The 50,883-nt window shown below is 61.9% G+C and carries 48 protein-coding genes (1 of these 48 cut by a window edge); 36 read left to right on the plus strand and 12 right to left on the minus strand.

Translation table 11 applies throughout. The features are described from left to right. Positions 1 to 274, plus strand: partial view of a polysaccharide lyase family 7 protein gene (locus ACODSJ_RS14945; RefSeq protein WP_489102463.1) — the 3' end only. It extends 383 nt beyond the left edge of the window; the window shows 274 of its 657 coding nt (coding positions 384-657); its start codon lies off the left edge, out of view; the stop codon is at positions 272 to 274. A 46-nt stretch (positions 275 to 320) separates the two neighbouring features. On the opposite strand, the gene ACODSJ_RS14950 is transcribed toward ACODSJ_RS14945, so the two are convergent. Further along, a complete protein-coding gene (locus tag ACODSJ_RS14950) occupies positions 321 to 1,415 on the minus strand; it encodes an SMP-30/gluconolactonase/LRE family protein (RefSeq protein ID WP_489102464.1) in 1,095 nt (364 codons plus the stop codon). Between the two features lie 238 nt (positions 1,416 to 1,653). On the opposite strand from ACODSJ_RS14950, the gene ACODSJ_RS14955 reads away from it, so the two are divergent. Beyond that, positions 1,654 to 2,511 carry a CAP domain-containing protein gene (locus tag ACODSJ_RS14955; RefSeq protein WP_489102465.1) on the plus strand — a complete coding sequence of 286 codons (858 nt, stop codon included), beginning with the start codon at positions 1,654 to 1,656 and terminating at the stop codon, positions 2,509 to 2,511. 215 nt (positions 2,512 to 2,726) lie between these two features. Here ACODSJ_RS14955 and ACODSJ_RS14960 read toward each other — a convergent pair whose 3' ends face one another. Next, the gene (locus ACODSJ_RS14960) at positions 2,727 to 3,260 is read right to left on the minus strand and encodes a cysteine hydrolase family protein (protein ID WP_489102466.1); all 534 of its coding nucleotides are present in this window, start codon (positions 3,258 to 3,260) and stop codon (positions 2,727 to 2,729) included. Between the two features lie 208 nt (positions 3,261 to 3,468). Here ACODSJ_RS14960 and ACODSJ_RS14965 point away from each other — a divergent pair, with 208 nt between their 5' ends. After that, positions 3,469 to 3,894, plus strand: a complete 426-nt coding sequence (locus ACODSJ_RS14965) for a GNAT family N-acetyltransferase (RefSeq protein WP_489102467.1) — start codon at positions 3,469 to 3,471, stop codon at positions 3,892 to 3,894. 110 nt (positions 3,895 to 4,004) lie between these two features. Here ACODSJ_RS14965 and ACODSJ_RS14970 read toward each other — a convergent pair whose 3' ends face one another. Continuing rightward, the gene (locus ACODSJ_RS14970; RefSeq protein WP_489102468.1) at positions 4,005 to 4,355 is read right to left on the minus strand and encodes a hypothetical protein; all 351 of its coding nucleotides are present in this window, start codon (positions 4,353 to 4,355) and stop codon (positions 4,005 to 4,007) included. A 92-nt stretch (positions 4,356 to 4,447) separates the two neighbouring features. Here ACODSJ_RS14970 and tusD point away from each other — a divergent pair, with 92 nt between their 5' ends. From tusD to ACODSJ_RS15000, 6 genes are all read left to right on the plus strand, one after another. Continuing rightward, entirely contained in the window at positions 4,448 to 4,840 is a 393-nt protein-coding gene (gene tusD, locus ACODSJ_RS14975) for a sulfurtransferase complex subunit TusD (protein WP_260961378.1), read from the plus strand. Beyond that, positions 4,840 to 5,202: a sulfurtransferase complex subunit TusC gene (gene tusC / locus ACODSJ_RS14980; protein WP_489102469.1), complete on the plus strand. Its 363-nt coding sequence runs from the start codon at positions 4,840 to 4,842 to the stop codon at positions 5,200 to 5,202. The genes tusD and tusC overlap by 1 nt, the downstream gene beginning before the upstream one ends. After that, positions 5,202 to 5,495: a sulfurtransferase complex subunit TusB gene (gene tusB, locus ACODSJ_RS14985; RefSeq protein ID WP_489102470.1), complete on the plus strand. Its 294-nt coding sequence runs from the start codon at positions 5,202 to 5,204 to the stop codon at positions 5,493 to 5,495. The genes tusC and tusB overlap by 1 nt, the downstream gene beginning before the upstream one ends. Beyond that, positions 5,492 to 5,827 (plus strand): TusE/DsrC/DsvC family sulfur relay protein, encoded by a 336-nt coding sequence (locus tag ACODSJ_RS14990; RefSeq protein ID WP_489102471.1) that lies wholly within the window; start codon positions 5,492 to 5,494, stop codon positions 5,825 to 5,827. The genes tusB and ACODSJ_RS14990 overlap by 4 nt, the downstream gene beginning before the upstream one ends. After that, positions 5,824 to 6,825, plus strand: coding sequence for a glycosyl transferase family protein (locus tag ACODSJ_RS14995; RefSeq protein WP_489102472.1), 1,002 nt, complete (start codon positions 5,824 to 5,826; stop codon positions 6,823 to 6,825). Before ACODSJ_RS14990 ends, ACODSJ_RS14995 begins: the two co-directional genes overlap by 4 nt. A gap of 87 nt (positions 6,826 to 6,912) precedes the next feature. Next, complete coding sequence (locus tag ACODSJ_RS15000) at positions 6,913 to 7,899, plus strand: glutathione S-transferase family protein (RefSeq protein WP_489102473.1); 987 nt, start codon at positions 6,913 to 6,915, stop codon at positions 7,897 to 7,899. 140 nt (positions 7,900 to 8,039) lie between these two features. Here the strand turns inward: ACODSJ_RS15000 and cysG are convergent, their stop codons facing one another. The 6 genes from cysG to ftsK all read right to left on the minus strand — a co-directional run bounded on the left by cysG (position 8,040) and on the right by ftsK (position 15,687). After that, positions 8,040 to 9,434, minus strand: a complete 1,395-nt coding sequence (gene cysG, locus ACODSJ_RS15005) for a siroheme synthase CysG (protein WP_489102474.1) — start codon at positions 9,432 to 9,434, stop codon at positions 8,040 to 8,042. Next, a complete protein-coding gene (gene serS / locus ACODSJ_RS15010) occupies positions 9,435 to 10,715 on the minus strand; it encodes a serine--tRNA ligase (RefSeq protein WP_489102475.1) in 1,281 nt (426 codons plus the stop codon). 13 nt (positions 10,716 to 10,728) lie between these two features. After that, positions 10,729 to 11,106 carry a fluoride efflux transporter CrcB gene (crcB, locus tag ACODSJ_RS15015; protein WP_489102476.1) on the minus strand — a complete coding sequence of 126 codons (378 nt, stop codon included), beginning with the start codon at positions 11,104 to 11,106 and terminating at the stop codon, positions 10,729 to 10,731. Continuing rightward, positions 11,103 to 12,428: a replication-associated recombination protein A gene (locus tag ACODSJ_RS15020; RefSeq protein ID WP_489102477.1), complete on the minus strand. Its 1,326-nt coding sequence runs from the start codon at positions 12,426 to 12,428 to the stop codon at positions 11,103 to 11,105. The genes crcB and ACODSJ_RS15020 overlap by 4 nt, the downstream gene beginning before the upstream one ends. Positions 12,429 to 12,537: 109 nt before the next feature. Continuing rightward, entirely contained in the window at positions 12,538 to 13,161 is a 624-nt protein-coding gene (gene lolA, locus ACODSJ_RS15025; RefSeq protein ID WP_489102478.1) for an outer membrane lipoprotein periplasmic chaperone LolA, read from the minus strand. 57 nt (positions 13,162 to 13,218) lie between these two features. Then, on the minus strand, positions 13,219 to 15,687 hold the full coding sequence (gene ftsK, locus ACODSJ_RS15030) for a DNA translocase FtsK (protein WP_489102479.1): 2,469 nt from the start codon (positions 15,685 to 15,687) through the stop codon (positions 13,219 to 13,221). Positions 15,688 to 15,944: 257 nt separating this feature from the next. Between ftsK and trxB the strand changes: the two genes are divergently transcribed. The 4 genes from trxB to infA all read left to right on the plus strand — a co-directional run bounded on the left by trxB (position 15,945) and on the right by infA (position 18,767). Then, on the plus strand, positions 15,945 to 16,904 hold the full coding sequence (gene trxB / locus ACODSJ_RS15035; protein ID WP_489102480.1) for a thioredoxin-disulfide reductase: 960 nt from the start codon (positions 15,945 to 15,947) through the stop codon (positions 16,902 to 16,904). A 98-nt stretch (positions 16,905 to 17,002) separates the two neighbouring features. Then, on the plus strand, positions 17,003 to 17,683 hold the full coding sequence (aat, locus tag ACODSJ_RS15040; RefSeq protein ID WP_489102481.1) for a leucyl/phenylalanyl-tRNA--protein transferase: 681 nt from the start codon (positions 17,003 to 17,005) through the stop codon (positions 17,681 to 17,683). Positions 17,684 to 17,740: 57 nt separating this feature from the next. Next, positions 17,741 to 18,448, plus strand: coding sequence for an arginyltransferase (locus tag ACODSJ_RS15045; protein WP_489102482.1), 708 nt, complete (start codon positions 17,741 to 17,743; stop codon positions 18,446 to 18,448). A 100-nt stretch (positions 18,449 to 18,548) separates the two neighbouring features. Next, on the plus strand, positions 18,549 to 18,767 hold the full coding sequence (gene infA, locus ACODSJ_RS15050; RefSeq protein ID WP_002553999.1) for a translation initiation factor IF-1: 219 nt from the start codon (positions 18,549 to 18,551) through the stop codon (positions 18,765 to 18,767). 150 nt (positions 18,768 to 18,917) lie between these two features. Here infA and clpA read toward each other — a convergent pair whose 3' ends face one another. Beyond that, complete coding sequence (clpA, locus tag ACODSJ_RS15055) at positions 18,918 to 21,188, minus strand: ATP-dependent Clp protease ATP-binding subunit ClpA (protein WP_489102483.1); 2,271 nt, start codon at positions 21,186 to 21,188, stop codon at positions 18,918 to 18,920. A gap of 29 nt (positions 21,189 to 21,217) precedes the next feature. Continuing rightward, entirely contained in the window at positions 21,218 to 21,580 is a 363-nt protein-coding gene (gene clpS, locus ACODSJ_RS15060) for an ATP-dependent Clp protease adapter ClpS (RefSeq protein ID WP_003180089.1), read from the minus strand. A gap of 226 nt (positions 21,581 to 21,806) precedes the next feature. Here clpS and cspD point away from each other — a divergent pair, with 226 nt between their 5' ends. Beyond that, positions 21,807 to 22,082 (plus strand): cold shock domain-containing protein CspD, encoded by a 276-nt coding sequence (cspD, locus tag ACODSJ_RS15065; RefSeq protein ID WP_489102484.1) that lies wholly within the window; start codon positions 21,807 to 21,809, stop codon positions 22,080 to 22,082. 68 nt (positions 22,083 to 22,150) lie between these two features. On the opposite strand, the gene icd is transcribed toward cspD, so the two are convergent. Next, on the minus strand, positions 22,151 to 23,407 hold the full coding sequence (gene icd / locus ACODSJ_RS15070) for an NADP-dependent isocitrate dehydrogenase (protein ID WP_489102485.1): 1,257 nt from the start codon (positions 23,405 to 23,407) through the stop codon (positions 22,151 to 22,153). 481 nt (positions 23,408 to 23,888) lie between these two features. Between icd and ACODSJ_RS15075 the strand changes: the two genes are divergently transcribed. From ACODSJ_RS15075 to nuoN, 22 genes are all read left to right on the plus strand, one after another. After that, the gene (locus tag ACODSJ_RS15075) at positions 23,889 to 26,114 is read left to right on the plus strand and encodes an NADP-dependent isocitrate dehydrogenase (protein WP_489102486.1); all 2,226 of its coding nucleotides are present in this window, start codon (positions 23,889 to 23,891) and stop codon (positions 26,112 to 26,114) included. A 206-nt stretch (positions 26,115 to 26,320) separates the two neighbouring features. Continuing rightward, on the plus strand, positions 26,321 to 26,767 hold the full coding sequence (locus ACODSJ_RS15080; RefSeq protein ID WP_489102487.1) for an NUDIX hydrolase: 447 nt from the start codon (positions 26,321 to 26,323) through the stop codon (positions 26,765 to 26,767). 59 nt (positions 26,768 to 26,826) lie between these two features. After that, positions 26,827 to 27,951, plus strand: a complete 1,125-nt coding sequence (gene mnmA, locus ACODSJ_RS15085) for a tRNA 2-thiouridine(34) synthase MnmA (protein ID WP_489102488.1) — start codon at positions 26,827 to 26,829, stop codon at positions 27,949 to 27,951. Further along, positions 27,948 to 28,571 (plus strand): high frequency lysogenization protein HflD, encoded by a 624-nt coding sequence (hflD, locus tag ACODSJ_RS15090; RefSeq protein ID WP_489102489.1) that lies wholly within the window; start codon positions 27,948 to 27,950, stop codon positions 28,569 to 28,571. Before mnmA ends, hflD begins: the two co-directional genes overlap by 4 nt. Positions 28,572 to 28,831: 260 nt before the next feature. After that, positions 28,832 to 30,202 (plus strand): adenylosuccinate lyase, encoded by a 1,371-nt coding sequence (gene purB / locus ACODSJ_RS15095; RefSeq protein WP_489102490.1) that lies wholly within the window; start codon positions 28,832 to 28,834, stop codon positions 30,200 to 30,202. Between the two features lie 83 nt (positions 30,203 to 30,285). Beyond that, positions 30,286 to 31,452, plus strand: coding sequence for a ribosomal protein uL16 3-hydroxylase (locus ACODSJ_RS15100; RefSeq protein WP_489102491.1), 1,167 nt, complete (start codon positions 30,286 to 30,288; stop codon positions 31,450 to 31,452). Beyond that, positions 31,445 to 31,870 (plus strand): GNAT family N-acetyltransferase, encoded by a 426-nt coding sequence (locus ACODSJ_RS15105; protein ID WP_489102492.1) that lies wholly within the window; start codon positions 31,445 to 31,447, stop codon positions 31,868 to 31,870. The genes ACODSJ_RS15100 and ACODSJ_RS15105 overlap by 8 nt, the downstream gene beginning before the upstream one ends. A gap of 234 nt (positions 31,871 to 32,104) precedes the next feature. Then, entirely contained in the window at positions 32,105 to 32,866 is a 762-nt protein-coding gene (locus ACODSJ_RS15110) for a secretin N-terminal domain-containing protein (RefSeq protein ID WP_489102493.1), read from the plus strand. A gap of 487 nt (positions 32,867 to 33,353) precedes the next feature. Then, on the plus strand, positions 33,354 to 34,679 hold the full coding sequence (gene aceA, locus ACODSJ_RS15115; protein ID WP_489102494.1) for an isocitrate lyase: 1,326 nt from the start codon (positions 33,354 to 33,356) through the stop codon (positions 34,677 to 34,679). Between the two features lie 668 nt (positions 34,680 to 35,347). Further along, the gene (locus tag ACODSJ_RS15120) at positions 35,348 to 35,761 is read left to right on the plus strand and encodes an NADH-quinone oxidoreductase subunit A (protein WP_003180067.1); all 414 of its coding nucleotides are present in this window, start codon (positions 35,348 to 35,350) and stop codon (positions 35,759 to 35,761) included. 10 nt (positions 35,762 to 35,771) lie between these two features. Further along, positions 35,772 to 36,446, plus strand: a complete 675-nt coding sequence (locus ACODSJ_RS15125; protein WP_003180065.1) for a NuoB/complex I 20 kDa subunit family protein — start codon at positions 35,772 to 35,774, stop codon at positions 36,444 to 36,446. Between the two features lie 73 nt (positions 36,447 to 36,519). After that, positions 36,520 to 38,304 (plus strand): NADH-quinone oxidoreductase subunit C/D, encoded by a 1,785-nt coding sequence (nuoC, locus tag ACODSJ_RS15130; RefSeq protein WP_489102495.1) that lies wholly within the window; start codon positions 36,520 to 36,522, stop codon positions 38,302 to 38,304. A gap of 2 nt (positions 38,305 to 38,306) precedes the next feature. Further along, positions 38,307 to 38,804, plus strand: a complete 498-nt coding sequence (gene nuoE / locus ACODSJ_RS15135; protein ID WP_489102496.1) for an NADH-quinone oxidoreductase subunit NuoE — start codon at positions 38,307 to 38,309, stop codon at positions 38,802 to 38,804. Continuing rightward, positions 38,801 to 40,156, plus strand: coding sequence for an NADH-quinone oxidoreductase subunit NuoF (gene nuoF / locus ACODSJ_RS15140; protein WP_489102497.1), 1,356 nt, complete (start codon positions 38,801 to 38,803; stop codon positions 40,154 to 40,156). The genes nuoE and nuoF overlap by 4 nt, the downstream gene beginning before the upstream one ends. A 137-nt stretch (positions 40,157 to 40,293) precedes the next feature. Next, a complete protein-coding gene (gene nuoG, locus ACODSJ_RS15145) occupies positions 40,294 to 43,008 on the plus strand; it encodes an NADH-quinone oxidoreductase subunit NuoG (RefSeq protein ID WP_489102498.1) in 2,715 nt (904 codons plus the stop codon). Beyond that, positions 43,005 to 44,012: an NADH-quinone oxidoreductase subunit NuoH gene (gene nuoH / locus ACODSJ_RS15150; protein ID WP_489102499.1), complete on the plus strand. Its 1,008-nt coding sequence runs from the start codon at positions 43,005 to 43,007 to the stop codon at positions 44,010 to 44,012. The genes nuoG and nuoH overlap by 4 nt, the downstream gene beginning before the upstream one ends. An 11-nt stretch (positions 44,013 to 44,023) precedes the next feature. Then, positions 44,024 to 44,572 carry an NADH-quinone oxidoreductase subunit NuoI gene (nuoI, locus tag ACODSJ_RS15155; protein WP_260961416.1) on the plus strand — a complete coding sequence of 183 codons (549 nt, stop codon included), beginning with the start codon at positions 44,024 to 44,026 and terminating at the stop codon, positions 44,570 to 44,572. A gap of 9 nt (positions 44,573 to 44,581) precedes the next feature. Continuing rightward, on the plus strand, positions 44,582 to 45,082 hold the full coding sequence (gene nuoJ, locus ACODSJ_RS15160) for an NADH-quinone oxidoreductase subunit J (RefSeq protein WP_489102500.1): 501 nt from the start codon (positions 44,582 to 44,584) through the stop codon (positions 45,080 to 45,082). Between the two features lie 4 nt (positions 45,083 to 45,086). Then, on the plus strand, positions 45,087 to 45,395 hold the full coding sequence (nuoK, locus tag ACODSJ_RS15165; protein ID WP_003180046.1) for an NADH-quinone oxidoreductase subunit NuoK: 309 nt from the start codon (positions 45,087 to 45,089) through the stop codon (positions 45,393 to 45,395). Next, positions 45,392 to 47,245 carry an NADH-quinone oxidoreductase subunit L gene (gene nuoL, locus ACODSJ_RS15170; protein WP_489102501.1) on the plus strand — a complete coding sequence of 618 codons (1,854 nt, stop codon included), beginning with the start codon at positions 45,392 to 45,394 and terminating at the stop codon, positions 47,243 to 47,245. Before nuoK ends, nuoL begins: the two co-directional genes overlap by 4 nt. A 39-nt stretch (positions 47,246 to 47,284) precedes the next feature. Continuing rightward, positions 47,285 to 48,817 (plus strand): NADH-quinone oxidoreductase subunit M, encoded by a 1,533-nt coding sequence (gene nuoM / locus ACODSJ_RS15175; RefSeq protein ID WP_489102502.1) that lies wholly within the window; start codon positions 47,285 to 47,287, stop codon positions 48,815 to 48,817. 7 nt (positions 48,818 to 48,824) lie between these two features. After that, positions 48,825 to 50,288, plus strand: coding sequence for an NADH-quinone oxidoreductase subunit NuoN (gene nuoN / locus ACODSJ_RS15180; RefSeq protein WP_489102503.1), 1,464 nt, complete (start codon positions 48,825 to 48,827; stop codon positions 50,286 to 50,288). Positions 50,289 to 50,883 lie beyond the last annotated feature (595 nt).

The following is a 50,883-nucleotide window of genomic DNA, read 5'->3' on the forward strand; positions in this document are numbered from 1 at the left end:
GTATCGCGTCAAACCCAAGGACCTGAAGAGCCCGGTGATCTTCAGCGTGCCGAACATGGCGCTGAACAAGGTCTTCACCTACTCCCTGCAGATGGACAAACAGGGCAAGTTGACGGTGCTGATCAACAACCTTGGCAAGCAAGTGCAGTTGGACCCGTCCTGGTATGGCTACGACTTCTATTTCAAGGCCGGCGTCTACACCCTGGACAATGTCGGCTATTCGAACGAAGGCGGGAAAGTGACCTACACCAAACTGGACGTCAGTCACCCATGACTGACGCCCGGCGTGGTGAACGGTTACAACCTGAAGATCAGTTGCTTCATCCAGCAAACGTCGCCCCACGGGTATTCACGAACAGCGAATACAACGAGTGGCTCCCGGCCATGAACAGCCGATTGCCTTCCCGACCGCCGAAGCAGATGTTGGGGCAGCGCTCCGGCAATGAGATGTGCCCGATAGCCTTGCCTTCAGGGTTGAACACGCGCACGCCATCGAGCTTTTCCAGATCCGCCTTGGGATCGCCATTGCCACCCCAACCGCACCAGAGGTTGCCGCTCTCGTCGCATTTGATCCCGTCGATGGCCGCGTAATCCAAGCCTTCGATGTGTTTGCGCCGCTCGCCCAGGGTGCCGTCGTCCTTCACCGTGATCGCCCAGATCAGGCGATTGGGCTTGGCCCGGCCTTCGACCACGTAGAGGGTCTTCTCATCCGGGGAAAAACACAGCCCGTTCGGCCCCGCCAGGTCGTCGATCACCCGGCTGACCTTGCCCGTTTCACCGTCGATGCGGTACACCGCGTGGGGTTGGGAAGGCGTGATCTTGTGCCCTTCATAGTTGTTGCCGGTCTGGAACGGTGGGTCGGTGAACCAGACCGAACCGTCACGCTTGCACACGATGTCGTTGGGCGAATTGAAAGGCTTGCCGTCGAAGCTGTCTGCCAGCACGGTGAGGCTGCCGTTGTGCTCGGTGCGAGTGATGCGCCGCCCTTCACTGGAGGTGGTCGAGCCTTCGCACACCAGCAATCGCCCCTGGCGGTCGCGGCACATGCCGTTGGAGAAGTTCGAGTTCTCGCGGTAGACCGACAGGCCGCCGGTAATTTCATCCCAGCGCACGATGCGGTTGTTGGGGATGTCGCTCACCAGCAGGTAACGACCGTCACCGACCCACACCGGCCCTTCCGCCCAGCGCAGGCCAGTGGCGAGCTTTTCCACACTGGCGTTGAAAAGGCGCAAGTCCATGAAGCTGGGGTCAAGGATATTGATCAGCGGGTCCGGGTAACGTTGGCTCAGCGGCTCGGCCTCGGCAAGCGCCGGCAGATTGCCCAGGGTGGCGGCCGCGGCCGAGACCACCAGGGATTTTTTCAGGAAGACCCGGCGGCCCTGATCGGCGCCGATTGCAGCTTGCGAAGCATCCATCGTGTGTTTCTCCGTTATTTATTATTGGACGGGGACATTGTTTTACTATCTGGTAGGACATCGTACAAGAAGCTCACGCAGGCCTGAAGATTTAAGTCTTCGCCGCCCTGAAACTTGTCCCCGAACCCACAGTCCTACCCCAGCCGAGAAAACCTCACCGGCCCACGGCGAGGCGTTTCCCGGTGGATCGGTGCCAAGCCTGGCGCCATGGCAATTCCCCTCTTGAGCCGTTCGTCCCATGCGCCACCCTGTTCGCTCTTGCCGTTTCGTTTCGCTGTGCCTGCTTGTCCTCTCGCCTTTGTTTGCCAGCCCCGCCAACGCCCGCGGCGAACGGCAACTGGCGGACGCCATCAACGATTACCGGAGCCAGTCCCGCCGATGCGAATGGCACACCGTGCGCGCGTCCCCGCCGTTAGCGCTGAGGTCCAGCCTGGAACTGCCGATCGGCTTTCGGGGTGGCCTGCGCGAGAGCCTCAAGGACGCCGGCTATCAAGCCCAGGCCGTGCGCAGCATTCGCCTGACTGACGCGCGGGACGCCGAGGAAGCCTTCGACATGCTGGCGGACGAACATTGTTCAGCCCTGCTGGATAACCAATACACCGACATTGGCATCAACCGGGTCGGTGATGAATGGCGGGTGGTGCTGGCACAGTCCATGGGGGGCCGGATGACCGACGCGGCCTCGGCCAACAAGACGTTGTTGGCCCAGGTCAATGCCGCCAGGGCACAGTCGCGCCTGTGCGGCCGCCAGCGCTTCGCCGCCACGCGACCATTGAGTTGGAATGGCGCCCTCGGCACCGCCGCCCAGGGACACAGCCGGGCCATGGCCCGCGGCAACTATTTCGCCCACCAGGACCCGGATGGCCGCTCGGTCGCCGACCGCGCCAAGAGCGCGGGTTATCGCGGGCGCAAGCTGGGCGAGAACATCGCCGCCGGGCAAGGCTCGCCGAACCAGGCCATGCGCGACTGGCTGGCTAGCCCCGGCCATTGCGCGAACCTGATGAACCCGATGTTCACCCAGATGGGCGCAGCGTCCGCGACCGACTCAAGCAGCGATGCGGGGATCTACTGGACGATGGTGTTCGGCGCGCCTTGAGCACCGCCAGGAATGAACCAACGCAATGTTGTGGTTGGAGGGATGTTGTGGCGAGGGAGCTCGCTCCCGCTGGGGTGCGCAGCAGCCCTCGCTTTTTGCGGTCGCTACGCCCGAGGCGTCGGACCGACCGAGCGGGAGCAAGCTCCCTCGCCACAGGTCTGTCCCAAGCCAAACCACAAATCTGGCTTGCCACCGGTCCAGGCATCGGATAGCGGCTACAGGTGAATCTCACCCGCCGGCACCACATCGATCCGCGAAACCGCGCTGCTCAACCGTCCCAGTCGATTGTTGTGGTTGGCGATAATCTGCTCGGCCGCCATGCTGCCGTTGTCCACGGTGGAATGGGCGTCGGCCACCAAGACCACGTCGTACCCCAGGGCATGGGCCTGGCGCACGGTGGCGTTGACGCAATAGTCGGTCTGCAACCCACAAACCACCAACCGGTCGATGCCTCGGGCTTGCAACAGCGGTTGCAGGTCTGTCTGGTAGAAAGCGTCCGGCGTGGTCTTGCGTACCCGCAGGTCATGGGCAGCGGTCAGTAGGCCATCGGCCAGTTGCCAGGCATCGGTGCCGTGCACCAGCGAGCCTTGCAGCTCTTCGTGCTGGATCAGGATCACCGGCAAGCCGAGTGCCCTGGCTTTGGTACTGAGGTCGTTGATGGTCCGGATAACGCGCTGGACGTCGAAGCATTCTTCTTCGCCGCTGCACAGCGCGTTCTGGACATCGATGATCAGCAATGCGGTGTTCATGACCTTCCCTCTTCAAACAGTATCGCTGCCGCGCAGCGACTCGATAACCCAGCGACAACCCGGTGTTGCAACGGAGAGCGCTTCAAGGGCCATAGGCAGTATGGCCCGGTTTGCATAACACGCCTGTTTCTCGTCGAGCGGCTTACGTCAGGATCGTTCTTTGGGATAGGCTCCTGGGGTTGGTCTTCCACACATTAGGACATCGTCAATGACGCTACGAATCGAACGCACGGACGCGCCCACCGACGAAGAACGCCAGGCCATCCTCGCCCCGCTGCGCGCCTACAACACGGCCAAGACCGGTGGAACGACGCCCGAACTGGTTGCCTGGCTGGTGCGCGACGAACACGACGCCATCGTTGGTGGACTGTACGGCCGGGTATTTTTTCGCTGGCTGTACATCGAACTGCTGGTGGTGCCGGAACAGGCCCGGGGCCAAGGCACGGGCTCGACCCTGATGCAAATGGCCGAAACCCTGGCCAGGGAGAAGAACTGCGTGGGCATCTGGCTGGACACCTTCGACTTCCAGGCACCAGAGTTCTACCGCAAGCACGGCTTCACGCCCATCGGCCAGATCGATGACTATCCGCCAGGGCACCAGCACTTCTTCTTCCAGAAGCGCCTGGCCGACTGAAACGCAGATCCCTGTAGGAGCGGGCTGCGGTGAATGGAAGTCTTTCGGTCGCATCGCAACCCTTGTGGGAGCGAGCCTGCTCGCGATAGCAGGCACCTCGGTCTATCTGCTTATAGACACGTCGCCAACGCCGCCAACCGGCGCTTGGCCACGAAGTCGTCGTGCTTGGCGTAATAGCTCAACGTGGTACCGCTGGCATCCGTCGCCAGGTCGACAAACGATTCGGCCGAGCGCGTGTAGACCGTCGACCCGCCCTTCCTGCCCGGTTGCAGGTAAGCGCCGGCATCCACGCCGAACACCGCTTCGTCTTCCCAGGCGAATTTCACGCACTGGGCCACGTTCTGTTCCGGCTTGTCGGAGGTCAATGTCTTGTAAGGGGCCTGGGTCCTGGCCTGTTCCATCACCGAACCCGCGCAACCGGCCAACAGGGTTGCAGCCAGGGCCACCGTCAACGTTCGCATTGCATTCACTCATCGGGAAAAAAAGCGGACTGTAGCACTGCGCCCACCCATAAAGCTTTATCATGGCCGCAGTTTTGCTGACCGGGTCCGTCATGAAATTCGCCATCGCGCTGTTTTCCGCCGCCCATGCGCCCTCCTCCCGCCGTGCCTTGCTGTTTGCCCAGGCGGCGCTGGCGGGTGGACATGAGATCGTGCGGCTGTTTTTCTACCAGGACGGCGTCTATAACGCCTGCGCCAGTGTCGTCACACCCCAGGATGAACAGGACCTGCCCCAGCAATGGCGCACGTTCGTGCGCGACAACCAGCTCGACGGCGTGGTCTGCATCGCGGCGGCACTACGCCGTGGCGTGCTGAACGACGAAGAGGCCCAGCGCTACCAGCGCTCGGCCGTCAGCGTCGAAGCGCCCTGGACCTTGTCCGGGCTCGGCCAATTGCACGATGCGATCCAGGACGCCGACCGCCTGATCTGCTTTGGAGGTGCATGATGGCCAAGTCTTTATTGCTCATTAGCCGCCAGGCCCCATGGTCCGGCCCAGGCGCCCGGGAAGCGCTGGACATCGTCCTGGCCGGCGGCGCCTTCGACCTGCCCATCGGCCTGCTGTTTCTCGATGACGGCGTGTTCCAGCTCACCGCCGGCCAGAACGCCAAGGCTGTCCAGCAAAAGGATTTGAGCGCCAACCTGCAGGCGTTGCCGATGTTCGGCGTCGAGGACCTGTACCTCTGCGCCGACAGCGCCGCCGAACGCGCAATCGCCACCGATGCCCTGGCGCTGGAGGGTGTGACCGTGCTGACCGCATCGGACATCGCCGCGCTCATTGACCGCTACGACCAGGTGATCACCCTCTGATGTCGACCTTGCATGTGTTGTCTCATTCGCCCTTCGGCGATAACCGCCTCGCCAGTTGCCTGCGGGTACTGGGCAAACAGGATGCGCTGCTGCTGTGCGGCGACGCGACGTATGCGTTGCAACCGGGCAGCCCACCGTTCGAAGCACTGCAGGCCGCCGGCGTGAATCTGTTCGTGCTCGCCGAAGACCTCCAGGCTCGCGCCCTGGACACGCCCGACTGGGCCGAAGCCATCAACTATTCGGGTTTCGTCGAGTTATCGATCGAACACGACAAGGTCAACACCTGGTTATGAAGACGCTGAACGTGGGCGAACGCACCCTCGCGCTGGACAAGGACGGCTACCTGGCCGACCGCAAGGACTGGTCGACCGACGTAGCGACCGCCCTGGCGGCCGTCGAAGACATCGAACTGAGCCCAGAACACTGGGAGATCCTCGAACTGCTGCGCAGCTTCTACGACGAATTCCAGCTGTCCCCCGCGACCCGGCCGCTGATCAAGTACGCTGCGCTGAAATTGGGCACGGACAAAGGCAACAGCCTGCACCTGAACCGACTGTTCAAAGGCACTCCCGCCAAACTCGCCGCCAAGCTGGCGGGCCTGCCCAAACCGACGAATTGCTTATGACCGATCTTGCACCGCTGACCCTCGAGACTCCGGCCGAACACCCGTTCGCCCAATTCGTGCGCATCCTTGGCAAAGGCAAGCGCGGCGCCCGCAACCTGACCCGCGAAGAAGCGCGCGAGGCCATGGGCCTGGTGCTCGACGAAAAGGTCGAGGACACCCAACTGGGCGCCTTCCTGATGCTGTTGCGGCACAAGGAAGAAAGCGCCGAAGAGATGGCCGGTTTCACCCAAGCCCTGCGTGAGCGCCTGGTGATCCCGGCGCTGGCGGTGGACCTCGACTGGCCGACCTACGCTGGCAAGAAACGCCACCTGCCGTGGTACCTGCTGGCGGCCAAGTGCCTTGGGCAGAACGGCGTGCGGATCTTCATGCACGGTGGCGGCGCCCACACCGCCGGCCGGCTCTACACCGAACAACTGTTGGGGTTCTTGCAGATCCCGCTGTGCCGCGACTGGCAACAGGTCGGCAACGCCCTGGACAACGGTGGCCTGGCCTTCATGCCGCTGGTGGACTGGGCGCCGCAAATGCAGCGCATGATCGACCTACGCAACACCTTGGGCCTGCGCTCGCCGATCCACTCCCTGGCGCGGATCCTCAACCCGCTGGCCGCTCGTTGCGGTTTGCAAAGTATCTTCCATCCGGGCTACCAGGCCGTGCATCGCGAGGCCAGCGGCTTGCTCGGTGATACCGCCATCGTCATCAAGGGCGACGGCGGCGAAATCGAGATCAACCCGGATGCCGACAGCCACCTGTATGGCACCACGGGTGGCGTGAGCTGGGACGAGGAATGGCCGCGACTGGCCGAGCAACGCCACGTCAAACCGGAGAGCCTCGACCCCGAGCACTTGAAAGCCATTTGGCGCGGCGACGTTGAAGACAGCTATCCGCAACTGGCCTTGATCGCCACCATGGCTTTGGCCCTGCGTGGCCTGGGTGATACTCGCGAAGAAGCGTTCGACAAGGCCCGCCAGTATTGGGAGGCGCGGGATAGATCGATCTGATCGATCATAAACGCCCAACCTTTGCGCTTTTAGTTCGAACCTATCGGAATAGACTCACCTCCAACGTTTATTGGCGAGGAGAGCGAGATGGGTTTGTTAGTCGAGGGCCGCTGGCAGGACCGGTGGTATGAGAGCAAGGACGGCACGTTCCAGCGCGAACAGGCGCAACGCCGTCATTGGATCACGGCTGACGGCAGCAGCGGGTTTGCCGCAGAGGCCGGGCGCTACCACTTGTACGTGTCCCTGGCCTGTCCCTGGGCCCATCGCACGCTGATTGTCCGCAAGCTCAAGGGCCTGGAAGACCTGATCGACGTCTCGGTGGTCAGCTACCTGATGCTGGAAAACGGCTGGACCTTCGACCAGGCCCACGGCTCTACCGGCGACAAACTGGATAACCTGAACTTCCTGCACCAGCGCTACACCGCCGACACGCCGGACTACACGGGTCGCGTTACTGTTCCGGCCCTTTGGGACATACGCCAACAGCGCATCGTCAACAATGAATCGGCGGAAATCATCCGCATGTTCAACAGCGCCTTCGATGGCCTGACCGGCAACCACCTCGACCTCTACCCCGAACACCTGCGCGGCACCATCGATGCACTCAACGAGCGGATCTACCCGGCGGTGAACAACGGCGTCTACCGCGCCGGTTTCGCTACTGCCCAAGCCGCCTATGAAACCGCCTTCGACGAGCTGTTTGCCGAACTGGACCGGTTGGATGCGTTACTGCAAACCCGGCGCTACCTGGCCGGCGAATACCTGACCGAGGCCGACATCCGGCTGTTCACCACCCTGATTCGTTTCGACGCGGTGTATTTCGGGCACTTCAAGTGCAACCTGCGGCGCATCGCCGATTACCCGAACCTGTCGAACTGGCTGCGGGAGCTGTACCAGTGGCCGGGGATTGCCGAGACGGTGGACTTCACTCACATCCAGGGGCACTACTACGGCAGCCACAAGACCATCAACCCTAATGGGATCGTGCCCAAGGGGCCGTGGCAGGATTTTGGGGTTGCCCATGATCGGGAGCGGTTGTTGGGGAAAGGGATTTGGCTTGGGGCTGGGGATTGATCCAGGATTTTTATTGCCTTTGAAGACCAATCGCGAGCAGGCTCGTTCCCACAGTGGACCGTGTACAGCCACAGATTCATGGTTAGACGCGATCAACTGTGGGAGCGAGCCTGCTCGCGATTAGGCGCGACGCGGTCTTCCTAGACCTGCTCCTGCGCCCCTTCAAACCACGCCAGCTTCTCGCGCAGTTGCACCACTTCCCCAACGATCACCAGCGTCGGCGCATGAACCTCATGCTCGGCCACCAGCAACGGCAGGTCCGCCAGGGTGCCGGTAAACACCCGCTGGTTTGAAGTGGTGCCCTGCTGGATCAACGCCGCCGGCGTGTCCGCTGCGCGACCGTGCTTGATCAGCTCGCTGCAGATCATCGGCAGCCCTACCAATCCCATGTAGAACACCAGCGTCTGGGCCGGCGCCACCAAGTCGGCCCAGGGCAGGTCGCTGCTACCGTCCTTGAGATGACCGGTGATGAAACGCACTGACTGCGCGTAGTCGCGATGGGTCAGTGGAATGCCGGCATAGGCCGCGCAACCACTGGCGGCGGTGATGCCGGGGACGACCTGGAACGGAATGCCTTGGGCCGCCAGTTCTTCGATTTCCTCGCCACCGCGACCGAAGATGAACGGATCGCCCCCCTTCAACCGCACCACACGCTTGCCCTGCCGGGCCAGGTCCACCAGTTGCTGGTTGATCTGGTCCTGGGGCACCGCATGCTCGGCGCGCCGCTTGCCGACGTAGACCCGCTCGGCATCCCGCCGGCACAGCTCAAGGATCGCTGGCGCCACCAGGCGGTCGTACAACACCACGTCCGCCTGCTGCATCAGGCGCAAGGCGCGGAAGGTCAGCAGGTCCGGATCACCCGGCCCGGCACCGACCAGATAGACCTCGCCCGGCGCGTCCGGTGCCTGGCCGGCGATCTTCGCCTGCAACAGGCGCTCGGCCTCGGCGCCCTGGCCAGCCAGTTGACGGTCGGCGATGGGCCCCTGGAAAACCTCTTCCCAGAACGCCCGGCGTTGCTGCACGTCCGGAAACAAGCCCTTTACCTGGTTGCGAAAGCGCGCCGCCAATCCGGCCAATTGCCCGTAGGTGGCGGGGATCCAGGTCTCCAGCTTGGCCCGGATCAGGCGCGCCAGCACCGGCGCGTCGCCGCCACTGGACACCGCGATCACCAATGGCGAGCGATCGACAATGGCCGGGAAGATCACGCTGCACAGGGCCGGCGCGTCCACCACATTGACCGGCACACAACGCTTGTGCGCATCGGCCGAGACCTGGGCGTTGAGCGATTCGTCGTCGGTTGCGGCGATGATCAGGCCGCAGCCGTCCATGTCCGCTTCAAGGTAACCGCGCAGGACGCACTCGCCACCGCTGCCACCGACCAACTCGCGCAATTGCGGCTCGATGTGCGGTGCGACCACCCGCAGCAGCGCGCCGGCGTCGGCCAGCAGACGGGATTTGCGCAAGGCGATCTCCCCGCCGCCAACCACCAGCACGCGACTGCCGCGCAGGTTGTGGAACAGTGGCAAGTAGTCCATTTAGCCGATGACCTCGATACCACCCATGTACGGCTTCAAGACTTCAGGCACACGGATCGAGCCGTCGGCCTGCTGGTAGTTTTCCAGCACCGCTACCAGGGTACGACCCACCGCCAGGCCGGAGCCGTTGAGGGTGTGGACCAGTTCCGGCTTGCCGGTTTCCGGATTGCGGAAACGCGCTTGCATGCGACGAGCCTGGAAATCGCCGCAGTTGGAGCACGACGAAATCTCGCGATACTTGTCCTGGCTCGGGATCCAGACTTCCAGGTCGTAGGTCTTGACCGCGCTGAAGCCCATGTCACCGGTGCACAGCGCCAGGGTGCGGTATGGCAGCTCCAGCAGTTGCAGGACCTTCTCGGCGTTGCCGGTCAGGCTTTCCAGAGCTTCCATGGATTTCGACGGTTCAACGATCTGGACCATCTCGACCTTGTCGAACTGGTGCTGGCGGATCATGCCGCGGGTGTCACGACCCGACGCCCCGGCTTCACTGCGGAAGCATGGCGTATGGGCGACGAACTTGATCGGCAGTTGCTTGGCGTCGACGATCTCGCCGGCCACGATGTTGGTCAGCGAGACCTCGGCGGTCGGGATCAGGTACAGGTCGGCCTCGCCTTCGCGACCGATCTTGAACAGGTCTTCCTCGAACTTCGGCAACTGGCCGGTACCCTGCAAGGCCGGGGCCTGGACCAGGTACGGCGTGTAGGCTTCCTCGTAACCGTGCTCGGTGACGTGCAGGTTGATCATGAACTGCGCCAGGGCGCGATGCAGACGGGCAATCGGCCCGCGCAGCAGGGCAAAACGGGCGCCGGACAGCTTGGCGGCGGTTTCGAAATCCAGCCAGCCGAACTTCTCGCCCAGGGCCACGTGGTCCTGTACCGGGAAATCGAACGCCTTCGGCGTGCCCCAACGGCGCACTTCGACGTTGCCCTCTTCGTCTTCACCCACCGGCACCGATTCGTGCGGCAGGTTCGGAATGCCCAGCAGGATCGAGTCCAGCTCGGTCTGGATCTTGTCCAGGGCCAGCTTGCCGTTGTTGAGCTCGGTGCCCATGCTCTCGACGTTCGCCATCAACGGCGCGATGTCTTCGCCGCGCTGCTTGGCCTGGCCAATGCTCTTGGAGATCGCATTGCGCTCGGCCTGTAGCTTTTCAGTAAGGGTCTGGACGGTCTTGCGCTGTTCCTCCAGCGCTTCGATACGCGCGACATCCAGGGCGAAGCCACGGGATGCCAGGCGGTCCGCTACGTCCTGAAGGTTGCTACGTAACAGTTTGGAATCGAGCATGTCGGTCTCTCGTTTAGATAAGTTTGGTCAGGGACAGGCCGGCCCAGGTGGCGATCAGCCCGCCGAATACGCTGATGGCCGCATAGCCCAGGGCCAGCGGCACCTGCCCGCTTTCCAGCAGGCGCACCGTATCCAGTGAAAAGGATGAAAACGTCGTCAGGCCGCCGAGGAAGCCGACGATGAGCCCGGCGCGCACTTCGACAGGCACCTCCGGGCGAATCAAAAACAGGCCGTATAAAACGCCGATCAGCAGACAGCCCACGATATTAACGGCCAGCGTCGCGGTATAGAAGTGCCGCGGCCAATTTGCGCTGACCCAGTTGCTGGTGGCGAAACGGGCCAGGGTGCCGGCAATGCCACCGGCGGAGACTGCAAGGACCAAGGGGATCAAGGTTTTCTCCGCTGCCGTGGGCTCAAGCGATCCAGTTGTGCCAAATGATTGAGCTTTTCGCCGATCTTCAACTCCAGGCCACGGGGCACCGGTTGGTAGAAGCGCTGAGGTTCGAGCTCTTCGGGGAAGTAATCTTCACCGGCCGCGTAGGCGTCCGGCTCATCGTGGGCGTAACGGTATTCTTCGCCATAGCCCAATTGCTTCATGAGCTTGGTCGGTGCGTTGCGCAGGTGCAACGGCACTTCGAGGGAGCCATGTTCGGCAGCGCTGCGCATCGCCGCCTTGAAGCCCATGTACACCGCGTTGCTTTTCGGCGCACAGGCCAGGTAGGTGATGGCCTGGGCCACGGCCAGCTCGCCCTCCGGGCTGCCGAGGCGCTCCTGCACATCCCACGCTGCCAGGCACAGGCTCAGCGCCCGCGGATCGGCATTGCCGATGTCTTCGCTGGCCATGCGCACCACCCGCCGCGCCAGGTACAGCGGATCGCAACCGCCGTCGATCATGCGCGCAAACCAGTACAAGGCGGCGTCGGGGTTGGAACCCCGGATGGATTTGTGCAGCGCCGAAATCTGGTCGTAGAACGCCTCGCCACCCTTGTCGAAACGACGGCGGGTATCGCCCAACAGGCTTTGCAACAGCTCGACACCGATCTCGCTGTGGTCTTCGGCCAGGTCCGAGGCGTTTTCCAGCAGGTTGAGCAAGCGCCGGCCGTCGCCATCGGCAGCCGAAAACAGCATCTGGAACCCTTCGTCACTCAGGCTCAGCTGGCGCTTGCCCAAGCCGCGTTCCTCGCTCAACGCCCGATGCACCAGCTTGCGCATCGCCGCCTCGTCGAGGCTCTTGAGCACATAGACTCGCGCCCGCGAGAGCAAGGCGTTATTGAGTTCGAATGAGGGGTTTTCGGTGGTCGCGCCGATGAAGATCAGCGTGCCGTCTTCGACGTAGGGCAGGAAGGCGTCCTGCTGGGACTTGTTGAAACGGTGCACTTCGTCGACGAACAGGATGGTGCGCTTGCCGTATTGGCCGGCCTGCTGCTTGGCCACTTCCACCGCCTGTCGGATCTCCTTGACCCCGGCGAGCACCGCCGACACGGTTTCGAAATGCGCATCCGAGACTTCCGCCAGCAGCCGTGCCAGGGTGGTCTTGCCCACGCCCGGCGGCCCCCAGAAGATCATCGAATGCAGCGCCCCCTGCTCCAGCGCTTCACGCAAGGGCTTGCCACGGGCGAGCACATGCTCCTGGCCGACGTACTCATCCAGGTTGGTCGCGCGCAGGCGCGCGGCCAATGGCTGGGCTATCGGGGCGCTTCGAAACAGGTCCATCACTACTTACGTGACCTCCGCTGGGTCCTGATGCCGATTCTCTCTGCCGGAGCCGCTCTGTGGGAGCAAGGCCTTGCTCCCACAGGTCACTTCCCACAGGGGTTTTGGATTATTCCTGGATCACATCCGCACCCTTGGGAATGTCGAACTTGAACTTGGACGCCGCGATCGGCTCGTTGGCCTTGACCCCGGTGAACAGGATGTTGGTGCGCTGGCCGACGCTGTCGATCAGTTGCATGTCGTTGACCAGACCGTTGCGGAACGACAGGCGCAGGCTGTCGAACAGGCTGTCCTTGGTCTTGGGCTTGAGGGTGAAGTCAATCACGCCACCGGCTTCCTTGGCACTGATGTCGAAACTCTGGCTGATCTTGGAAATGTCCCCGGAAAGCAACAGCGCCGGGGTCTGGGTCAGACGCTGATCGAGGGTCTTGATGGTGACCTGCTCCAGGTCCGGGTCCCACAGGGAAACCTTCTTGCCATCGGACACCATCAGTTGTTCGGCCGGCGCATCGGTGTGCCAGTAGAACAGGCCTGGACGCTGCACCGCCATCTCACCGGCGGTTTCCTGCAACTGGGTGCCGCTGCCGTCGAGGGTCAGCTGGGAAAAGCGTGCGGTCAGGGTCTTGGAACCGTCCAGCAACTGAGTCAGGCGAGCCACATCCTTTTCCTCGGCATGGGCCGACAAGGTGGTCAGGGCCAGTACGGGCAACAGCAACATGCGAATCAGGCGCATGGGAGTCCTCATGAAGTCTTGGGGGGCGAGCGACCTGTTGCCAGGCCACCCGGGTCGTTAGTCGCGCATCGGGCCCGGCGCCAATACTTCGCGCGAGCCGTTGGTGTTCATGGCCGTCACGACCCCGGCCATTTCCATGGCCTCGATCATGCGAGCGGCGCGGTTGTAGCCGATCTTCAGCTTGCGCTGGACCGCTGAAATCGAAGCCCGGCGGCTTTCCAGGACGAACTGCACTGCTTCGTCGTAGAGCGCATCGGTTTCCGCATCTTCGTCGCCACCGCCACCGCCGCCCTCGAAGCCGCTGCCGGCCTCCTCGACGCCGTTGAGGATGTCGTCGTTGTATTCCGGCGCGCCGCGCAGCTTCCAGGCTTCCACCACGCGATGAACCTCGTCGTCGGACACGAACGCACCGTGGACCCGGATCGGCAAACTGGTGCCCGGCGGCATGTAGAGCATGTCACCATGGCCGAGCAACTGCTCGGCGCCACCCTGGTCGATGATGGTCCGCGAGTCGATCTTGCTCGACACCTGGAACGCCATGCGGGTCGGGATGTTGGCCTTGATCAGGCCGGTGATCACGTCCACCGACGGTCGCTGCGTGGCGAGGATCAGGTGGATACCTGCCGCACGGGCCTTCTGGGCGATACGGGCGATCAGTTCCTCGACCTTCTTGCCGACGATCATCATCATGTCGGCGAATTCGTCCACCACCACCACGATGGTCGGCAGCTTGTGCAGCAGCGGCGCTTCGTCGTGGATATTCTCGCGGTGGTACAGCGGGTCGCTCAACGGCGTACCGGCTTCCTCGGCTTCCTTGACCTTGGCGTTGAAACCCGACAGGTTGCGCACGCCCATCTTCGCCATCAGCTTGTAGCGGCGCTCCATCTCGGCGACGCTCCAGCGCAAGGCGTTGGCGGCGTCCTTCATGTCGGTCACCACCGGGCACAGCAGGTGCGGAATGCCTTCATAGATCGACAGTTCGAGCATCTTCGGGTCGATCATGATCAGCTTGGCGTCATCCGGGCCGGACTTGAACAGGATCGACAGGATCATCGCGTTCACGCCCACCGACTTACCGGAACCGGTGGTACCGGCCACCAGCAAGTGCGGCATCTTCGCCAGGTCGGTGATGACCGGCTTGCCGCCGATGTCGTGGCCCAGGGCCAAGGTGACCGGCGACTTGTGGTTGTCGTACTCGGGGGTCGACAGCACTTCGGAGAAGCGCACGATCTGCCGGTCCTCGTTGGGAATCTCGATGCCCACCGTGGTCTTGCCGGGAATTACTTCTACCACCCGCACGCTGGTCACGGCCAGGGAGCGCGCGAGGTCCTTCGCCAGGTTGGCGATGCGGCTGACCTTCACACCGGCGGCCGGCTGGATTTCGTAGCGGGTAATGACCGGGCCCGGGTGGATCGAATCCACCGTGACCTCGACACCGAACTCCTTGAGCTTGATCTCCAGCAAGTGGCCGACGGCCGCCAGGGATTCGGGGGAATAGTTGAGTTGTTTCTTTTCGGCCGGATCCAGGATGGAGATCGGCGGCAAGGTGCCTTCCACGGCGCTGTCGACGAACAGCGGCGCCTGTTTCTCTTTCTGCACGCGCTTGCTCGGTTCCGGGGCCTTGGGCGGGGCCACGGTGATGACGGGCGGCACCTGTTTCTCGCGCTCGGACATGTGCTTGCTCAAGGCCTGCTCACGCTCGATCAGGCGCTCCTTGACCTTGGCCTGCTCACGCTTGTCCGGCACCGTCGGGGCCACCACGTCATGAACCCGGTCGTCGACTTCGCGCAGCTGCGCCACCAATTGCTTGCGCTCGGTGCGCGCCGCCCACCAGCGGTTCAGCGCACCCTGGATCAATTCGATCAGGTCCAGGGTGATCTTGCCGGTGACGTCCATGACCTTGAACCACGACAGGTCGGTGAACACCGTCAGGCCAAACAGGAACAGGGCGATGAACAGCAGCGTGCTGCCCTGGATATTCAGGGCGTTGCGGGCCAGGTCGCCGAGGCTTTCCCCCAGCGCGCCGCCCGCCCCGGCCGGCAGGCCAGTGGGGGCGTGGAAATGGATATGGGCCAGCGCAGCCCCCGAGAGCACCAGGAACACCAGGCCGATCAGGCGCCAGGAGAACAGCCAGCCACTCCACAGCCACGGTTCGTGGCGCTGACGGAAGATCTGATACGCCTTGATCGCCAGCAGCAGCGGGAAGATGTAGGCAAAGTAACCCAGCACCATGAACAGGATGTCGGCGCTGTAGGAACCGGCCGGACCGCCGAAGTTCTGCACGTCGTCGATCTTGCTGTTGTGGCTCCAGCCCGGATCGTCCTTGCCGTAGGTCAGCAAGGCCATCATCAGGAACAGACACAAGGCTCCGATGGCGATCAATGCACCTTCCTTGAGCCGGTAGTGCAGTTGCTGGCGCCAGAGCGGAACGACTGTTTTGGGTGCTGCGGTGGATTTCTTCAAAACGCTTCTTTTCCTGCGCCTATGGCGCGTCCATCTGTTGAACGACGATAAAAAACTGCTCATCCGAGCAGGTAAAAAAAGTGAATGCACACAACCGGTACTATTTTTACCACTGTGGCGGTCATCCCGAAAACCGCAGGTGTTGCCGAAGATTTTGATCTTTAGCCCATCCCGCGTTCAAAACTCAAGCATTGTACGGGTTTGTCAGCCCCAAGGCATTGCCCGCACGCCCGGCTACCAGCATAGCCAAAAACGCAATGCGCAAGCCCCAATTGGAGCATGCATTGTCTTTTGTGACAAAGGCTTATGAGGTGTTTTTTATGAGTGAAGTGAAGCATTCACGCCTGATCATCCTCGGCTCCGGCCCTGCCGGTTACAGCGCGGCTGTCTACGCCGCCCGCGCCAACCTCAAACCCGTTGTCATCACCGGGCTGCAGGCCGGCGGCCAGCTCACCACCACCGTGGAAGTCGACAACTGGCCCGGCGACGTCGAAGGCCTGACCGGCCCGGTGCTGATGGAGCGCATGCAACGGCACGCCGAGCGCTTCGACACACAGATCGTCTACGACCACATCCACACCGCCAAGTTGCAGCAGCGGCCGTTCGAACTCATTGGCGACAGCGGCACCTACACCTGCGACGCACTGATCATCGCCACCGGCGCATCGGCCCAATACCTGGGCCTGCCCTCGGAAGAAACCTTTGCCGGCAAAGGCGTTTCCGCCTGTGCGACCTGCGATGGATTTTTCTACCGAAACCAGGTGGTGGCCGTGGTCGGCGGCGGCAATACCGCGGTCGAGGAAGCCCTCTACCTCTCCAACATCGCCAAGCGAGTGCATCTGGTCCACCGCCGCGACAAGCTGCGCTCGGAGAAAATCCTGCAGGACAAGCTCTTCGAAAAGGCGACCAACGGTAACATCCAGTTGCACTGGAACCAGAATCTGGATGAAGTCCTGGGCGATGCCAGTGGCGTGACCGGGGCGCGCCTGCGCAACAGCCAGAGCGGCGAAACCAGTACGCTCGCGCTGGCCGGCGTATTCATCGCCATCGGCCATAAACCCAACACCGATCTGTTCCAGGGCCAACTGGCAATGCACAACGGCTACCTGCGGGTGCGCGGCGGCAGCGAGGGCAATGCCACCGCCACCGACATAGACGGGGTTTTCGCGGCGGGCGATGTGGCCGACCACGTCTACCGCCAGGCCATCACCTCGGCCGGCGCCGGGTGCATGGCCGCACTCGATGCCGAGAAGTATCTCGATGACATCCCGCCCGTTTGACGGTTAATCTTCGAGCCAATGTGGCGAGGGAATTTATCCCCTCGCCACAATTCGTCCGCATAAGCGCCCGCCACCCTCCCGTCTGCAAGCGAATGACAATGCTGACTTGGTTACAACGCAATTCGTTCGATTTTCCACCCTTGGAAAAAGCCATGCGCGACCCCAACGGGTTGCTGGCCGCCGGCGGCGATTTATCCGCCGACCGGCTGATCCAGGCCTATCGCCACGGCTGCTTCCCCTGGTTCTCCGAAGGCCAACCCATCCTCTGGTGGTCACCGGACCCGCGCACTGTGCTGTTTCCCGACGAATTGCACGTCTCGCGCAGCCTCGGCAAGCTCTTGCGCAAGCGCCGCTACGAGGTGACCTTCGACAAGGACTTTGCCGCAGTCATCAAGGCCTGCGCCGCACCGCGCGAGTATGCCGAGGGCACCTGGATCACCGAGGCCATGCAAACCGCTTATCTGGAACTGCATCGCCGTGGCTTCGCCCATTCGGTCGAGGTCTGGGACCAGGGCCTGATGGTGGGCGGCCTGTACGGCCTGGCGATGGGCCAGCTGTTTTTCGGCGAATCCATGTTCAGCCGGGCCGACAACGCGTCGAAATTCGGCTTCGCCACCCTGGTCCAACACCTCAAGGAGGCCGGTTTCGTACTGATAGACTGCCAGATGCCCACCGAACACCTGCACAGCCTGGGCGCGCGCTCGATCCCACGCCAGGCATTTGCCGGTTACCTCAAGGCACACCTGGACCAGCCCAATCACGCGACATGGGTTTGCTGAGCGCCATTGGCGCGCGTGGCTTACAATTAAATTCAAAGCTTATCCCGAGGGTTGATCATGACCGAGTTGGCGCGCTTGAAGTTTTATGCCACTCAACCCCACTCTTGCAGTTACCTGCCCGAGGAGCAGGCCACGACGCTGTTCCTCGACCCTAGCCAGCCCATGGATGTGCACGTCTACGCAGACCTGTCGGAAATGGGCTTTCGTCGCAGTGGTGATCATCTCTACCGGCCCCATTGCCAGCATTGCAATGCGTGCGTTCCGGCGCGCATCCCCGTGGCTCAATTCACCCCCAACCGCCAGCAGAAACGCATTTTCAAGCGCAACGCCGACCTGCAGGTCCGGCCGGCCAAGCCGCAATTCAACGAGGAATATTTCGACCTGTACCAGCGCTACATCGAGCAGCGCCATGCCGATGGCGACATGTACCCGCCCAGCCGCGATCAATTCTCGACGTTCCTGGTGCGCGACCTGCCGTTTTCCCGCTTCTATGAATTTCGCCTCGAAGGCAGGCTGGTGGCCATTGCCGTCACGGACCTTTTGCCCAACGGGCTTTCAGCGGTGTACACCTTCTACGAGCCGGACGAAGAGCGACGCAGTCTCGGACGCTTCGCCATCCTCTGGCAGATCAACGAATCCCGGCGCCTGGGGCTGGACGCGGTGTACCTGGGCTACTGGATCAAGAACTGCAAGAAGATGAACTACAAGACCCAATATCGCCCCATCGAACTGCTGATTAACCAGCGTTGGGTTGTCCTAAACTAGAACCCCTTGGCTTGCCCCCCCTTTTTCGGGCACAATGCACGCCGCTTTTGCCTGGCGCAGTTGCACCGGGCCATTCATTGGATACCGAGGGCTTTACTGCATGTCGAAAGAAGACAGCTTCGAAATGGAAGGCACTGTCGTCGACACCCTGCCCAACACCATGTTTCGCGTGGAGTTGGAAAATGGGCACGTCGTAACCGCGCACATCTCCGGCAAGATGCGCAAGAACTACATTCGTATTCTTACCGGCGACAAAGTGCGCGTCGAGCTGACGCCCTATGACTTGAGCAAAGGGCGCATCACTTACCGCGCTCGCTAACAAGTCAATACAAGACGCCCGGCCAATGCCGGGCGTTTTTGTTTGTCCAGGCTTATCCAGAAACACACAGTTCCCACAAGGGATTCTCGGTGCAGCTGGAAACAGCAAAAAGGCGCCTTTAGGCGCCTTCTGCTTTATTGCGGGTAACGATCAAGCCATTTCGGCCGTGGTTTCGAAGTCGAAGGTCAGTTCGCCGTCCTTGATGTCGATGTGAACCACACCGCCATGCTCGGCCAGTTCGCCAAAGAGGATTTCCTCGGCCAGCGGACGCTTGATCTTGTCCTGGATCAGGCGAGCCATCGGCCGTGCCCCCATCGTCACATCGTAGCCACCTTCGGCCAGCCAGCTGCGCGCCGCATCGGTAACCTCCAGCAATACCCGCTTGTCTTCGAGCTGCGCCTGGAGTTCGGTGAGGAACTTGTCCACCACGCTCTTGATGACTTCATGACTGAGGCGACCGAACTGGATAATGGTATCCAGGCGGTTGCGGAACTCAGGCGTGAAGCTCTTCTTGATCACTTCCATCGCATCGGACGAGTGATCCTGATGGGTAAAGCCGATCGAAGCACGCGCCGCGGTTTCGGCACCGGCGTTGGTGGTCATGATGAGGATCACATTGCGGAAATCCGCCTTGCGCCCGTTGTTGTCGGTCAGCGTACCGTGGTCCATCACCTGCAGGAGCAGGTTGAAGACTTCCGGATGCGCCTTCTCGATTTCATCGAGCAGCAGTACGCAATGCGGCTGTTTGGTAATGGCCTCGGTCAACAGGCCGCCCTGGTCGAAACCGACATAACCCGGAGGCGCACCGATCAGGCGCGACACTGTGTGGCGCTCCATGTACTCGGACATGTCGAAACGAACCAGTTCGATGCCCATCGCCTTGGCCAGCTGCCGTGCCGCCTCGGTCTTGCCGACGCCGGTAGGACCGGCGAACAGGAAGGAACCCACCGGTTTGTCCGGCGACTTGAGGCCGGCGCGGGACAGCTTGATGGCCGTCGACAGCGAGTCGATGGCCGCGTCCTGGCCGAACACCGTCAGCTTGAGATCCCGCTCCAGGTTGCGCAGCAGCTCCTTATCGGAACTGGTGACATGCTTGGGTGGAATCCGCGCAATTTTCGCCACGATGTCCTCGACCTGAGGCACTTCGATGCGCTTGACGCGTTTTTCCACCGGTTGCAGCCGCTGGTAGGCTCCCGCCTCGTCGATGACGTCGATGGCCTTGTCCGGCATGTGCCGGTCGTTGATGTAGCGCGAGGCCAGTTCAGCCGCCGCACGCAGGGCTTCATCGCTGTATTCGATGTTGTGGTGCAGCTCGAAACGCCCTTTCAGGCCGCGCAGGATGCCGATGGTGTCTTCCACCGAAGGCTCGGACACGTCGACCTTCTGGAAGCGCCGGGCCAAGGCCCGATCCTTCTCGAAGATCCCGCGAAATTCCTGGAACGTCGTCGAACCGATGCAACGGATATCGCCCGAGGAGAGCAACGGCTTGAGCAGGTTAGAGGCATCCATCACCCCACCCGACGCCGCCCCGGCACCAATGATGGTGTGGATCTCGTCGATGAACAGGATCGCCTGCGGACGTTTTTTAAGCTCGCCGAGCAACGCCTTGAAGCGCTTCTCGAAATCGCCACGGTATTTGGTACCGGCCAGCAGGGCACCCAGGTCCAGGGAATACACCACGCTATTGGCCAGCAGGTCAGGCACCTGGCTGTCGACAATGCGCTTGGCCAGGCCTTCGGCAATGGCCGTCTTGCCCACGCCCGCCTCGCCCACCAGCAACGGGTTGTTCTTGCGCCGCCGGGCCAGGATCTGCGCAACGCGCTCGACTTCGGCCTCGCGCCCAACCAGCGGATCGATACGGCCCTGGCGCGCCAGTTCGTTCAGATTGCTGGCATAGGCGTCCAGCGGATTGCCCGAAGAAGACGATTCACCGCCCTCCTCATCCTGCATGTCCTGCTCACCTTCGGAATGATCACCATGCCCCGGCACCTTGGAAATGCCATGGGCGATGTAGTTGACGACATCGATGCGCGCAACGCTCTGTTGCTTGAGCAGGAACACAGCCTGGCTTTCCTGTTCGCTGAAAATGGCGACCAGCACGTTGGCACCGGTGACTTCCCGCTTACCCGAGCTCTGTACATGAAAGACAGCACGCTGCAAGACACGCTGGAAACCCAGGGTTGGCTGGGTCTCCCGATCTTCGTCATGAACGGGGATCAGGGGCGTGGTGGAGTCGATGAACTCCTGCAGGTCATGCTTGAGTTTGTCGAGGTTCGCGCCGCAGGCACGCAAGACGGTGGCGGCGGCCTCGTTATCCAATAGGGCCAGCAACAGGTGTTCGACGGTCATGAATTCATGACGCTTCGAACGAGCCTCCTTGAAGGCAAGATTGAGGGTGACTTCGAGCTCGCGGTTTAACATAGCTTCACCTCATACCCAAGTGGTCGGCGTTAACCGTCCTTCTCGATTTCACAGAGTAGCGGATGCTGGCTTTCCCGGGCGTACTGGTTGACCTGCATGGCCTTTGTCTCGGCGATGTCGCGGGTAAACACTCCACATACTGCCCGTCCCTCTGTATGAACGGCCAGCATGACCTTGGTCGCCAGCTCGCGATTCAGGTTAAAAAACACCTCGAGCACTTCGACGACGAAATCCATCGGTGTGTAGTCATCGTTGAACAAAACCACCTTGTACATCGGTGGCGCCTGCAATGCCGGCTTTGCTTCCTGAACAGCAATGCCTGCGGAATCGTCGTCGTGTAGATCCGGGCGATCCTGATTGAATGTTAGTCGAATCTGGCTGACTGCATGCATGGAAAGAAAGGTTCGTTTAGTTGGCGAATACAGTGATGGGGGCGCTTTAGGGTGATTTCAACCACGACCACCCGGTCACCTTGACTATCGGCGAATCGGTGTTACAACCAATAGAGCCCATCGTGGGTTAAAAAGGTCCGTGGAATCTATCCTGTTTTCAAGATTAGCCTGCGGATGGACTGGATGATACTCCAGTGATGGAGTGCATTGCAGAGGGATATGATTTATGTCGGTCGTCAAGATGAGTGGCAAGGTGAAGTGGTTCAACAATGCCAAGGGCTTCGGTTTCATTATCGCCGCTGGCATGGACGATGAAGACCTCTTCGCCCATTACTCAGCTATCCAGATGGAAGGCTACAGAACCTTGAAGGCTGGCCAGCCTGTGAAGTTCGAGGTCATCCAGGGCCCCAAGGGGCTGCACGCGGTCAACATCGAACCGATCAAGATCGAAGACGCGCCAGCCCCAGTCAATAGCCAAGATCAGCCATTGACCGCCGTCTAGCCCTTCCAGAAACACAAATGCCCGGCTCGAGAGATCGAGCCGGGCATTTGTGTTGAGCGCCGATCCGCTTACATGTGCGAGATCAGTGCATCGCCGAAGCCCGAGGATGACACCAGCTTGGCGCCGTCCATGAGGCGTTCGAAGTCATAGGTCACGGTCTTGGCCGAAATCGCGCCGTTGGTGCCCTTGATGATCAGGTCGGCCGCTTCGGTCCAACCCATGTGGCGCAACATCATTTCCGCCGAGAGAATCAGCGAACCCGGATTGACCTGGTCCTTGCCGGCATACTTGGGCGCGGTCCCGTGGGTGGCTTCGAACATCGCCACGGTGTCGGACAGGTTGGCGCCCGGCGCGATACCGATACCGCCCACTTCCGCGGCCAGGGCATCGGACAGGTAGTCACCGTTCAGGTTGAGGGTCGCGATCACATCGTATTCGGCCGGACGCAACAGGATCTGCTGGAGCATCGCATCGGCGATGGCGTCCTTGACGACGACATTCTTGCCGGTCTTGGGGTTCTTGAACTGCATCCAGGGCCCGCCGTCGAGCAAGGTCGCCCCGAACTCCTCGGCCGCCACTTCGTAGGCCCACTCCTTGAAGGCACCTTCGGTGAACTTCATGATGTTGCCCTTGTGCACGATGGTCAGCGAATCGCGATCGTTGTCCACCACATATTGCAGGGCCTTGCGAGCCAGGCGTTGGGTGCCCTGCTTGGAAACCGGCTTGACGCCGATGCCGCAATCCTCGTCGAAACGGATCTTGGTCACGCCCATTTCTTCTTTAAGGAACTTGATGATCTTGGTGGCTTCGGCCGAGCCGGCCTTCCACTCGATGCCGGCATAGATGTCTTCGGAGTTCTCGCGAAAGATCGTCATGTCCACGTCGCCAGGCTTCTTGACCGGACTTGGCACACCTTCGAACCAGCGCACCGGACGCAGGCACACATACAAGTCGAGTTGTTGGCGCAGGGCCACGTTCAGCGAGCGGATACCACCGCCCACCGGCGTGGTCAGCGGGCCCTTGATGGACACCACGTAGTCCTTGACCGCGTCCAGGGTTTCCTGGGGCAGCCAGGTGTCCTGGTCGTAGACCTGGGTCGCTTTTTCGCCGGCATACACTTCCATCCAGGAAATCTTGCGCTTGCCGCCATAGGCCTTCTGAACTGCAGCGTCCACAACCTTGATCATGACCGGACTGATATCGACGCCAATGCCGTCGCCTTCAATGAAGGGGATGATCGGGTTGTCGGGAACATTAAGAGAATGGTCTGCATTGACGGTGATTTTGTCACCGACGGCTGGAACCTGAATCTTTTGATACCCCATGCTGAACTCCATTGCTTGGATTGAACATCTGGCTGCGTTCGAGCGTACCCCACTTGAATCAACGCGCAAACCCTACGTTAGACGCATCCTCGACAAAACGATGTAGTTCGCTGCGTACAAGCCTGAAAAGCAAGGGAAAAGCGCCAAACTTGAGCATAGCCTGCTTCCGGCGTACTGCGACGTTTAGACCAATGGACGTGTACGAACGTCTATGAACCATCGGCAGATTGCCAGCTACCTATGTATAATGCCGCCGCTGACCACAGGGTCACGACGGCTGACTGCTCTAAGACACGACTTTCCGCCAGTTAAAAGCCGGACCGTTACCGCGGTCCGACCGCTTGACGCTCGACTGATGCACCTAACATCACCGCGAAGAAACCTCGACATTCGGCTCACGGATGACTTTGAACGAACGCGCTTACCCGGCGCCCCTCGAGTTTCTGCGCATGCTTTAGCAAAGAAGAGAGTTAATCCGAATATGCCCACCCGCTCGAAGATCATCTATACCTTCACCGACGAAGCCCCCGCCCTCGCCACCTATTCATTGCTGCCAATCGTCGAAGCCTTTACCGCTTCGGCCGATATCGCCGTGGAAACCCGCGATATCTCCCTCGCAGGGCGCATCCTGGCCAGCTTCCCCGAGCAACTGGGCGACAAAGCCGTAGCCGACCACCTCGCCGAACTGGGCGACCTGGCCGTTACGCCTGAAGCCAACATCATCAAGCTGCCGAACATCAGCGCCTCGGTACCGCAACTGCAGGCTGCGATCAAGGAACTGCAGGCCCGGGGCTACGCCCTGCCGGACTATCCGGAAACCGTGACCACCGACGCCGAGAAAGACGCTCGCGCTCGCTACGACAAGGTCAAGGGCAGCGCCGTGAACCCGGTCCTGCGTGAAGGCAACTCCGACCGTCGCGCCCCGCTGTCGGTCAAGAACTACGCCCGCAAGCACCCGCACAAGATGGGCGCCTGGGCTGCGGACTCCAAGTCCCACGTCGCCCACATGAGCAGCGGTGATTTCTACGGCAGCGAAAAAGCCGCCCTGATCGACGCCGCCGGCAGCGTGAAAATCGAGCTGATCGCCCAGGACGGCACCGCCACCGTCCTGAAGGAAAAAACCAGCGTACAAGCCGGTGAGATCCTCGACTGCGCCGTGCTGAGCAAGAACGCCCTGCGCGACTTCATCGCCGCTGAAATCGAAGACGCCAAGAAACAAGGCGTGCTGCTGTCGGTTCACCTCAAGGCCACCATGATGAAGGTCTCCGACCCGATCATGTTCGGTCAGATCGTGGCCGAGTTCTACAAGGACGCCCTGGCCAAGCACGCCCAGGTACTGGAGCAGATCGGCTTCAACCTGAACAACGGCATCGGCGACCTGTACGCTCGCATCAAGGCCCTGCCGGCCGAACAGCAAGCTGCCATCGAAGCTGACATCCAGGCGGTCTACGCCGTTCGCCCTGCACTGGCGATGGTCAACTCCGACAAAGGCATCACCAACCTGCACGTACCGAGCGACGTCATCGTCGACGCCTCGATGCCCGCCATGATCCGTGACTCCGGCAAGATGTGGGGCACCGACGGCCAACTGCACGACACCAAGGCCGTGATCCCGGATCGCTGCTACGCCACCATCTATCAGGCAGTGATCGAAGACTGCAAGCAACACGGCGCCTTCGACCCAACCACCATGGGCAGCGTGCCAAACGTTGGCCTGATGGCCAAGAAAGCCGAAGAGTATGGTTCCCACGACAAGACCTTCCAAATCAAGGTCGACGGCGTGGTCCGTGTTTCGGACAGCAACGGTCGCACCCTGCTGGAACAGAACGTCGAAGCAGGCGATATCTTCCGCATGTGCCAGACCAAAGACGCGCCGATCCAGGACTGGGTCAAACTGGCCGTCAACCGCGCCCGTGCCAGCAGCACCCCGGCGATCTTCTGGCTGGACCCGATGCGCGCCCATGACGGCGTCGTGATCGAGAAAGTCCAGGCTTACCTGAAGGACTACGACACTGCCGGCCTGGACATCCGCATCATGTCGCCGGTCGACGCGATGAAGTTCACCCTGGCCCGCACCCGCGAAGGCAAGGACACCATTTCGGTGACCGGCAACGTGTTGCGCGACTACCTGACCGACCTGTTCCCGATCATGGAGCTGGGCACCAGCGCCAAGATGCTGTCGATCGTGCCGCTGATGAACGGCGGTGGCCTGTTCGAAACCGGCGCTGGCGGTTCGGCACCCAAGCACGTCCAGCAATTGCTGGAAGAGAACTTCCTGCGCTGGGATTCCCTGGGCGAGTTCCTGGCCCTGGCCGCCTCCCTCGAACACCTGGGCGTGACCTACAACAACCCCAAGGCACTGGTACTGGCCAAGACCCTCGACCAGGCCACCGGTGAGTTCCTGGACCGCAACAAATCGCCTTCGCGCAAGGTCGGCGGCATCGACAACCGCGGCAGCCACTTCTACCTGACCCTGTTCTGGGCCCAGGCACTGGCCGCTCAAGACGACGACGCAGCCCTCAAGGCCCAGTTCGCCCCATTGGCCAAGACCCTGACCGACAACGAAGAAAAAATCGTTGCCGAGCTCAACGCCGTTCAAGGCAAACCAGTGGACATCGGCGGTTACTACTTCGCCGATCCGGAGCTGACCCGCAAGGCCATGCGCCCAAGCACCACCTTCAACGCGGCGATTGCTGCGCTGGTGTAAGGCTGATGTAAGGTTGTAAGCAGCAAGCAACACAAACCCCGGCCTTGTGCCGGGGTTTGTGTTTGTGGAGACACCACACTTCTTTCTGCGGGAGCGGGCTTGCTCGCGAAGGCGATTGATCATTCGACATCTGCATTGACTGATACACCGCATTCGCGAGCCGCTCCCACAGGGATCCGCATTTCAACAGAAACCGAGGAACCCCCATGGACTGGAACCCCCACATCACCGTCGCGACCATCGTCGAAGACAACGGCCGCTTCCTCATGGTGGAAGAATCCCAGGGCGGGCGCGCAGTGCTCAACCAGCCCGCCGGGCACCTGGACCCGGACGAAACACTGATCGAAGCCGCCGTGCGTGAAACCCTGGAGGAAACCGGCTGGGACGTCGAGCCCACCAGCGTGATCGGCATCTACCTGTACACCGCCCCCAGCAACGGCGTGACCTACCAACGGGTGTGCTTCGCTGCCAAGGCCTTGAAACACCACCCCGACTACCAGCTCGACGACGGTATCCTCGGCGCCAAATGGCTGACCCGCGACGAGCTGCTCGAACAGCGAGACCACTGGCGCAGCGAGCTGATCATCCGCTGCATCGACGATTATCTGGCCGGCCACAGCCACAGTCTGACGCTGATCCGTCCTTCTCTTTAGCCTTGCGCGCCCGGGCCTGATAGAATCGCGTCCTTTTTCAAGACACTCGTTGAATCCCTATGCGTGATCCAGTCCCTTCTGACACACAAAAGAAGCGCGTCATTGTCGGCATGTCCGGCGGCGTGGACTCTTCCGTTTCCGCCCTTCTGCTGATCGAGCAGGGTTATGAGGTGGAAGGCCTGTTCATGAAGAACTGGGAGGAAGACGACGGCACCGAATACTGCACCGCCATGGACGACCTGGCGGACGCCCAGGCCGTGTGCGACAAGATCGGCATCAAGCTGCACACCGCCAATTTCGCGGCCGAGTACTGGGACAACGTGTTCGAGCACTTCCTGGCCGAATACAAGGCCGGTCGCACGCCGAACCCGGACATCCTCTGCAACCGCGAAATCAAGTTCAAGGCGTTCCTCGACTACGCCATGACGCTCGGCGCCGATCTGATTGCCACCGGCCACTATGTACGCCGCCGCGACATCGACGGTCGCACCGAACTGCTCAAGGGCCTGGACCCGAACAAGGACCAGAGCTACTTTCTGCACGCCGTGGGCGGCGAGCAGATCGCCAAGACCCTGTTCCCGGTGGGCGAACTGGAAAAGCCTGAAGTGCGCGCCATCGCTGAAAAACACGCGCTGGCCACCGCCAAGAAAAAAGACTCCACCGGAATCTGCTTCATCGGCGAGCGACGCTTCAGCGACTTCCTCAAGCAATACCTGCCAGCCCAGCCAGGCGAGATCAAGACGACGGAAGGCGAAGTCATCGGCCGCCACCACGGCTTGATGTACCACACCATCGGCCAACGCCAGGGCCTGGGCATCGGCGGCCTGAAAGACGCCGGTGAAGAGCCGTGGTACGTATTGGTCAAGGACCTGGAACACAACGAGCTGATCGTCGGCCAGGGCAACAACCATCCGTGGCTGTTCTCCCGCGCCCTGCTCGCCTCCGACATCTACTGGGTCAACCCGATCGACCTGAACGAGCCGCGCCGCCTGACCGCAAAGGTTCGCTACCGCCAGAGCGACCAGCCTTGCACCCTGGAAAAAACCGCCACGGGCTACCGTGCGATCTTCGATGACCCGCAGCGGGCGGTCACGCCTGGCCAGTCTGTGGTGTTCTACGACGGCGAAATCTGCCTGGGCGGCGGCGTGATCGAAGTCGCCGAACCCTGGAGCAGCCAGACATGAGCCCCATCCAGGAACAACTGACGGCACTGGGCGGCGTGTTTCTCGCCGCCGTGCTGGTGGACAGGATCGCCAAGACCGGCCAGGCCACCGAAGCGGGCCTGGCCTGCATGCTCGGCAGCCTGTTGGTTCGCGACCCCAAGGACACCCTGGAAGTCTACGGCGGCGACGACCTGAACCTGCGCGAAGGTTATCGCGCCCTGATCGGCGCCCTGGAACGCGACCCCAGCGCCCTGCAACGCGAACCGCTGCGTTATGCCTTGTCGATGCTGGGCCTGGAACGCCAGCTGGCCAAGCGTGACGACATGCTGGAAACCATCGGCAAACGCTTGCCGCAGATCCAGTCCCAGGTCGAACATTTCGGCCCGTCCCACGAAAACGTCGTGGCCGCCTGCGGCGCGCTGTACCAGGACACCCTGAGCACCTTGCGCCAGCGCATCCAGGTGCACGGCGACATGCGCAACCTGCAGCAACCGAGCAACGCCTCGAAGATTCGCGCCCTGCTGCTGGCCGGGATCCGTTCGGCCCGCTTGTGGCGGCAACTGGGCGGCCATCGCTGGCAGCTGGTGATCAGCCGACGCAAATTGCTGAAAGAACTTTACCCGTTGATGCGCAACGAATAAGTCGCTTCAACCCGTTTTTTTGTGGCGAGGGAGCTTGCTCCCGCTGGGCTGCAAAGCAGCCCTGAATCCAGGCAACCCGCTGGATCAGCCTGACTCAGGGGGCTGCTTTGCAGCCCAGCGGGAGCAAGCTCCCTCGCCACGGGTAGTACATAGTTTTATCTCGTTACGCGTAACACGCCGGTCAGTTGGCGACGGACCGGCGCTTGTTTTCATGTATGATACGCGCCCCATTTCGTTGCCCGACTGTCCGAGAACACCCCATGCAGCTCTCTTCGCTCACTGCGGTTTCCCCTGTAGACGGCCGCTACGCCGGCAAAACCCAGGCCCTGCGCCCGATTTTCAGCGAGTACGGCCTGATTCGTGCCCGCGTCCTGGTTGAAGTGCGCTGGCTCCAGCGCCTGGCCGCTCACCCTGCCATCAGCGAAGTGCCGGCGTTTTCCGCCGAAGCCAACGCCGTGCTGAACGCCCTGGCCGACAACTTCGCGCTGGAGCACGCCGAGCGCGTCAAGGAAATCGAGCGCACCACCAACCACGACGTCAAGGCCATCGAATACCTGCTCAAGGAGCAGGCGGCCAAGCTGCCGGAACTGGCCAACGTCAGCGAATTCATCCACTTTGCCTGCACCAGCGAGGACATCAACAACCTGTCCCACGCCCTGATGCTGCGCGAAGGCCGCGATGAGGTGATGCTGCCGCTGATGCGCCAGGTCGCCCAGGCCATCCGCGAGCTGGCGATCCGCTTCGCCGACGTTCCGATGCTGTCGCGCACCCACGGTCAACCGGCCTCGCCGACCACCCTGGGCAAGGAGCTGGCGAACGTGGTGTACCGCCTGGAGCGCCAGATCGCCCAGGTGGCCGCCGTGCCGCTGCTGGGCAAGATCAACGGCGCCGTGGGCAACTACAACGCCCACCTGTCGGCCTACCCGGACATCGACTGGGAAGCCAACGCCCGCGCCTTCATCGAAGACGAGCTGGGCCTGAGCTTCAACCCGTACACCACCCAGATCGAGCCGCACGACTACATCGCCGAGCTGTTCGACGCCATCGCGCGCTTCAACACCATCCTGATCGACTTCGACCGTGACATCTGGGGCTACATCTCCCTGGGCTACTTCAAGCAGCGCACCATTGCCGGCGAAATCGGTTCCTCGACCATGCCGCACAAGGTCAACCCGATCGACTTCGAAAACTCCGAAGGCAACCTGGGTATCGCCAACGCACTGTTCCAGCACCTGGCGAGCAAACTGCCGATCTCCCGCTGGCAGCGCGACCTGACCGACTCCACCGTGCTGCGCAACCTGGGCGTGGGCTTCGCCCACAGCGTCATTGCCTACGAAGCCAGCCTCAAGGGCATCAGCAAGCTGGAGTTGAACGAGCAGAAGATCGCCGCCGACCTGGACGCTTGCTGGGAAGTCCTGGCCGAGCCGATCCAGACCGTGATGCGTCGCTACAACATCGAAAACCCGTATGAAAAGCTGAAAGAACTGACCCGTGGCAAGGGTATCAGCCCTGAAGCGTTGCAGACTTTCATCGATGGCCTGGACATGCCTGCCCAAGCCCGCGCCGAGCTGAAAAAGCTGACCCCGGCCAGCTACATCGGCAACGCGGCGGCACAAGCCAAGCGCATCTGATCCATCGCGCCGCCCTGAGACGCCCGGCCGCGCCGGGCGTTTTTATTCGCGTCTGAAAAGTATATTTTTTCAATAGGTTACACATGAATCCTGATATTCCTCTGCAACTCCTGGGCGGCATCACGGCACGGGAGTTCCTGCGCGACTACTGGCAGAAAAAGCCCCTGCTGATCCGTCAGGCAATCCCTGACTTCGAAAGCCCGATCGACGCCGACGAACTGGCGGGCCTGGCCCTGGAAGAGGAAGTCGAATCGCGCCTGGTGATCGAACACGGCGAGCGCCCTTGGGAGTTGCGTCGCGGCCCGTTCGCCGAAGATGAATTCAGCAAGCTGCCCGAGCGCGACTGGACTTTGCTGGTGCAGGCCGTCGATCAGTTCGTCCCCGAGGTCAGCGAACTGCTGGAGCACTTCCGCTTCCTGCCAAGCTGGCGCATCGACGATGTGATGATCAGCTTTGCCGCGCCAGGCGGCAGCGTGGGTCCGCATTTCGACAACTACGACGTCTTCCTGCTGCAAGGCCAGGGCAAGCGCAACTGGAAAATCGGCCAGATGTGCAATTCCGAAAGCCCGCTGCTGGAGCATGCCGACCTGCGCATCCTCGACGGCTTCGACGCTACCGACGAGTGGACCCTGGAACCGGGCGACATGCTCTACCTGCCACCGCGCCTGGCGCACTGGGGCGTGGCGGTGGATGACTGCCTGACCTACTCCGTAGGCTTTCGCGCACCGAGCGCCGCCGAAGTGCTGACCCACTTCACCGACTTCCTCAGCCAGTTCCTGCCGGACGAAGAACGCTACACCGACGCCGACGCGCGCCCAGTGGCCGATCCGCACCAGATCCAGCACGACGCCCTCGACCGCCTCAAGGGCCTGCTGGCCGAGCACATGAGCGACGAGCGCCTGCTGCTGACCTGGTTCGGCCAGTTCATGACCGAGCCGCGCTACCCGGAACTGGTGACCGGCCCGGAGCTGGAAGAAGACGATTTGCTGGCCGGCCTGGAACAAGGCGCCGTGATCATCCGCAACCCAAGCGCCCGCCTGGCGTGGTCGGAAGTCGATGACGACCTGCTGTTGTTCGCCAGCGGCCAGAGCCGCTACCTGCCGGGCAAGCTGCGCGAGCTGCTGAAAATGATCTGCGCCGCCGATGCCCTGCACATCGAGAACCTTGGCCCATGGCTGGCCGACGAAGACGGTCGCGGCTTGATCTGCGAGCTGGTCAAGCAAGGTAGCCTGGGGTTTGCCGATGAATAAAATCCACGTTCGTGTCGCAGACTGGCAAAAGGATAACGCCGAGATCCGGCGCATTCGTGAGAGCGTGTTCATTGTCGAACAGTCCGTCCCGCCGGAACTGGAGTGGGACGCCGACGATCAGGGCGCCGTGCACTTCCTGGCATTCGAAGGCGACTTCCCCATCGGCACCGCTCGCCTGCTGACCGACGGCCACATCGGCCGCGTCTCGGTGCTCAAGGATTGGCGCGGCCTGAAGGTGGGCGATGCATTGATGCACGCGGTGATCACCGAAGCCGAGAAACGCGGGCTCCAGCAGCAGATGCTCAGCGCCCAGGTGCACGCCACGCCGTTCTATGAGCGCCTGGGGTTTGCCATCATGAGCGAGGAGTTTCTCGAAGCCGGGATTCCCCATGTGGACATGGTTCGCCGCTCGGCCTGACCCCCTGTGGCGAGGGAGCTTGCTCCCGCTGGGCTGCGCAGCGGCCCCTGTTTTTTGGGGTTCGCTTCGCGACCCAGCGGGAGCAAGCTCCCTCGCCACAAAAGCATCATCCGACACCCCCAAACGCCCCGCCATCCATCGATGCCGGGGCGTTTTGCCGTCTACCATTCAACTTGCCCCACCCGGGGCCGACAAACTGGCAATATCAAGCCTTTGTCTCGCGGAGAAATGGACATGTCCCTACGCACCCTGCTGACCACCCTGCTGCTTGGCTGCAGCCTGTCGGTGATGGCCGACACGCAAGTCGTGCCCTTGAACTACCGCACCAGCGCCGACCTGTTGCCGGTCGCGCAGAACTTCATCGGCAAGGACGGCCAGGTCAGCGCCTATGGCAATCAACTGATCGTCAACGCCGAACCGGGCAAGATCGAAGAACTCCGGCAGTTCCTGGCGCAACTGGACACCGCACCCAAGCGCCTGCTGATCACGGTCGACACCAACGAAAACAACCTGCAGGGCGATCAGGGCTACTCGATCAACGGCGCCGCGCCCAGCCAGACCCGCATCATCAACCACAGCACCGACAGCCGTGAAGGCGGCGTGCAGCAGGTGCAAGCGAGCGAAGGCCAGCCGGCGCTGATCCAGGTCGGCCAGAGCGTGCCGTACACCAGCAACCAGACCGACAACTACGGCCGCGTGCAAAGCCAGACCCAATACCGCAACGTCACCCAGGGTTTCTACGTCACTGCCAGCGTCACCGGAGAGATCGTCCACCTGAGCATCAGCACCAATCGTGACCGTATGAGCCAGGAACGTCCCGATGTAGTGAACGTTCAAAGCACCGACACAACCGTCAGCGGACGCCTGGGCGAATGGATCACCCTGGCCGGCGTGAATCGCCAGACTCAAGCCGACAAGCAGGGCCTGACCCGCAGCTACTCGACCCAGGGCCGCGATGACATGATTTTGCGGGTCAAGGTCGACACCCTGAACTGAAGCACCAAAAACTGACTGATGAGTCGTATTAGACCAAAGATGTAGTGCCACGAAAAAAGCACTACAAAACGTTTGACGAGCAAAAAAACCGAAGGCATGATGGCCTCGCTCCCGCTAATCAGGGGCCCTGGCAAGGGCCTTCGGGTCGACGCTTGCAACCACCCTGCGAGCCGATTCGTGTCTGTACCGCCCACAAGGTGTGTTTGACGAGGTTGCGACTGGAACGAAGTTGTCCCGAGGGACGGAAGCGTAACTAGGTAACCCGGCATCACTCTGAGTTCACATGAAGGCCCACGACGCCCGAATGCGCCCGCAGTCCGCCCGTACCTGCTCACTTTCCCCTTCGAGCCATCGTTCACCCCGTCGCCACCCGCCCGAACCGACTTGACCGTCCAGCCCCTGGCCAGCGAGCAGCCCCTACCAAATGACTGGCAGGCGGCAGGCAGGTTTTCTGACTTTCATACAAGACGCGACGAGGTTTATTTCCATGGCACTGACACGCGAACAGCAAATTGCAGCCCTTGAAAAAGACTGGGCTGAAAACCCGCGCTGGAAAGGCGTGAAGCGCAACTACTCCGCCGCTGACGTCGTCCGCCTGCGTGGCTCGGTCCAACCTGAGCACACCCTTGCAAAAATGGGCGCCGACAAGCTCTGGAAACTGGTGACCCAGGGCGCCAAGCCTTCCTTCCGTCCCGAGAAGGATTTCGTCAACTGCATGGGCGCCCTCACCGGCGGCCAGGCCGTGCAGCAAGTCAAGGCCGGGATCCAGGCCATCTACCTGTCGGGCTGGCAAGTGGCGGCGGACAACAACTCCGCCGAATCGATGTACCCCGACCAGTCGCTGTACCCGGTGGATTCGGTTCCAACCGTGGTCAAGCGCATCAACAACTCGTTCCGCCGTGCCGACCAGATCCAGTGGAAAGCCGGCAAGAACCCGGGCGACGAAGGCTACATCGACTACTTCGCACCGATCGTGGCTGACGCCGAGGCCGGTTTCGGCGGCGTACTCAACGCCTACGAGCTGATGAAGAGCATGATCGAAGCCGGCGCTGCAGGCGTTCACTTCGAAGACCAACTGGCTTCGGTGAAGAAGTGCGGCCACATGGGCGGCAAGGTCCTGGTGCCTACCCAGGAAGCCGTGCAGAAGCTGACCGCAGCCCGCCTGGCGGCCGACGTTGCCGGCGTACCGACCATCATCCTGGCCCGTACCGACGCCAACGCCGCTGACCTGCTGACTTCCGACTGCGACCCGTACGACCAGCCGTTCGTGACCGGCACCCGCACCCCGGAAGGTTTCTACAAGGTACGTGCCGGCCTCGACCAGGCCATCGCCCGCGGCCTGGCCTACGCGCCGTACGCCGACCTGATCTGGTGCGAAACCGCCAAGCCGGACCTGGACGAAGCCCGCCGCTTCGCCGAAGCGATCAAGAAGGAATACCCGGACCAGATCCTGTCGTACAACTGCTCGCCTTCCTTCAACTGGAAGAAAAACCTGGACGACGCGACCATCGCCAAGTTCCAGCGCGAACTGTCCGCCATGGGCTACAAGCACCAGTTCATCACCCTGGCCGGCATTCACAACATGTGGCACAGCATGTTCAACCTGGCGCACGACTACGCCCGCAACGACATGACCGCCTACGTGAAACTGCAAGAGCAGGAATTCGCCGACGCGGCCAAGGGCTACACCTTCGTGGCGCACCAGCAGGAAGTGGGCACGGGCTACTTCGACGACATGACCACTGTGATCCAGGGTGGCGCTTCGTCGGTGACCGCGCTGACCGGCTCGACCGAGGAAGAGCAGTTCCATTGATTCGCTGAACCGCGGCCCTTGCGGACCGAATCAAAGCTAACCGCAAGGCCGACGATCTGAACGCCCCGACTGGCTCGGGGCTTTTTTTCGCCTATTCTTTATCAGCCACGCATTCCCCTGAATCCGTGGCGAGGGAACTTGCTCCCGCTTGAGCGCGAAGCGCTCACTAGAGGGCTGCTGCGCAGCCAGCGGGAGCAAGCTCCCTCGCCACAGGAGTTCAGGCCGGCTCTTGGCAAGCGTCGTCGCAGCAGATGAATGAAATGATAGGAAAATTGATCGAACGCAGTATTAGAGCGTCCGAATAAGAGTAAAACGGCCGCGCCGACAATTGCAGTAGCGGCGATGCCAGACTAGTTACAAGCCAGTGCACCGGATTATTCACGAAAAACCCGGCCAAACAAAAACAATTATCATTTAGGTGGACCGCTACTTTGTTACATCCAGCAGAAAATATTATTGACGAATAAACGGCCAATGCCCGCCGGGCCGGGGCTGTGGGCTCTTGGGGGTGCGCTATGTCTTTATTCCAATAAATAATTTCGCTATAGGAATTTTACTTGCCCGGTGTTTAGCCATAAAATCACCGCGATTGATTGCTGCGACATATCGTCACTGCGTTATTTCTTTTCAAGCTCAGAGACCTTTGCTCTCTGTTAAGGATTTCCAGCATGCCCGAAGCGACAGGACTCATGGCCCACAACTGGGGCTTTGCCATTTTCCTTCTGGGTGTTGTCGGCCTTTGTGCCTTCATGCTCGGTGTGTCGAGCCTACTCGGGTCACGAGCCTGGGGCCGCAGCAAAAACGAACCGTTCGAGTCCGGCATGCTACCCACCGGTGGCGCCCGCTTGCGGCTCTCAGCCAAATTCTATCTGGTCGCGATGCTGTTCGTGATCTTCGATATCGAAGCCCTCTTTCTCTTTGCATGGTCTGTGTCCGTCCGCGAAAGCGGCTGGACCGGATTCGTCGAAGCACTCGTTTTCATAGCAATTCTGTTGGCAGGTCTTGTCTACCTATACCGAGTGGGGGCACTTGATTGGGCTCCGGAAGCTCGGCGCAAGCGACAAGCGAAGCTGAAACAATGAGGCTTTGGCAATGCAATACAATCTCACCAGAATCGACCCCGATGCTCCTAACGAGCAGTACCCGATTGGCGAACGGGAGACCGTCGCCGATCCGTTAGAGGATCAGGTCCACAAGAACATCTTCATGGGCAAGCTCGAAGACGTGCTGAACAGCACGGTCAACTGGGGTCGCAAGAACTCCCTGTGGCCGTACAACTTCGGCCTTTCGTGCTGCTACGTGGAAATGACCACCGCCTTCACGGCGCCCCACGACATCGCGCGCTTTGGCGCCGAGGTTATCCGGGCATCGCCGCGCCAAGCGGACTTCATGGTTATCGCCGGTACCTGCTTCATCAAGATGGCGCCGATCATCCAGCGTCTCTACGAGCAAATGCTCGAACCGAAGTGGGTTATCTCCATGGGTTCGTGCGCCAACTCCGGTGGCATGTACGACATCTATTCCGTCGTTCAAGGGGTGGACAAGTTCCTGCCCGTGGACGTCTACGTGCCCGGCTGCCCGCCTCGCCCTGAAGCTTTCCTGCAAGGCTTGATGCTGTTGCAGGAGTCGATTGGCCAGGAGCGTCGCCCACTGTCCTGGGTCGTCGGTGATCAAGGCGTCTATCGCGCCGAGATGCCGTCGCAAAAGGAACAGCGCCGCGAACAGCGTATCGCAGTCACCAACCTGCGCAGCCCCGACGAAGTCTGATCCAGCTCTGTTCCTGAACAAGAAACGAGAACCTGGCTTCATTCTCTACGTTGACCGAAAGCGATAAATAACCATGACTACAGGCAGTGCTCTGTACATCCCGCCTTACAAGGCAGACGACCAGGATGTGGTCGTCGAACTGAACAACCGTTTCGGCGCCGACGCGTTCACCGTCCAGGCGACCCGCACCGGCATGCCGGTGCTGTGGGTTGCCCGCGCCCGACTCATCGAAGTCCTGACCTTCCTGCGCAACCTGCCCAAGCCGTACGTCATGCTCTATGACCTGCACGGCGTGGACGAGCGCCTGCGCACCAAGCGCCAGGGGCTGCCCGAGGGCGTCGACTTCACCGTGTTCTACCACCTGCTGTCGATCGAACGTAATAGTGACGTAATGATCAAGGTCGCCTTGTCCGAGAGCGACCTCAGCGTGCCGACCGTGACCGGTATCTGGCCGAACGCCAACTGGTACGAGCGTGAAGTGTGGGACATGTTCGGTATCAACTTCCCGGGCCACCCGCACCTGACGCGCATCATGATGCCGCCGACCTGGGAAGGTCACCCGCTGCGCAAGGACTTCCCGGCCCGTGCCACCGAGTTCGATCCGTTCAGCCTGTCCCTGGCCAAGCAACAGCTCGAGGAAGAAGCCGCGCGCTTCCGCCCCGAAGACTGGGGCATGAAGCGTTCCGGGCCGAACGAGGACTACATGTTCCTCAACCTCGGTCCGAACCACCCTTCGGCCCACGGTGCATTCCGTATCATCCTGCAGCTGGACGGCGAAGAGATCGTCGACTGCGTCCCGGACATCGGCTACCACCACCGTGGCGCCGAGAAGATGGGCGAACGCCAGTCCTGGCACAGCTACATCCCGTACACCGACCGCATCGACTACCTCGGCGGTGTGATGAACAACCTGCCGTACGTGCTCTCGGTCGAGAAACTGGCCGGGATCAAGGTGCCGGAAAAGGTCGACGTCATCCGCATCATGATGGCCGAGTTCTTCCGCATCACCAGCCACCTGCTGTTCCTGGGTACCTACATCCAGGACGTGGGCGCCATGACGCCGGTGTTCTTCACCTTCACCGACCGCCAGAAAGCCTACACCGTGATCGAAGCCATCACCGGCTTCCGCCTGCACCCGGCCTGGTACCGCATCGGCGGCGTCGCGCACGACCTGCCGCGCGGCTGGGAAAAACTGGTCAAGGACTTCGTCGAGTGGATGCCCAAGCGCCTGGACGAATACACCAAGGCGGCGTTGCAGAACAGCATCCTCAAGGGTCGTACCATCGGGGTCGCTGCCTATAACACCAAGCAAGCCCTGGAATGGGGCGTCACCGGTGCAGGCCTGCGTTCCACCGGCTGCGACTTCGACCTGCGCAAGGCACGCCCTTACTCCGGCTACGAGAACTTCGAATTCGAAGTGCCGCTGGCGACCAATGGCGACGCCTACGACCGCTGCATGGTTCGCGTCGAGGAAATGCGCCAGAGCGTCAAGATCATCGAACAGTGCATGCGCAACATGCCAGAAGGCCCGTACAAGGCGGATCACCCGCTGACGACGCCGCCGCCTAAAGAGCGCACGCTGCAACACATCGAAACCCTGATCACGCACTTCCTGCAAGTTTCGTGGGGCCCGGTCATGCCGGCCAACGAATCCTTCCAGATGATCGAAGCGACCAAGGGCATCAACAGTTATTACCTGACGAGCGATGGCGGCACCATGAGCTACCGCACCCGGATCCGCACCCCAAGCTATCCGCACCTGCAGCAGATCCCTTCGGTGATCAAAGGCAGCATGGTCGCGGACATGATTGCGTACCTGGGTAGTATCGATTTCGTTATGGCCGACGTGGACCGCTAAGCATGAACAGCACGCTTATCCAGACTGACCGTTTCGCCCTGAGCGAAACCGAGCGCTCGGCCATCGAGCACGAGCTGCATCACTACGAAGACCCGCGCGCGGCGTCGATCGAAGCCCTGAAGATCGTCCAGAAGGAACGTGGCTGGGTGCCTGACGGCGCGCTCTACGCCATCGGCGAGATCCTCGGCATCCCGGCCAGCGACGTTGAAGGTGTGGCCACTTTCTACAGCCAGATTTTCCGCCAGCCGGTGGGTCGCCACATCATTCGCGTCTGCGACAGCATGGTCTGCTACATCGGCGGCCATGAGTCCGTGGTCAGCGAAATCCAGAGCAAACTGGGCATCGGCCTGGGCCAGACCACTGCAGACGGCCGTTTCACGCTGCTGCCAGTGTGCTGCCTGGGCAACTGCGACAAGGCGCCGGCACTGATGATCGACGACGACACCTTCGGTGGCGTTGCGCCGGACGGTGTCGCCAAACTGCTGGAGGGCTACGTATGACCCTGACTTCCTTCGGGCCCGCCAACCGTATCCAGCGTTCGGCCGAAACCCATCCCCTGACCTGGCGTCTGCGCGACGACGGCGAACCGGTGTGGCTGGACGAATACCAGGCCAAGAACGGCTATGCCGCCGCACGCAAGGCTTTCACCCAGATGGCCCAGGACGACATCGTCCAGACCGTGAAAGACTCCGGCCTCAAGGGTCGTGGCGGCGCGGGCTTCCCCACTGGCGTGAAGTGGGGCCTGATGCCCAAGGACGAATCCATCAACATCCGCTACCTGCTGTGCAACGCGGATGAAATGGAGCCCAACACCTGGAAAGACCGCATGCTGATGGAGCAACTGCCCCATCTGCTGATCGAAGGCATGCTGATCAGCGCCCGTGCGCTGAAGACCTACCGTGGCTACATCTTCCTGCGCGGCGAATACACCACCGCTGCCAAGCACCTGAACCGTGCCGTGGAAGAAGCCAAGGCCGCAGGCCTCTTGGGCAAGAACATCCTGGGTTCGGGTTTTGATTTCGAGCTGTTCGTCCACACCGGTGCCGGGCGCTACATCTGCGGTGAAGAAACCGCACTGATCAACTCCCTGGAAGGCCGCCGCGCCAACCCGCGCTCCAAGCCGCCCTTCCCTGCCGCCGTCGGCGTGTGGGGCAAGCCGACCTGTGTGAACAACGTCGAAACCCTGTGCAACGTGCCGGCGATCATCGCCGACGGCGTGGACTGGTACAAATCCCTGGCCCGCGACGGCAGCGAAGACATGGGCACCAAGCTCATGGGCTTCTCCGGCAAGGTCAAGAACCCCGGCCTGTGGGAACTGCCCTTCGGCGTCACCGGCCGCGAGCTGTTCGAAGACTACGCCGGCGGCATGCGCGACGGCTACAAGCTCAAATGCTGGCAGCCTGGCGGTGCCGGTACCGGTTTCCTGTTGCCGGAACACCTGGACGCACAAATGTATGCCGGCGGCATCGCCAAGGTGGGCACCCGCATGGGTACCGGCCTGGCCATGGCGGTGGACGACAGCGTCAACATGGTTTCGCTGCTGCGCAACATGGAGCAGTTTTTCGCCCGCGAATCCTGCGGTTTCTGCACCCCTTGCCGCGATGGCCTGCCGTGGAGCGTCAAGCTCCTGATGGCCCTCGAGAAAGGCCAAGGCCAAGCCGGCGACATCGAGACCCTGTTGGGCCTGGTCGGCTTCCTCGGCCCAGGCAAGACCTTCTGTGCTCACGCACCGGGTGCCGTCGAGCCATTGGGCAGCGCAATCAAATACTTCCGCCCCGAGTTCGAGGCCGGCATCGCGCCCACCAGCGCCGCCGTCCCGCCTCTGGCAAAGCCGATCGTAGTCGGCGCGTAAACGCTTAAAAAGGCGAAGGGTCCGTGCCCTTCGTCCTCTCGTGTGATGACGCCGTAGACGGCTGTGTTGATTCACGCGAGTAGCAAGATTCCATTAGCCACGCCCGCTGACACCGGGCCAACGAAGAACTTTGAACCATGGCCACTATCCACGTAGACGGCAAAGCGCTCGAAGTCGACGGGGCAGACAACCTGTTACAGGCATGTCTGTCGCTGGGCCTCGACATCCCTTATTTCTGCTGGCACCCCGCCCTTGGCAGCGTTGGCGCCTGTCGCCAGTGCGCAGTCAAGCAATACACCGATGAGAACGACACCCGCGGCCGGATCGTCATGTCCTGCATGACCCCGGCCACCGACAACACCTGGATCTCCATCGACGATGAAGAATCCAAGGCGTTTCGCGCCAGTGTCGTCGAATGGCTGATGACCAACCACCCGCACGACTGCCCGGTCTGCGAAGAAGGCGGTCACTGCCACCTGCAAGACATGACGGTGATGACCGGCCACAACGAGCGCCGTTATCGCTTCAAGAAGCGCACCCACCAGAACCAGCAGCTGGGGCCGTTCATTTCCCATGAGATGAACCGCTGCATCGCCTGCTACCGCTGCGTGCGTTACTACAAGGACTACGCCGGCGGTACCGACCTGGGCGTATTCGGCGCCCACGACAACGTGTACTTCGGTCGCGTCGAAGACGGCACCTTGGAAAGCGAGTTCTCGGGCAACCTCACCGAGGTCTGCCCGACCGGTGTGTTCACCGACAAGACTCACTCCGAGCGCTACAACCGCAAGTGGGACATGCAGTTCTCGCCGAGCATCTGCCATGGCTGCTCCAGCGGTTGCAACATTTCCCCGGGCGAGCGCTACGGTGAACTGCGTCGTATCGAAAACCGCTACAACGGTTCGGTCAACCAGTACTTCCTGTGCGACCGTGGCCGCTTTGGCTACGGCTACGTCAACCGCACCGACCGTCCACGCCAGCCATTGCTGGCGGACGGCGCCAAGTTGAACGTCGACGAAGCCCTCGACAAGGCCAGCGAACTGCTGCGCGGTCGCAACATCGTCGGCATCGGTTCGCCACGGGCCAGCCTGGAAAGCAACTACGCCCTGCGTGAACTGGTCGGTGCCGAGCACTTCTACAGCGGCATCGAAGCCGGTGAGCTGGAGCGCATCCGCCTGGTGCTGCAAGTGCTCAAGGACAGTCCGCTGCCCGTGCCGACGATGCGCGACATCGAAAACCACGACGCCGTGTTCGTCCTGGGTGAAGACCTGACCCAGACCGCCGCCCGCATGGCCCTGGCCCTGCGCCAGTCGGTCAAGGGCAAAGCCGAGGAAATGGCCGACGCCATGCGCGTGCAGCCATGGCTCGACGCCGCGGTGAAGAACATCGGCCAGCACGCGCTGAACCCGCTGTTCATTGCCAGCCTCGCTGAAACCAAGCTCGACGACGTGGCCGAAGAATGCGTCCACGCGGCACCGGACGACCTGGCCCGCATCGGCTTCGCCGTTGCCCACGCCCTGGATGCCAGCGCCCCGGCCGTCGAAGGCCTGGACAGCGAAGCGACCGCCCTGGTCCAACGCATCGCCGATGCCCTGCTGGCCGCCAAGCGTCCGCTGATCGTCGCCGGCACCTCCCTGGCATCGAAAGCACTGATCGAAGCCGCCGCCAACATCGCCAAGGCCTTGAAGCTGCGCGAGAAGAACGGCTCCATCAGCCTGGTCGTGCCGGAAGCCAACAGCCTCGGCCTGGCCATGCTCGGTGGCGAGTCGGTGGACGCAGCCCTGCAAGCGGTGATCGACGGCAGCGCCGACGCCATCGTGGTGCTGGAAAACGACCTGTACACCCGCACCGACAAAGCCCGTGTGGACGCCGCCCTGAACGCCGCGAAAGTGCTGATCGTCGCCGACCACCAGAAAACCGCCACTACCGACCGCGCCCAGCTGGTGCTGCCGGCGGCGAGCTTCGCCGAAGGCGACGGCACCCTGGTCAGCCAGGAAGGTCGCGCCCAGCGCTTCTTCCAGGTCTTCGACCCGCAATACATGGACGCCAGCATCCTGGTCCACGAAGGCTGGCGCTGGCTGCATGCCCTGCGTTCCACCTTGCTGAACCAGCCGATCGACTGGACGCAACTGGACCACGTGACCGCCGCCGTCGCTTCGAGCAACGCGCAACTGGCCGGTATCGTCGACGCCGCGCCGTCCGCCTCGTTCCGTATCAAGGGCCTGAAACTGGCTCGTGAACCGCTGCGTTATTCCGGCCGTACTGCGATGCGCGCCAACGTCAGCGTGCACGAACCGCGCACCCCGCAAGACCAGGACACCGCGTTCGCCTTCTCCATGGAAGGTTACTCGGGCTCCGCCGAACCGCGCTCGCAGGTGCCGTTCGCCTGGTCGCCGGGCTGGAACTCGCCGCAAGCCTGGAACAAGTTCCAGGACGAAGTCGGTGGTCACCTGCGTGCTGGCGACCCGGGCTCCCGCCTGATCGAAAGCCAGGGCGATGGCCTGAGCTGGTTCGCCAGCGTTCCACGCGCCTTCAACCCGGCTCCGGGCACCTGGCAGGTCGTGCCGTTCCATCACTTGTTCGGCAGCGAAGAGAACTCTTCCAAGGCCGCGCCCGTGCAGGAACGCATCCCGGCCGCCTACGTGTCGCTGGCAAAATCCGAAGCCGATCGCCTGGGTGTCAACGATGGCGCCCTGCTCAGCCTGAACGTTGCCGGCCAGACCCTGCGTCTGCCACTGCGCATCAATGAAGAACTGGGCGCCGGCCTGGTCGCCCTGCCAGCCGGACTGGCGGGTATCCCACCGGCGGTATTCGGCAAGACTGTCGACGGTCTGCAGGAGGCAGCGCAATGAGCTGGTTCACCCCCGAAGTGATCGAGGTGATCCTGACGGTTCTCAAGGCCATCGTGATCCTGCTGGCCGTGGTGGTCGCAGGCGCCTTGCTGAGTTTCGTCGAACGTCGCCTGCTGGGCTGGTGGCAGGACCGTTACGGTCCGAACCGTGTCGGCCCGTACGGCATGTTCCAGATCGCCGCCGACATGATCAAGATGTTCTTCAAGGAAGACTGGACGCCGCCGTTTGCCGACAAGGTGATCTTCACCCTGGCACCGGTGGTGGCCATGAGCGCCTTGCTGATCGCCTTCGCGATCATCCCGATCACCCCGACCTGGGGCGTGGCGGACCTGAACATCGGCCTGCTGTTCTTCTTCGCCATGGCCGGCCTGTCGGTGTACGCGGTGCTGTTCGCCGGCTGGTCGAGCAACAACAAGTTCGCCCTGCTGGGCAGCCTGCGGGCCTCGGCCCAGACTGTGTCCTACGAAGTGTTCATGGGCCTGGCGCTCATGGGCGTGGTGGTCCAGGCCGGCTCGTTCAACATGCGCGACATCGTTGAGTACCAGGCCCAGAACCTGTGGTTCATCATTCCGCAGTTCTTCGGCTTCTGCACCTTCTTCGTCGCCGGCGTGGCGGTGACTCACCGTCACCCCTTCGACCAACCGGAAGCGGAACAGGAACTGGCCGACGGCTACCACATTGAATACGCCGGCATGAAATGGGGCATGTTCTTCGTCGGTGAGTACATCGGCATCGTCCTGATCTCGGCTCTGCTGGTCACGCTGTTCTTCGGCGGCTGGCACGGTCCGTTCGACATCCTGCCGCAACTGTCCTTCGTGTGGTTCGCCCTGAAGACTGCGTTCTTCATCATGCTGTTCGTCCTGCTGCGCGCCTCCATCCCGCGTCCGCGCTACGACCAGGTGATGGACTTCAGCTGGAAGTTCTGCCTGCCACTGACCCTGATCAATTTGCTGGTGACCGCTGCGATCGTGTTGATGAACACGCCTGCGGCCGCGGTTCAGTGAGGATTTGACCCATGTTCAAATATATTGGCGACATCGTTAAGGGTACCGGTACCCAACTGCGAAGCCTGGTCATGATCTTCGGCCATGGCTTTCGCAAGCGCGACACCCTGCAATACCCTGAAGAGCCGGTCTACCTGGCGCCGCGTTATCGCGGCCGCATCGTCCTGACCCGCGACCCCGACGGCGAAGAGCGCTGCGTGGCCTGCAACCTGTGCGCCGTGGCCTGCCCGGTCGGTTGCATTTCGCTGCAGAAAGCCGAAACCGAAGACGGTCGCTGGTACCCGGACTTCTTCCGCATCAACTTCTCACGCTGCATTTTCTGCGGCCTGTGCGAAGAAGCGTGCCCGACCACCGCGATCCAGCTCACGCCGGACTTCGAAATGGCCGACTTCAAACGTCAGGACCTGGTGTACGAGAAAGAAGACCTGCTGATTTCCGGTCCCGGTAAAAACCCTGATTACAACTTCTATCGTGTTGCAGGTATGGCCATCGACGGTAAGCCCAAAGGCGCCGCGCAGAATGAAGCCGAACCGATCAACGTGAAGAGCTTGCTGCCTTAAGGAAGAAAGATGGAATTCGCTTTCTATTTCGCATCGGGTATCGCGGTGGTGTCCACGCTTCGTGTGGTCACCAACACCAACCCCGTGCACGCCCTGCTCTACCTGATCGTCTCGCTCATTGCCGTGGCCATGACGTTCTTCGCCCTGGGTGCGCCGTTTGCCGGCGCCCTGGAAGTGATCGCCTACGCCGGCGCCATCATGGTGCTGTTCGTGTTCGTGGTGATGATGCTCAACCTCGGCCCGGCCGCGGTCCAGCAGGAACGCTCCTGGCTCAAGCCCGGCATCTGGGCGGGGCCGGTGATTCTCGCCGCCCTGCTGCTGGGTGAACTGCTGTATGTGCTGTTCGCTCACCAGAGCGGCCAGGCCATCGGCCACACCACCGTAGGCGCCAAGGCCGTGGGCATCAGCCTGTTCGGCCCGTACCTGCTGGTGGTCGAACTCGCCTCGATGCTGCTGCTTGCCGCAGCCGTCACGGCGTTCCACTTGGGCCGTAACGAGGCGAAGGAGTAATCACATGCCTGCTATCCCTCTCGAACATGGTCTGGCCGTTGCCGGCATCCTGTTCTGTCTCGGTCTGGTCGGCCTGATGGTCCGCCGCAACATTCTGTTCGTGCTGATGAGCCTGGAGGTCATGATGAATGCCTCCGCCCTGGCCTTCATCGTCGCGGGCGCTCGCTGGGCGCAACCGGATGGACAGATCATGTTCATCCTGGTGATCAGCCTTGCAGCCGCCGAGGCCAGTATCGGCCTGGCGATCCTGTTGCAGCTGTATCGCCGCTTCCACACTCTCGATATCGACGCTGCCAGCGAGATGCGCGGATGAACCTACTCTTCCTGACTTTTGTATTCCCCCTCATCGGTTTCCTGTTGCTGTCGTTCTCCCGTGGACGCTGGTCGGAAAACCTCTCGGCGCTGGTTGGCGTCGGTTCCATTGGCCTGTCTGCCATCGTCACGGCCTACGTGATCTGGCAGTTCAACATCGCCCCGCCCGAAGGTGGCGCGTACGTGCAAGTGCTGTGGCGCTGGATGGCGGTAGAAGGCTTCACGCCGAACTTCGCCCTGTACCTGGACGGTTTGTCGGTGACCATGCTGGGCGTGGTGGTCGGCGTGGGTTTCCTGATCCACCTGTTCGCCTCCTGGTACATGCGCGGCGAAGCCGGTTATTCGCGCTTCTTCGCCTACACCAACCTGTTCATCGCCAGCATGCTGTTCCTGGTGCTGGGCGATAACCTGCTGTTCCTGTACTTCGGCTGGGAAGGCGTGGGCCTGTGCTCGTACCTGTTGATCGGCTTCTACTACAGCAACCGCAACAACGGTAACGCCGCACTCAAGGCGTTCATCGTGACCCGGATCGGTGACGTGTTCATGGCCATCGGCCTGTTCATCCTGTTCCAGCAACTGGGCACGCTGAACATCCAGGAACTGCTGGTGCGTGCGCCCGAGCACTTCAAGGCCGGCGACTTCTGGATCGTCCTGGCGACGCTGATGCTGCTGGGCGGTGCCGTCGGTAAATCCGCGCAACTGCCACTGCAAACCTGGTTGGCGGACGCGATGGCCGGCCCTACCCCGGTCTCGGCACTGATCCACGCCGCGACCATGGTGACCGCAGGCGTCTACCTGATCGCCCGTACCCACGGCCTGTTCGCCCTGGCGCCGGACATCCTGCACCTGGTGGGCATCGTCGGTGGCGTGACCCTGGTGCTGGCCGGTTTCGCGGCACTGGTACAGACCGACATCAAGCGTATCCTCGCGTACTCGACCATGAGCCAGATCGGCTACATGTTCCTGGCCCTGGGCGTGGGTGCCTGGGAAGGCGCGATCTTCCACCTGATGACCCACGCCTTCTTCAAGGCCCTGCTGTTCCTTGCCTCCGGTGCGGTGATCGTTGCCTGCCACCACGAGCAGAACATCTTCAAGATGGGCGGCCTGTGGAAGAAACTGCCGTTGGCCTACGCCAGCTTCATCGTCGGCGGCGCGGCCCTCGCGGCCCTGCCACTGGTCACCGCCGGTTTCTACTCCAAGGACGAGATCCTCTGGGAAGCGTTCGCCAGCGGTAACCAGGGCCTGCTCTATGCCGGCCTGGTGGGTGCGTTCATGACCTCGCTGTACACCTTCCGCCTGATCTTCATCGCGTTCCACGGTGAAGCCAAGACCGAAGCCCACGCCGGCCATGGCATTGCCCACTGGCTGCCGCTGTCGGTACTGATCGTGCTGTCGACGTTCGTCGGCGCCATGATCGTTCCGCCGCTGCACGGTGTGCTGCCGGAAAGCGTCGGCCATGCCGGCGGCGAAGCCAAGCACAGCCTGGAAATCGCCTCGGGCGCCATTGCCTTGTCGGGCATCCTGCTGGCCGCCCTGCTGTTCCTGGGCAAGCGCCGTTTCGTCACGGCGATCGCCAACAGCGGCCTCGGCCGTGTCCTTTCGGCCTGGTGGTTCGCCGCCTGGGGCTTCGACTGGATCTACGACAAACTGTTCGTCAAGCCATACCTTGCGATCAGCCACATTCTGCGCAAAGACCCGCTCGACCAGACCATTGGCCTGATCCCGCGCATGGCCAAGGGCGGCCACACTGCCCTGAGCCGTACCGAGACCGGTCAACTGCGTTGGTATGCGGCTTCCATGGCGGCTGGCGCCGTGCTGGTTATCGGCGCCATCGTGCTGGTAGCGGTCTGATATGAACCTTGCGAACTTGCGAAAGGAAACGAGCCCGTCATGATTCTGCCCTGGCTAATCCTGATCCCCTTTATCGGCGGCCTGCTGTGCTGGATCGCGGAGCGCTCCAGCTCCACGCTCCCGCGCTGGATTGCGCTGCTGACCATGTCCCTGGAACTCGCGCTCGGCCTCTGGCTGTGGGCGACCGGCGACTATTCATTTGCTCCGGCCCCTGGCGCCGATCCGACCTGGGCGCTTGAATTCAAGCACGCCTGGATCGCGCGTTTCGGCATCAGCGTGCACCTGGCCCTCGACGGCCTGTCGCTGCTGATGATCCTGCTGACCGGCCTGCTGGGTATCCTCTCTGTCCTGTGCTCCTGGAAAGAGATCCAGCGTCACGTCGGCTTCTTCCACCTGAACCTGATGTGGATCTTGGGCGGTGTCGTCGGCGTGTTCCTGGCGCTGGACCTGTTCATGTTCTTCTTCTTCTGGGAAATGATGCTGGTGCCGATGTACTTCCTCATCGCGCTCTGGGGTCACAGTTCTTCGGACGGCAAGAAAACCCGGATCTACGCGGCGACCAAGTTCTTCATCTTCACCCAGGCTTCCGGCCTGATCATGTTGGTGGCGATCCTTGGCCTGGTGCTGGTCAACTTCAACAACACCGGCGTGATTACCTTCAACTACGCCGACCTGTTGAAAACCAAGATGTCGGCGGGCACCGAGTACATCCTGATGCTTGGCTTCTTCATCGCCTTCGCGGTGAAGCTGCCGGTGGTGCCGTTCCACTCCTGGTTGCCTGACGCTCACGCCCAGGCGCCGACCGCAGGTTCCGTGGACCTGGCCGGTATCTTGCTCAAGACAGCGGCCTACGGCCTGTTGCGCTTCGCCCTGCCGATGTTCCCCAATGCCTCGGCCGAGTTTGCGCCGATTGCCATGACCCTGGGCCTGATCGGGATTTTCTACGGTGCGTTCCTGGCGTTCGCCCAGACCGACATCAAGCGCCTGATCGCGTTCTCCAGCGTTTCGCACATGGGCTTCGTGCTGATCGGGATCTACTCCGGCAGCCAACTGGCCCTGCAAGGCGCGGTGGTACAGATGCTCGCCCACGGCCTGTCGGCGGCGGCACTCTTTATCCTCAGCGGCCAGCTGTACGAGCGCCTGCACACCCGGGACATGCGTGAGATGGGTGGCGTGTGGTCGCGCATCGCTTACCTGCCGGCCATCAGCCTGTTCTTCGCAGCCGCTTCCCTGGGCCTGCCGGGCACCGGCAACTTCGTCGGTGAGTTCCTGATCCTGATCGGCACGTTCGCCAGTTCGCCGTGGATCGTCGCCATCGCCACTTCCGGCCTGGTGTTCGGTTCGGTCTACTCGCTGATCATGATCCACCGCGCCTACTTCGGCCCGTCCAAGTCGGACGAAGTGTTGCGTGGCATGGACGGTCGTGAACTGATCATGGTGCTGGGCCTTGCGGCGCTGCTGGTTTACCTCGGCGTGTCCCCGCAACCGTTCCTCGACACTTCTGCCGCCACGATGCATGGCGTGCAGCAGTGGCTCGGCACTGCCTTCTCTCAACTCGCTTCGGCCCGGTAAGAGCGCTATGGAATTCACGATTCAACACTTTATCGCGCTTGCACCGCTGTTGATCACCAGCGCCACGATCATCGTGGTCATGCTGGCGATCGCCTGGCGGCGCAATCACTCGCAGACCTTCCTGCTGTCGGTGGCGGGGCTGAACCTGGCCTTGCTGTCGATTTTGCCGGCCCTGAAAGTCGCGCCATTGGCGGTCACCCCGCTGTTGCAGATCGACAGCTTCGCGTGCCTGTACATGGCGCTGATCCTGGTCGCCACCCTCGCCTGCGTCACCCTCGCCCACGCCTACCTGGGTGATGGCGGCTCGGGTTACCCGGGCAACCGCGAAGAACTGTACCTGCTGATCCTGATGGCCGCCGCCGGTGGCCTGGTCCTGGTCAGCGCGCAGCACCTGGCCAGCCTGTTCATCGGCCTGGAACTGCTGTCGGTACCGGTCTACGGCCTGGTGGCCTACGCCTTCTTCAACAAGCGCTCCCTGGAAGCCGGCATCAAGTACATGGTGCTGTCGGCCGCCGGCTCGGCGTTCCTGTTGTTCGGCATGGCCCTGCTCTACGCCGAAGCCGGCACCCTGAGCTTCGTCGGCATCGGCCAGGCCCTGGCGGCCACCGGCCTGCCTAGCCCGATCGCGCAGTTGGGCCTGGCCATGATGCTGATCGGCCTGGCGTTCAAGCTGTCGCTGGTACCGTTCCACCTCTGGACCCCGGACGTCTACGAAGGTGCTCCGGCACCGGTGGCGGCGTTCCTGGCCACCGCGTCGAAAGTGGCTGTGTTCGCGGTCATGGTGCGTCTGTTCCAGATCTCGCCAGTGGCCAGCAGCGGTGTGTTGAGCAACGTGCTGACCGTCATCGCCATCGCGTCGATCCTGTTCGGTAACCTGCTGGCGCTGACCCAGAGCAACCTCAAGCGTCTGCTGGGTTACTCGTCCATCGCCCACTTCGGTTACCTGCTGATCGCCCTGATCGCCAGCAAGGGCCTGGCCGTGGAAGCCATCGGCGTGTACCTGGTCACCTACGTGATCACCAGCCTCGGCGCCTTCGGCGTGATCACCCTGATGTCCTCGCCGTACAATGGCCGCGACGCCGACGCCCTGTACGAATACCGCGGCCTGTTCTGGCGCCGTCCGTACCTGACCGCCGTGCTGACCGTGATGATGCTGTCCCTGGCCGGCATCCCGCTGACCGCCGGCTTCATCGGCAAGTTCTACATCATCGCCACCGGCGTCGAGGCTCACCAATGGTGGCTGGTCGGTTCCCTGGTACTGGGCAGCGCCATCGGCGTGTTCTACTACCTGCGCGTCATGGTCACCCTGTACCTGATGGAACCCAACCTGCGTCGCCACGATGCCGAGTTGCACTGGGAGCAGAAAGCAGGCGGCGTGATGCTGCTGGCCATCGCGGTACTCGCCTTCTTCCTCGGCGTGTACCCGCAGCCATTGCTGACCCTGGCCCAACAGGCCGGTCTGACGGGCTGATTGCCCGGACGGTGTAGCCACGAAAAACCCGTATCGCGAGATGCGGGTTTTTTATTTGAGGGGGCAGAATCCGCTCTAACCGAAAGCAAACATGCCCGCTCGATTTCCCTCCCCTCAACCTTCCGTCTGTAAGAAGACCAGCCTAAACAGCGCAATGCTGTTCACCTAAGGCCACCGACAACCCCGTGGCGAGGGAGCTTGCTCCCGCTGGGCCGCGAAGCGGCCCCAAACCTTGCCGAATACGCAGCACCAGACACACCACCCCCGCCCACAGCCACTTCGCCCAAGACGGCGGACCGACCGAACGGTAACAAACCGGCCTTTGCGTAGGACCGCTCCTAAGAAATTCGCAATCTCGTTATAGGACGCGTCTGAAACGTCTCCAGACGGGCAAATAACCTACGCCAAAAAATGGAACTTTCCGCTGAAACTCTCCCACGCTAATCCGCCAAAAAAACGCAAACCCGACCATGGGGAAATTTGCTCGTCCCATGTTCGCCCGGCCGGAGTAACAAGGAATGTTTTCAACAATGTTAGGCCGCGATGCTAGCCCGGATGCAACGCAAGGCGTTGCCACGGAGGACGCCGAATGAAC

This window comes from Pseudomonas sp. FG6, from assembly GCF_057809015.1.

Excerpts from the sequence above, each read along its gene's own strand:
- ACODSJ_RS15020 (WP_489102477.1), bottom strand. The coding sequence starts at position 12,428 with ATGGACCTGTTTCGAAGCGCCCCGATAGCCCAGCCATTGGCCGCGCGC.
- ACODSJ_RS15120 (WP_003180067.1), top strand. The coding sequence starts at position 35,348 with ATGCCCGAAGCGACAGGACTCATGGCCCACAACTGGGGCTTTGCCATT.
- nuoC (WP_489102495.1), top strand. The coding sequence starts at position 36,520 with ATGACTACAGGCAGTGCTCTGTACATCCCGCCTTACAAGGCAGACGAC.
- clpS (WP_003180089.1), bottom strand. The coding sequence starts at position 21,580 with ATGCATGCAGTCAGCCAGATTCGACTAACATTCAATCAGGATCGCCCG.
- ACODSJ_RS15000 (WP_489102473.1), top strand. The coding sequence starts at position 6,913 with ATGGGTTTGTTAGTCGAGGGCCGCTGGCAGGACCGGTGGTATGAGAGC.
- ACODSJ_RS15080 (WP_489102487.1), top strand. The coding sequence starts at position 26,321 with ATGGACTGGAACCCCCACATCACCGTCGCGACCATCGTCGAAGACAAC.
- lolA (WP_489102478.1), bottom strand. The coding sequence starts at position 13,161 with ATGCGCCTGATTCGCATGTTGCTGTTGCCCGTACTGGCCCTGACCACC.
- ACODSJ_RS14950 (WP_489102464.1), bottom strand. The coding sequence starts at position 1,415 with ATGGATGCTTCGCAAGCTGCAATCGGCGCCGATCAGGGCCGCCGGGTC.
- ACODSJ_RS14995 (WP_489102472.1), top strand. The coding sequence starts at position 5,824 with ATGACCGATCTTGCACCGCTGACCCTCGAGACTCCGGCCGAACACCCG.
- mnmA (WP_489102488.1), top strand. The coding sequence starts at position 26,827 with ATGCGTGATCCAGTCCCTTCTGACACACAAAAGAAGCGCGTCATTGTC.
- tusB (WP_489102470.1), top strand. The coding sequence starts at position 5,202 with ATGTCGACCTTGCATGTGTTGTCTCATTCGCCCTTCGGCGATAACCGC.
- infA (WP_002553999.1), top strand. The coding sequence starts at position 18,549 with ATGTCGAAAGAAGACAGCTTCGAAATGGAAGGCACTGTCGTCGACACC.
- nuoG (WP_489102498.1), top strand. The coding sequence starts at position 40,294 with ATGGCCACTATCCACGTAGACGGCAAAGCGCTCGAAGTCGACGGGGCA.
- ACODSJ_RS15100 (WP_489102491.1), top strand. The coding sequence starts at position 30,286 with ATGAATCCTGATATTCCTCTGCAACTCCTGGGCGGCATCACGGCACGG.
- nuoJ (WP_489102500.1), top strand. The coding sequence starts at position 44,582 with ATGGAATTCGCTTTCTATTTCGCATCGGGTATCGCGGTGGTGTCCACG.
- ACODSJ_RS14990 (WP_489102471.1), top strand. The coding sequence starts at position 5,492 with ATGAAGACGCTGAACGTGGGCGAACGCACCCTCGCGCTGGACAAGGAC.
- icd (WP_489102485.1), bottom strand. The coding sequence starts at position 23,407 with ATGGGGTATCAAAAGATTCAGGTTCCAGCCGTCGGTGACAAAATCACC.
- ACODSJ_RS15075 (WP_489102486.1), top strand. The coding sequence starts at position 23,889 with ATGCCCACCCGCTCGAAGATCATCTATACCTTCACCGACGAAGCCCCC.
- nuoM (WP_489102502.1), top strand. The coding sequence starts at position 47,285 with ATGATTCTGCCCTGGCTAATCCTGATCCCCTTTATCGGCGGCCTGCTG.
- cysG (WP_489102474.1), bottom strand. The coding sequence starts at position 9,434 with ATGGACTACTTGCCACTGTTCCACAACCTGCGCGGCAGTCGCGTGCTG.
- nuoL (WP_489102501.1), top strand. The coding sequence starts at position 45,392 with ATGAACCTACTCTTCCTGACTTTTGTATTCCCCCTCATCGGTTTCCTG.
- nuoK (WP_003180046.1), top strand. The coding sequence starts at position 45,087 with ATGCCTGCTATCCCTCTCGAACATGGTCTGGCCGTTGCCGGCATCCTG.
- purB (WP_489102490.1), top strand. The coding sequence starts at position 28,832 with ATGCAGCTCTCTTCGCTCACTGCGGTTTCCCCTGTAGACGGCCGCTAC.
- cspD (WP_489102484.1), top strand. The coding sequence starts at position 21,807 with ATGTCGGTCGTCAAGATGAGTGGCAAGGTGAAGTGGTTCAACAATGCC.
- clpA (WP_489102483.1), bottom strand. The coding sequence starts at position 21,188 with ATGTTAAACCGCGAGCTCGAAGTCACCCTCAATCTTGCCTTCAAGGAG.
- ACODSJ_RS14960 (WP_489102466.1), bottom strand. The coding sequence starts at position 3,260 with ATGAACACCGCATTGCTGATCATCGATGTCCAGAACGCGCTGTGCAGC.
- ACODSJ_RS15125 (WP_003180065.1), top strand. The coding sequence starts at position 35,772 with ATGCAATACAATCTCACCAGAATCGACCCCGATGCTCCTAACGAGCAG.
- ACODSJ_RS15105 (WP_489102492.1), top strand. The coding sequence starts at position 31,445 with ATGAATAAAATCCACGTTCGTGTCGCAGACTGGCAAAAGGATAACGCC.
- nuoE (WP_489102496.1), top strand. The coding sequence starts at position 38,307 with ATGAACAGCACGCTTATCCAGACTGACCGTTTCGCCCTGAGCGAAACC.
- hflD (WP_489102489.1), top strand. The coding sequence starts at position 27,948 with ATGAGCCCCATCCAGGAACAACTGACGGCACTGGGCGGCGTGTTTCTC.
- ACODSJ_RS14970 (WP_489102468.1), bottom strand. The coding sequence starts at position 4,355 with ATGCGAACGTTGACGGTGGCCCTGGCTGCAACCCTGTTGGCCGGTTGC.
- nuoF (WP_489102497.1), top strand. The coding sequence starts at position 38,801 with ATGACCCTGACTTCCTTCGGGCCCGCCAACCGTATCCAGCGTTCGGCC.
- serS (WP_489102475.1), bottom strand. The coding sequence starts at position 10,715 with ATGCTCGATTCCAAACTGTTACGTAGCAACCTTCAGGACGTAGCGGAC.
- ACODSJ_RS14955 (WP_489102465.1), top strand. The coding sequence starts at position 1,654 with ATGCGCCACCCTGTTCGCTCTTGCCGTTTCGTTTCGCTGTGCCTGCTT.
- tusD (WP_260961378.1), top strand. The coding sequence starts at position 4,448 with ATGAAATTCGCCATCGCGCTGTTTTCCGCCGCCCATGCGCCCTCCTCC.
- tusC (WP_489102469.1), top strand. The coding sequence starts at position 4,840 with ATGGCCAAGTCTTTATTGCTCATTAGCCGCCAGGCCCCATGGTCCGGC.
- nuoI (WP_260961416.1), top strand. The coding sequence starts at position 44,024 with ATGTTCAAATATATTGGCGACATCGTTAAGGGTACCGGTACCCAACTG.
- aceA (WP_489102494.1), top strand. The coding sequence starts at position 33,354 with ATGGCACTGACACGCGAACAGCAAATTGCAGCCCTTGAAAAAGACTGG.
- aat (WP_489102481.1), top strand. The coding sequence starts at position 17,003 with ATGCTGACTTGGTTACAACGCAATTCGTTCGATTTTCCACCCTTGGAA.
- nuoH (WP_489102499.1), top strand. The coding sequence starts at position 43,005 with ATGAGCTGGTTCACCCCCGAAGTGATCGAGGTGATCCTGACGGTTCTC.
- nuoN (WP_489102503.1), top strand. The coding sequence starts at position 48,825 with ATGGAATTCACGATTCAACACTTTATCGCGCTTGCACCGCTGTTGATC.
- ACODSJ_RS15110 (WP_489102493.1), top strand. The coding sequence starts at position 32,105 with ATGTCCCTACGCACCCTGCTGACCACCCTGCTGCTTGGCTGCAGCCTG.
- ACODSJ_RS15045 (WP_489102482.1), top strand. The coding sequence starts at position 17,741 with ATGACCGAGTTGGCGCGCTTGAAGTTTTATGCCACTCAACCCCACTCT.
- ACODSJ_RS14965 (WP_489102467.1), top strand. The coding sequence starts at position 3,469 with ATGACGCTACGAATCGAACGCACGGACGCGCCCACCGACGAAGAACGC.
- ftsK (WP_489102479.1), bottom strand. The coding sequence starts at position 15,687 with ATGAGCAGTTTTTTATCGTCGTTCAACAGATGGACGCGCCATAGGCGC.
- trxB (WP_489102480.1), top strand. The coding sequence starts at position 15,945 with ATGAGTGAAGTGAAGCATTCACGCCTGATCATCCTCGGCTCCGGCCCT.